Here is a 57,671-nt window from a genome sequence, read left to right on the forward strand (position 1 = left end):
AAGAAATTATTGCCAAGGTTGAAAATACCAACACAGGTTGTTACAGCCTTACACAATTCAATACCATTATCAATCCAAGACCAGAAGTAGATATTCCAGATCAAGTAATATGCTTGGATAATTTACCACTTTATGTAAGTGCTAATACAAATCAACCAGGAGATACATACTTATGGTCAACAAATCAAACAACTCCAGAAATAGAAATTACTGAAATAGGAAACTATTGGGTAACGGTTACCACACCACTAGGTTGTGTAACGACAGAACACTTTGCAGTATCAGAGTCTGAACAAGCAACAATTGAGTTGACAGAAACAGTAGACTTTTCTGATCCAAATAATATAACAGTAACCATAAGCGGTATAGGTAATTACCTGTATATCTTGGATGATGGAGAACCTCAAGAGTCTAACGTATTTGAAAATGTACCACTAGGCTATCACACTATAACAGTAATCGACCTCAATGGATGTGCTGAGATTACGAAAGAAGTTGTGGTGATTGATGCTCCAAAATTCTTGACACCAAATAATGATGGCTATTTCGATACTTGGCACATTACAGGTGTAGAAACTTTACCAGGTACTACGATCTATATTTTTGATAGATATGGTAAGCAAATAGCGTTTTTGACCTCTACTTCGAGAGGTTGGGACGGAACCTATAATGGGTATGATATGCCTTCGACTGACTACTGGTTTTTGGCCAATGTAAAAAAGGATGATATAGAATTCGAAGTCAGAGGTCATTTTGCACTTAGGCGATAATATAACTGCTTTAACACTTTTTTGGTTTTAATAGGAATTAGCATGCGTATCTTTGCAGTTGGCTATTTAAAATTGCAATGAAGAACTTCCTATTACTATGTTTCGTATGTCTAAGCATGTCTCTATATGCGCAAAACATTCAGGTAGATAGTCAAACATTTTCGGCACAACAACTTATAGAAGATATTCTTATTGATAGCGATTGCATCAGTAATGTACAAGTCACTAATGTCGTTGGAGGTGATTTTGGAGGAGCAGATCAAAGCTATGGTTTTTTCGATGCTACTGGAACAACCTTCCCGTTTCAAAGCGGTTTGGTAATGAGTACAGGACGTTTACAAAATGTACCTGGACCCAATGCATCGTTGAGTGATGATGACGCTCCAAATTGGACAGGAGACAATGATCTCGAGGTAATTCTCAATGAAAGCAATACAATTAATGCCACAATTTTAGAATTCGATTTTACTGCCGTAGCATCTCAAGTGAGCTTTCGTTACCTTTTTGCTTCAGAAGAATACCAAGAAGGAAATCCTAATACATGCCAGTTTTCGGATTTATTTGGGTTCTTAATACGCCCAGCAAACCAAACTCAATACACCAATATTGCATTAGTACCAGACACACAAACACCAGTTAAGGTAACTACAGTGCATCCTGGTATTCCTGGTGGTTGCGAAGCACAAAATGAATTTTATTTTGAAAGCTTCAATGGAACCAATGTGCCTATAAATTTTAATGGGCAAACCAAGGTGCTTACAGCTACAGCGAATATAGTACCTAATCAACCATATCACGTGAAGTTGGTTATCGCCGACGAACAAAATTTCAGGTTCGATTCCGCTGTATTTTTAGAAGCAGGGAGTTTGCAATTATCAACAGATTTAGGACCTAATAGACTACTCTCAACCTATAATGCTGTTTGTGAAGGTGATACTGTAACCTTAAATGCATTTCAACAAGGTGCTAGCTATATATGGTCTGTTGACGGAGTGCCACAAAGCCAAGTACCGTGTCTCAATTGTTCTGAATTTGAAGTATCCCAACCAGGAACCTATTCCGTAGAAGTATTTCTAGACAATAACTGCATGTCGTTTGGAGACGTCATTATTGAATATGCAGAAAGACCAGACGTTGTCAATGCTACAATGACAGAATGCGATACTAATTCAGACGGGCTGTCTTTTTTCAATTTATTTGATGCTGAAAGTGTTATTGTAGATAATGATACTAGCCTGAACCTTGTAAATTTCTTCTTAACAGAAGACGATGCCATCAATAATAGTGATCCAATTTCTAATGCTGATAATTTTCAAAATACAATACCTTCTCAAATTGTATATGCAAGAGTCATTAACCAGAGTAATTGTAGTAGCATCGCAGAACTTCAACTAGAAACATCGAACAATAACATAGTAGTGCCAGATCTGAACGCTTGTGATGAAAATGAAATCGATGGAATCACGACATTTGACTTACGAGAAATAGAAGCAAGTATCCAATTCCAAATCCCTGGAAATGCCGAAGTCGCTTATTATGGAACAGAAGAAGACGCTTTTAGCGAGCAAAATGAGCTGAGCTTAGACTATCAAAACACAATTCCCTTTTCAGAAATTATTTATATAAAAGTTGAAAATTCTGGACAATGTTTTGCAATTGCTCAAGTACAATTGAATGTCCTTTACACACCACAATTGTTGCCAGATGAAAGTGTAGTGTATTGCTTGAATACCTTCCCAGATACTATTGAATTGATTGGTGGTGTATTGAATGATTCGCCAAGTAACTATTATTACGAATGGTTATTCAATGGCTCATCAACCGCAGTAAACACGTCCTTTAATAATGTCAGTGAAGCTGGAGTTTACACAGTTATTGTTACAGATCCAAATGGTTGCAGTTCGCAACGCACTATTGAAGTAACAGCCTCTAACATTGCTACTATAGATGACGTAACGATTGAAGAAGTGAGCACTAATAATACGATAACCGTAGCAGTAAGTGGAGAAGGGTTTTATGAATATGCCTTGGACGATCCCGATGGATTTTATCAAGAAGAAAATACATTTACCAATGTCTCAGCAGGATTTCATACCGTCTATGTTCGTGATCGAAACGGTTGTGGTATTACAGAGAAGCTAGTTTCCGTTTTAGGATTCCCAAAATTCTTCACACCAAATGGCGATATCTATAACCCATTATGGAAACCAAAAGGCGTTAATGAAGCGTTTAATGTTGGCATATCCATAGACATCTTTGATCGCTATGGTAAACTAATTTCCAGAATCAATCACTTAAGTCCAGGTTGGGACGGAACACTCAACGGAAGACCATTGCCAGGCAGCGATTATTGGTTTGTAGCCACATTGCTAGACGGAAGAACTTACACAGGACATTTTGCCTTAAAGCGATAGCTTTTTGCTGAAAGTAGCTCAATGTTAAATATGAACCAATTAATCCTCAAAAGAGCAGTTATCTTTTGTAAATTTAAGGCTCTTAAAATACATCTTGATGCGCTTTAAAATTGAATCAGAATTTAGTCCAACTGGAGATCAACCAGAAGCAATAGCAGAACTCGCTACAGGAATAGATTCAGGAGAAAAATATCAAACCCTACTTGGTGTAACAGGATCAGGTAAAACCTTTACTGTAGCTAATGTTATTCAAGAAGTGCAACGACCAACATTGGTTTTGGCGCACAATAAAACCTTAGCAGCGCAGCTGTATTCAGAGTTCAAGCAATTCTTTCCAAACAACGCCGTAGAGTATTTTGTATCCTATTATGATTACTATCAACCAGAAGCCTACATTCCAGTCTCCGGAACCTATATAGAGAAAGACCTATCCATAAACGAAGAAATAGAAAAGATGAGGTTGAGCACTACATCATCACTATTATCTGGGCGTAGAGATGTATTGGTAGTAGCTTCAGTATCCTGTTTGTATGGTATTGGAAACCCAGTGGAGTTTCAAAAGAATGTTATCTCGTTAGAACGCGATCAGGTTATATCTAGAACCAAATTATTACATCGTTTAGTTCAGAGTTTGTATTCCAGAACCGAAGCTGATTTCAATAATGGTAATTTCAGAATAAAAGGAGATACAGTAGATGTATTTCCGGGTTATGCTGACCATGCGTATCGTATTCATTTTTTTGGAGATGAAATTGAAGAGATTGAAGCTTTTGATGCGCAATCCAATCAAGTTATTGAAACCTACGATCGACTCAATATTTATCCTGCAAACATGTTTGTAACCTCGCCAGAGGTGCTTCAGAATGCCATAAAAGAAATACAAGATGATCTGGTAAAACAGCACGATTATTTTAAAGACATAGGAAAACATCTTGAAGCAAAGCGATTAAAAGAACGTACAGAGTTCGATTTAGAAATGATTCGAGAGTTGGGTTACTGTTCAGGGATTGAAAACTATTCGCGCTATTTGGATGGGAGAGCAGCAGGTACACGACCATTCTGCCTCTTAGATTATTTCCCTGAAGATTACCTCATGGTTGTAGACGAAAGCCATGTCACTATTTCGCAAGTCCATGCTATGTATGGAGGCGACCGAAGTAGAAAAGAAAATCTCGTAGAATATGGATTCCGATTACCAGCAGCGATGGATAACAGACCATTGAAGTTCGAAGAATTTGAAGCTCTGCAAAATCAGGTCATATACGTCAGTGCAACACCAGCAGATTACGAAATGCAAAAGACAGGAGGCATCTATGTAGAACAGGTCATAAGACCAACAGGACTGCTAGACCCAATCATAGAAGTTAGACCAAGTTTGAATCAAATTGATGATTTAATTGAAGAGATACAAGTCAGAGTTGAAAAAGATGAACGCACATTAGTAACAACCTTGACCAAGCGTATGGCAGAAGAATTGGTGAAATACCTTACCAGAATTCAAATCCGATGTCGATACATTCATAGCGATGTAGATACACTAGAACGTGTTGAGATTATGCAAGATCTGCGCAAAGGCTTGTTCGATGTATTGGTTGGTGTAAACTTGTTGCGCGAAGGTCTGGACTTGCCAGAAGTATCATTAGTAGCAATTCTGGATGCAGATAAAGAAGGTTTCTTAAGATCCACACGATCATTAACCCAAACAGTTGGTAGAGCAGCACGTAACCTTAATGGAAAGGCAATAATGTATGCCGATAAGATTACCAAGAGTATGCAGAAGACCATCGACGAAACCAATTACAGGCGAGATAAACAAATAGCATACAATACGGCAAACAATATCGAGCCAAAAGCACTCAATAAAAGCTTAGATAATGCACTGTCCAAAAATTCAGTAAGTACTTATTATTACGAATTAGAAGCTCGAAAAGCTGCCGAGCCTGAATCGGAATACTTATCGAAACCAGAACTCGAAAAGAAAATTCGTGAAAACCGCAAGCATATGGAAAATGCTGCTAAAAATCTAGATTTTATGGAAGCAGCAAAGTTTAGAGATACAATAAAAATGTATCAGGAAAAAATAGAGAAATTAAAAGCGTAGTCTTTTCCTAGTTATACTGAACTTTAAAAATATCGATTAAGAAATCTGGTGGAACAATTTTGTTAGGGAAACTTTCCATAAGGTCCAATACCTTATTAATTGACTCATGACTCAATCCCATTCGTAATCCAAAGTTATGTAGCTTCACCAATTGTTTTGGCGTAATATGTTTGTCAACATTCATTAATAATACCAATCTATGGAACTGTACAATACGCTCACTGTGCGACTTTAAATGTACATAAGTAACAGGATGCTCAAATAAGTAATCAAAATCTTCTTGAGAAATATCTAATTGTCTAGCAACACCTAGTAAGAAGTTATATTCAATGGATTTTATGCTTTCGTCTGTCATTGCGAACGCTATCATCTCGGATAGCAAGCTCAACTTTTCTTTTCGGTTAATCATAACTGAGGGATTTACTATGGTAAAGTTACCGATATCAAATAAGCTGTTATCGTAGTAATAATGCGACTTGTCGAAAAATAAATAGTACTTGGTCGATTTTATTTTACGTTGGTCATTTTACAACTATGTAGTTCGTCGATAAAATGAAATGTAACTTACTGATATGTAATTAATTAAACATTTTATTTTGAATGAATTTTCATGCAAATCCCAAAATTCTAGTTTATCACTTGTTAGATTTTTCTTTCAAAAGCAAATAAAGGAAACATGAAATTTGATGACCATTTTACTTAACTACGATGAGGTAGTATATAATCTTTTTAAAGCTATTAATTATGAAACGACTATTACTACTATCAATCATCATGGCATTTGGCATAGCCTCATATGCACAAACCACATGGACAGGAGCAGGAGCTGATACCAATTGGAGCAATACAGACAATTGGGATACCAACTTAGTTCCTACAGCATCCGATGACGTTATTATTCCAACAGGGTTTACAGTAACATTGAATGTATCTGGTAACGTAAGATCGATTACACTTCAAGGAAATTCAACTTTAGATATGAATACATCCTTTGAGTTTTCAGAACCTTCAACATTCGAAACTGGTACAACAGTAAATTGGAATACGGGAACACTAAATGGTAATACAAGTACACTCACCAATTCTGGGACAATGAATTTAATGAGTGTAGGAACCAAAATAATTAGTGGAGATACAGTATTGGATAATTCAGGAACCATAAACATTACATCCTCTGGAGATTTATCCATACCACAAGGTATTTTAAATAATCAGGCTTCGGGAGTTATAGACTTGCAAGAAGATGGTGGTAACATAACATGGTCTGGCGGTACGGTTCACATTTTGAATAATTCAGGATTAATAAAAAAGACGACCTCTGCTGGAGAAGCTCAAATAGTTTTATTACTTAACAACAATGATGGTACTATAGAAGTAGAGAGCGGTACCTTATCGCTTCAAAATACCATAGGAAAAAATCTAACAGACGGTACATATAATATATCGTCTGGAGCGACTATGGATTGGGATACCAGAATTACAGTGTCTGGTACGCTTACTGGAGTAAATAATGGAACCTTAAACTGGACTAGTATTGTTGATGTTCCTGTATCAGCTACGTTTAATTTTACAGGTTCAGGAGACTTTAATTGGACTGGCGGTTCATTGAATGGAGGAGGAACGTTAACCAATCTAGGCACCATTAATTTACCCGGTACAGGTTCAAAATCAATATTCGAAGATTCAAACTTTGATAACGAAGGAACAGTTAATATTACAGGAGCAGGAAATCTGTCAATCTCTCAGGGAATTTTTAATAATGAAGCTTCTGGTGTTTTAGATCTTCAGGCAGATTCAGGAGACATTACCTGGTCTGGCGGGTCGGTTCACATTTTGAACAACGCTGGATTGATTAGAAAAACCACGTCATTGGGTGAAGCGCAAATCGTAGCACTATTAAATAATAATGACGGTACCATCAGTGTTGAAAGTGGTATACTATCATTTCAAAATACAATAGGTAAGAACCTTACCGATGGGACTTATAATATATCATCTGGAGCCACCATGGATTGGGATACAACTATGACATTGTCTGGGGATATTTCAGGAACCAATGAGGGCACATTGAATTGGGGAAGCATTGTGGATGTTCCAGGCAGTGCCACAATGGATATTACTGGATCTGGAGTTATTAACTGGAATGGCGGCTCATTAAATGGAGGAGGAACCTTAACCAACCAAAGTACTATTAACTTACCAGGAACAGGCGCAAAATCTATATTTGGAGATACTGCGTTTAGTAATGAAGCTACTTTCAATATTACTGGAGCGGGAGATCTTCTAATTTCTCAAGGGACGTTTGATAATCAAGCCTCTGGAGTTTTAGACTTACAAGAGGATTCAGGTAATATTTCCTGGTCTGGAGGTTCAGTTCATATTCTGAATAATACTGGGCTTATAAGAAAGACAACCTCTACAGGAGAAGCACAAATACATGTATTGCTTAATAATAATGGTGGAACTATCAGTGTTGAAAATGGTACCTTATCATTTCAGAATTCAATAGGTAAGAACTTAACAGGTGGTGTCTATAATGTATCTCCAGGAGCAGCATTCGATTGGGATGGACTTGTTACTTTACTAGGGACTTTGACGGGAACAGTAGATGGTGATTTAAATGCGACCAACACCATAGCAGTAGATTTAGATACAACGGCAACAATAAATATTGCTGGTACTGGTAATGCAAATTGGGTGTCTGGAATATTAAATGGTGGTGGTACACTTATTAATCAGAGTATTATCAATTTAACAGGAACAGGTAGTAAATCCATACTAGGAGATACTACTTTAAATAATGAGGGATTAATAAATTTTACAGCATCTGGAGACCTATTCATATCTCAAGGTATTTTGAACAATCAAGCGAGCGGTGTTATAGATCTGATGACTGATGCTAGTAACTTAACTTGGTCTGGTGGAACGTCTCATATTTTAAATAACTTCGGATTGATAAGACGATCTACAAGTAGCGGTATAGTCGTGTCTTTTGTTGAGTTGACCAACTTTGGAACTATTGAAGTTGCTTCTGGAGAACTAGAGATTTCTAGCTCAGAACCGTTTATTAATGAAACCACAGGTAGAGTAAAAGGTGTTGGTATATTTGATCTTCCATCGACATCAAGTTACACCAACAATGGAATTTTTGAGCCTGGATTATCACCTGGAACGCTAACCGTTCAAGGAGATTATGAATCCACGGCCACTTCAGTATTAGATGTTGAACTAAATGGATTAACGCCAGACACTGAGCATGATGTTTTAGCAGTAATTGGAAATAACAATGTTTTTGATGGAAGCGTTGCGATTACAATGGGCTTTGAAGCAGATGAAGGGGATACATTCACTATTGCCACTACAACAGGAACAATTGTAACTCAAAATTTAACCACACCGATTATAGTTGATTATGATGGAAAGCGATACACATTTGATGTTACCTATCCTAATGATAACGAAGTATTACTTACAATTTCTGATAAGCTAGATATTTTACCACCAGATATAATTACACAGAACATTACAGTTCAACTAGATGCTTCTGGGAATGCAAGTATTACAGCTTCTCAAGTAGACAATGGCACGACTGATAATTGTACACCAACTAATGAGTTGCAATTTGATTTGGACATTACAGACTTCACTTGTGCAGATCTTGGAGATAATACAGTGACGCTAACCGTAACAGATAATGATGGGAATTCTGCAAATGCACCAGCGACCGTAACTGTTGAAGACAATATCGACCCAACTGTGGTGACGCAGAACATAACAGTTCAATTGGATGCCTCGGGAAATGCTTCGATTACAACAGGTGACATAGATGATGGTTCTAGCGATAATTGTACAGTAGCCAACCTAAGTCTAGATGTCACAGATTTCACTTGTGCTAATCTAGGCGCAAATACAGTGAATCTCATTGTGACAGATCAGAGTGGAAACAGTGCTTCAGCTTCAGCGACTGTTACTGTTGAAGATACTGTAGACCCAACTGTAGTCACTCAAAACATAACGGTTCAATTGGATGCATCAGGAAATGCTTCGATTACGACTGGTGATATTGATAATGGCTCCAGTGATAATTGTACAGTATCAAATCTAAGTTTAGATGTCACAGATTTTACTTGTGCAGATCTAGGCGCTAATACGGTGAATCTTACTGTGACCGATCAGAGTGGAAATAGTGCTTCAGCTTCAGCCACAGTTACCGTCGAAGATACTGTAAACCCAATAGTGGTTACACAAAACATAACGGTTCAACTAGATGCTTCTGGAAATGCTTCGATTACGACTGGTGATATTGATAATGGCTCCAGTGATAATTGTACAGTATCAAATCTAAGTTTAGATGTCACAGATTTTACTTGTGCAGATCTAGGCGCTAATACAGTGAACCTAACAGCGACAGACCAGAGTGGTAACAGTGCCTCAGTTTCAGCAATAGTAACTGTAGAGGATACGGTAGATCCTGTAATAAATTGCCCTGCTGGATTTACGGTGGAAACAGTAGGAGATTTTATATTACCAGACTATTTTGTTGAAGGAGATGTTACAGCCTCTGATAATTGTGGATTTACAGTTGTGCAGACTCCAGTGGCAGGAACCAATTTACCTGACGGTGATCATATTATTGAATATGAAGTTACAGATGATGCAGGCAATACTGCGACATGTTCCTTTGAACTTAAGGTTGAGGATATGACATTGAGTATTGAAAATAATCAACTCGTTGATAATGATATCAGTTTATATCCAAATCCGGTTGAGGACAGCTTTACTTTAAAAAATCTAGGAAACATCGAACTGACTAGTATTACAATAGTAGATGTAAAAGGCAGTATTATTCAACAATTAGATTTAAGAACAATGACAATTGAAAAAATAATTAATATTAGTAATTATCAATCTGGAGTGTACTTTGCAAGAATAGAATCGCGCAATGGCTTTATTGTAAAACGAATAATTAAACAATAGGTAATAACCGTTTCATAAGAATTGTTTAATTGAAGACCATCTTGAAAAAGGTGGTCTTTTTTTATGATGACTTTTTTGTAGTTGTTCCGATGTAATAGTAAACCTATAAAGCTATTAATTATGAAACGACTATTACTATTATTGTTTGTTGTGCTTGCTGTGATTACACAAGCAAATGCGCAGTTTTTCGAAGATTTTAATTCAGGAATACCTAACAGTTGGACAGTATTAAATGAAGCTGGAGGAGATGTTTGGGAAATAGACCAACAAGGATGGGGAGGAGGAAGCGGACTTAGATTAGATTTAGACGCCAATGTTGATGAAGATTTTTTAATTACGCCACAGTTTCTTGTGAGCATAGGAAGTTCTGAACGTATTTCGTTTCATGTATTAGCTAGAGATGCAGATATAAGTTTTGATGTTTTACTATCAACATCAGGAACATCTGCTACAGATTTTTCTATAACAATCGCAAGCGAGACAGAACCAGAGGCAGAGTTTAGTAATTATTCAAGATACGAATATGATTTATCTGCGTATGATGGGCAAAATGTATATGTTGCTATAGTTCCTACAACGCCAGATAACATTGGATTTGTACTATTAGAACTTGATGAATTTTCCAATGATTCCTTTGATTGTAAAAGCCCATATGCATTGAGTGGTTCACCATTATTGCTTACTGAGGCAATACTTTCTTGGAGGCATTTTCCTGGACAACAAGATTGGTCAGTACAATATGGAGAAACAGACTTTCCTTTGGGTACAGGAACTATAGTGGAAGATGATAATGAGTTTGCAGGCTTAACCATAACTGGACTAACTTCTGGAGTTTCTTATGATTATTATGTACAATCAAATTGTGGCACTGATGATAGTCAATGGGTTGGGCCATATACTATTGTGCAACCTCAATTAGGAGAAGGTGTTGCCTTTCCGATTCCTATAGATTTATCAACAGACAGTTGTAGCTCTGAATCAACTATTACATTCGATTATGATCAGGGCTTTCCATTCTACACGTTTCCAGGTAACGAAAATGTGTATTTAAACTTCAGTTGTGATCCACAAGCGACAGTAGTTAAAGTAGGAGTTTGGACTCGCTTTACCAGTCCGGCAAATGGTGCAATAAAGATTACGACCGATAATCCAGAGGATAACTTTGTTATTCACACTCTAAATTGTAATAATCAAGGTATTTGTTTTAGAGATGATCAGGTGTTCTGTTACCGAAACCCAACTAATATGTTTTCTCAAACAGTTTTGAATTTAGATCCAAACACAGAATATAGCTTAGCAATATGGCGCTCTGGTTCGTTTCCTAATACTGATATATCTGAAATCTGTGTAGAAGCATTAGGCTGTGTAATTCCTGTAGATTTGGACGTTAATGTAATTTCTGATACAGATGCAGAAATATCATGGACGCCATACGATGGTAGTCAAACTACATGGGAGTATGTTGTACAGGAAGAAGGTCTTGGAGAACCAATGGGTTCAGGGATATCTACTATGAGTACTACAGCAACAGTTTCGGGAACGCAAAATACGACCTATGAGTTTTACGTAAGAACAGATTGTGGAGGCGGATCATTTAGTGATTGGGCAGGTCCATTTGAGTGGCTGCAATCAATAGTTCCTGCAAATAATAATTGTGAAGATGCTGAACTTTTGGTTGAGCAAACCTCTGGAGAATGTACTTTCTTAGCTTCAGGAAATACTTTAGGAGCAGATTACTCTCCAGATAATTTTGATGATTGTACGTTCGATGATGAAGATGTATGGTACACCTTTGTAGCAACATCTCCGAGATATCGATTTAGAATTATTGGAACTAATGGAGAATTTACTGAAACAGATTATTCAGGGATGTTATATGATAGCGACCTGGATTGCACATCCGAAGATGATTTTGATAATTTGCTATGTGTCTATAATGATGACGATGAAGCTTATATTATCTATGATCTGGTTGTAGGGAATACCTATTACTTTAGGGTATCTATGGTACGCTTTTCATCCGATGCAGGTCTAGATTCTTCTTTTGATCTATGTATAAGCATTCCACCGCCACCTCCAGCCAATAACAATTGTGTTGATGCGATGCCAATCCAGACAGGGATGAGCTATAATGGAGATACAACTTGGGCTACCAATTTTGATGACATTCCATTATGTAATAATCCTACTAATGACGATTATAATGTTGTATGGTATTCTTACACAGGTCTGGGTAGTGAAGAGGATATTACCATTTCATTCTGCGAACGACTATTTCCTGTGGAGATGGCAGTGTTTACTGGTTCATGCAATGATCTCGAATGTTTCAGTAGCTTCACAAATAGTGAATTTGTAGCACAAGCAGAATGTAGTGTTGGATTTAATAGAAACTATACGTTTAATTCCGATGGAACATCAACATACTATATTGCGATACGTGGTAATGACGATGATGATTTTGGACTGTATAGTTTTGATGTCAGTGGTATTACGCTTTCAACACCGCAATTTGAAAGTAATGCCTTTACCATATTTCCAAACCCAGCTAAGTCTTCAGTAAATATCAATAATCTTAATAACATACCACTAGATAAAATTGAACTTGTAGACATAAATGGAAGAATTGTTGAGTCTATAGAACCAGAAGCTGGTTTTGGTAGTATGGAAATAGCACTAACAAAGTTTTCGCAAGGGCTTTACTTTGTTAGGCTGTATTCTGACAATTCAATAATTAGTAAAAAACTATTAGTGCAATAACATTTGGAGCTGTATAAGCCTATGAAGCTATTAATTAGGGAAATTTAATCTGGGCTTATTATATTGAAAGAGCTGTAGAATAACAGCTCTTTTTCTATGCTTTAGATTTTATTCTGAAGCCTATAACAATTAGAATTAAAATTATCGTTGCACCAAGGAGCCACCAAATCATATTAGAATGTGTATTGATGTTTATTGGGCTTGTATCTCCTATAAGCACTAAGCCTGCCCAATATTGTGGTGTTATTGTTCGTCCTTGAGCATTAGCAATGTAATCTAATTTTGCCTGTCGAAGCGCTTCATCCTTGCTTAAGCCATTTGCAATATGATTGTAAAAATGCTTAATAATCTCATTACTCGATTGCTCATCGATTTTCCATAAGCTGGTTAAAATACTCTCGCTTCCAGCATAGTTAAAAGCATGAGCTAATGAAATCATGCCTTCACCAGCTTGATATGTAGGTTTTCCTGTTTCACAAGCAGTTAGTATGGCTAAATCTGAATTGATATTTTCATTATAGATTTCGTAAGTATACAAGTAATTCTCATTAATGTTTGAAACGCTATCAACTGCCTTTGCGAATACCAATCGAGATAACTCAGGTGAAACATTATTGGATTCAGCATGAGTTCCGATATGAATTATTTTATGTTCGTTGGCTGTTGTATTAAAAAGTTGTTTGGTAGCATTCTCGTTGAGATAAGAATCACCATTAAATAGTCTTGAAAACTCTTCAGCAATATCCACGCTAAATGGTTGGGGAATTAGGTTGAGGTAAGTTCTGTCTACTTCTAGTGAGTCTTTGATAGCTATTTTATAATCATTTTTCATTTGATCATTAAACTCTGGAGCAAAAGCTATAAAATCATCTCTGTATTCAAAGGTTTTGCTGCTTGGCTTTAATAACAGAAGACTATAATTATAAGAGATGATATGATTGGCTAAAAGACTTAGATTGGCCAAATCGCTAAATGCCTTTATAGGCTCAGTAGTCAATGTTTCGAAACTCAAATTGAAGAGTTCTCCATCCGGAACAATAGTGACATGATTTGTTTGTATATCATCTTTGAATGGCGCCCATAAGGTTTCATACAGCGCATGATAATAAGAGCTTGCCTCTGAAATATCCGTTGGGTTTCCAGTAAAGTATTTGCTAAGATGTTTTACAGCGTCATAGTCTAATTTGTAGAGCTTTTTATCATTTTTAGTGACTATAAATGCATATAGGTTCGATTCAACAAACAAGTACCTCACAACAGTAGATGTGTCATCAATATTTTCTTGAAGATCGGTAAGAGATTCTTCAATAGTTGCATAACGCATATCATAGTATTTAGGATAGTTTTGTTTTAAACTATCAACGAAACGTGTCCAGGAGTTTGAATCTTCAAAATAAGAGCTAATACTTTCCGAAGTATTTAACGAACTCGATAACTTAGTTCTTAACGCTTGCTCTCGCGCAAGAACAGATTTTGGAATACCAACAAAAGCAATATTATCTTTTAGGTTTAATCTCGACCGAATCCTGTGATAAATACCAGATTCATGGAGTTCTATGATCTTATCTAGATACTTTGAGTTTTTTGTGCTTTTGTATAACTCTAAAGCAATTTGCTTAGAAAAGTCTGTGATGGATTTATAATCCAATAAAAGTGAGTTAATATCTTGAGTCTTAAAAACTGTTGTTTTGCGACGTTCTAATAGCTCTGTAGCTTGGTCTAACTTATCTAACAAGCTTACTAGCAGTTTTTCGTCTTTAGTGCTCTCCAATTGATATTTAGATTTGCATTCTAGTAATAATAGTTGAGGTTTGTAATATTCAATCTGTGCAGCATTCATATTAGAATCAGCAGATTCTAATCGTTCATCTAAAGATTGAATTCCCTCTAGAGCCCATTCACTAGATTTTTGATAATTACCACTTTCATAATAGACATCTGCTAGATTAATAGTTTCTTTTAGCAAGGATAAATTGGTTTCACCACCATTTTTAAGAACATAGTCGTAGGTTTTTTGTGCTACAGCAACACCTTCAGCCTTATCTCCATGATTAGCCAGAAACAAAGCATAATCTCTTAGTAAGACTAGGTATTCTCTACTATATTCAACAGGATAAGCTTTATTAAACAGAGTCTCACTTTCCTTAAAAAAGCGCGATGCTTCTGTTATATTTTGTTTGGACAGATAAGCCTTGGCTAGGGTATGTAAAATCTCTGCTTCAACAGGCAAGTATTTACTGTTTGATGCTCTTAGGTTTTTTAAGGCTTTATTAGAGGTTTCTATACTATTGTCGAACTCCTGTAATTGAATTTCAGAATAAGCAATTTGATTTAAAGCCGTTGCTAAACGAGGGCTAGTAGACTCGTAGACGTCTTTCTTTTTCTCATAAGCATATTTAAGCATTTCATAGGCCTTGGTCAAATAACCAGTATCATTATAGAAAGCTGCCAGATTAGAAATTGCTGAAGATTGTAAACGTCTAGATTTTGTAACTAAAAAGTCATCTTTAGAACCATTAATAATTTCCTGTAAGCGTTTAATGATTTCCTCTTTGATTTCTATCGCTTCACTGATACGTCCTTGCGAGTCAATGACTAACGCTAGATTAAACTTGAAGGCAGTGATATAGTACAGACGATCATAATTGGTTAAATCACTGATTTCTGTAGCTGCAATAGCCTTGTTAAAATACACTTGAGCACTATCTAGTTTGTTGAGAGTCCACATAGATACCGCTACGCCATTGTATGAATCTGCAAGCACATGTTTTTTTACGGTTTCAGATTTTTCATAAGCAGCCACAGAGTTTTTAAAATAGCTTACAGCATTACTTAAATCATAAAGCGCGTAATAGTTTCCGCCAATAACGTAGTTTATCTTTCCCAACTCTTCATAGGTAACATCTTCTTGCATTTTTGCATAAGACAATGCTTTTTTAGACGCAGCTACACATTTGGTGTCATCGCCTAAGAAAAGATACAATTGATCTAAACTTAGATAAGCTTTAAAAATGGTTCTGGCATTAGAAGTTTTCTGTTTTAGTTCAGTGACAAATAACTCAGCTTTTTCTCCTGCCTTTGTTGCATTAGTTTTATACGATTCGAGTTTACCAATAAGTAAAGGGAATTGATATAAAGAATCTATTTGATTGCTTGAAGTGAAATCCGTCAGACTTGAGTTAATCAAAGAATCGGCTTTGCTGAGTTGTTTTTCTTCTAAATAGTTATCTACAAGTTCTAATAATGAAGGTGTTGAGACTTGAGCTAAACTAATGGAAGAACTAAATAAAAAAATTAACAACAGAAAAACTCTGTAATAGCAAGAAGGGGTAATCATGAGCTCTAATTTTTTAATCGTTTAGTTCAGAAAGAAGGGCCTTGCTATTATCGATAGAACTAAAGTTAAGATTTTTTTTCGCTAACTCTATATTATCAATTTGTAAATAAGCCAAGCCTAAGTAATAATGAGCTTCATTTTTGAAGCTATTTGTGTCAGATTCAGTAACAACTTCTAGATGTTTAATAGCCTCCTCAACTTCCTTATTCGCCATTTTGGCAACACCGATAAAATAATTTAAAGTATCATTTTGTGGTTTCGCTTCAAGTAAGGTATTCCATTTTGTAATAGCACTATCATAATCACCTTGCTTGTAAGTAACCATAGCATCATAAAACTCAAAATTTTCATTGCTGTTACTCATTAAGGTTGGCAAACCAGGATCTGGAGAAAAATAGTCGTTATAAAGCTTCTCAGAAGCGCTAGGCTGATTAAAATACCATAAGCTTGCTAAACCAATAAATACTATTAAAGAAGCAGCAATACCATATGTTTTATACCATGACGTAGATGAAGAAAAATTATCATCAAGTGCGACAACATCAGTCTGTTCTATACTTTCATCATGAAAAGCATCGAGCTTTTCTTTTAAAGATTGTGACTCAATAGCTTTTAATAATGCCCTATAGTCTTCTACTTTTTCCCTCAAAGTTTCATCAGTAGATAATTTGGATTCAAAAGTCTCTTTTTCAGAATCAGTCATAGTGTTGAGAAGATAACTCTCAATTAACTCAAATTCTTCAGGAGATATGTCATTGTTTTGATTCATCTTACTTCAAGTTTAGGTTTTGGGCTAATTCTCTTAATCGTTGCATACATCTGTATTTTTTATTCTTAGCAGAAGCAGGATCGATATTCAGTTCATCGGCAATATCTTTCATCGATTTCTTATCAAAATAAAAAGCCTTCAACAATGATTTACACGGTTCTCCCAAACCCTCAAAAGCAGTCATTGCACGTTTGAGTTTTTTCTCAAATTCATGATCTTGAGTAGAAGGATGCACATGCATTTTGGGTTCTTTAAAACCTACCAACTCACTTTCGTAAACCGTTTTTTTATATTTCTTTGATCTGAGAAAATCCAACCATTTATGTTTTGCTATGGTATACAAATAACCATGAATCGAAGAATCGTCTTTAGGTATAAACTTGTCTTCTTTAATATTTCTCCAAACTGCTAAAAACGCCTCCTGGTAAATATCTTTCGCATGGTCTTTAGTACCATTATTTTGTAATACAAATACTTCTACTTTAGGATAATTGCTAGTGTACAATAACTTTAGTACCCCTTCGTCATTGGCCTTAATAGCTTCAATGGTAAGTGCACGAGTAGTTTTTTGGTTGGATTTGAAACGTGAGTTTCTCATATAGTATAAATATACTCGAAACAGCCGATTGTAACAACCCAATCAGTTAAACTACAGGCTTTAGAGTTAAAAAGTTACATGGTTTAGCTATTAACCTTGTATATTAAAATCGAATCACGTTAAAAAAGTCATCATACTTTTTTTAATAGTACCTTTGTGGACTAAAATAATGCGATGCACAAAGCAGGTTTTGTAAATATTATTGGTAACCCAAATGTGGGGAAGTCAACGCTCATGAATGCTTTCGTTGGTGAAAAGCTATCCATCATTACGTCTAAAGCTCAAACTACGAGACATCGTATTCTGGGTATTGTTAATGGTGAAAATTTTCAGGTGATATTATCTGACACGCCAGGGATCATAAAACCAGCTTATGAGCTCCAAGAGTCAATGATGGATTTTGTAAAATCAGCTTTTGAAGATGCAGATGTATTGGTATATATGGTTGAAATTGGAGAAAAAGACCTTAAAGATGAAGCCTTTTTCAAGAAGATTACAAATTCAAAAATACCAGTACTTCTCTTGCTCAATAAGATAGATCAATCCAATCAAGAACAATTAGAAGAGCAAGTTACACTATGGCAAGCCAAAGTACCCAATGCAGAAGTGTATCCAATTTCGGCTTTAGAAGGATTTCAGGTTGAAACTGTTTTCGATCGTATTATTGAGTTGTTGCCAGAATCTCCGCCTTTTTATCCAAAAGATCAGTTGACAGATAAGCCAGAGCGTTTCTTTGTAAATGAAACCGTTAGAGAAAAAATATTACTCAACTACAAGAAAGAGATTCCATATGCTGTAGAAGTAGATACAGAAGAGTTTTTCGAAGAAGAAAATATCATTAGAATTCGTTCTGTTATCATGGTAGAACGCGATACGCAAAAAGGCATCATTATTGGTCACAAGGGGTCTGCGTTAAAACGTGTTGGTGTTGAAGCAAGGAAAGACTTAGAGACATTCTTCGGAAAACAAATTCATCTTGAACTTTACGTTAAAGTAAATAAGAATTGGCGCTCTAATGCTAACCAATTGAAACGTTTTGGTTACAATCAGAAGTAAAATAATATCTTTGCAGGCTTAATTAATTTAAATGAGTGCAATAGTAGCTATAGTAGGAAGACCAAATGTTGGAAAATCAACATTCTTTAATCGCTTAATACAAAGACGAGAAGCCATTGTTGATGCCGTAAGTGGTGTTACCAGAGATCGTCATTACGGTAAGAGTGATTGGAACGGTAAAGAGTTTTCGCTTATCGATACAGGAGGTTATGTTGTAGGTAGTGATGATATCTTTGAAGCTGAAATAGACAAGCAAGTAGAATTAGCTATTGATGAAGCCGATGCAATCATTTTTATGGTTGATGTTGAGAGTGGTGTTACAGGAATGGATGAAGATGTTGCCAACTTACTTCGCAAAGTAAAGAAGCCTGTATTCCTAGTTGTGAATAAAGTTGATAATGCCAAGCGTGCCGAAGATGCTGTTGAATTTTATTCGCTTGGTCTTGGCGAATATTATACGATTGCAAGTATTAATGGAAGCGGAACAGGAGATCTACTCGATGCACTTGTTGAAACTTTACCAGATAAAGAAGAAAGAGAAGAAGGAGATGCATTACCAAGATTTGCTGTTGTTGGTAGGCCTAACGCAGGAAAATCATCTTTCATCAATGCATTGATAGGAGAGGACCGATACATTGTTACAGATATTGCAGGAACCACAAGAGATGCAATTGATACTAAGTATAATCGTTTCGGATTTGAATTTAACTTAGTAGATACTGCAGGTATCAGAAAGAAATCAAAGGTAAAGGAAGATCTAGAATTCTATTCTGTGATGCGTAGTGTTAGAGCCATAGAACATGCAGATGTATGCCTATTGGTTTTTGATGCGACCAGAGGATTTGACGGCCAGGTTCAAAATATATTTTGGTTAGCTGAACGCAATCGTAAGGGAATTGTAATTCTGGTAAACAAATGGGATTTGGTAGAAAAAGACCATAAGACAACAAAAGACTTCGAAAAGATCATTAGAAAACAGATTGAACCATTTACAGATGTACCAATCGTATTTATATCCGCATTAACCAAGCAACGTATCTTTAAAGCCATAGAGACTGCTGTTGATGTGTATAAAAATAGATCAAAGCGTATCAAGACGAGTGAGCTAAACGATGTGTTACTTCCTATCATCGAACACAATCCGCCACCTGCATATAAAGGTAAATATGTGAAGATAAAATACATCATGCAGTTGCCGACACCGCAACCACAGTTTGCATTTTTCTGTAACCTACCACAATATGTAAAAGACCCTTACAAACGCTTCTTAGAAAATAAACTAAGAGATCATTTTAACTTTAATGGTGTACCAGTAACGGTATACATGAGAAAAAAATAGTTTATCTTTATAAGTTCTGAACTCAGTTTTAGAACTCGTGAAAAAAATTGCTATTGTTTTTACACTTTTCTTAACTGTGGCTTATAGCCAAAGTTTACCACCATCTATTGATGTTGTAGGTGAACAGTTTTATTGTGCTGATGCGCCAATGCCTATAGCTACAGATGTTAACATCACTCCGCCAAGTGTAGGTGTTAATACTTGGGATAATGTTATTATTCAGATATCTCAAGGCTATGTTATGGGACAAGATGTTTTATTCCTATCTGGCACTCATCCCAACATTACAGCTTCTTGGTCAATTACAGAAGGGCAGTTAACGTTAACAGGACCTGCTACATTTGAAGAATTTGAAGCCGCAATTTTAGATGTGCTTTTTGATACGATTCAGGCAGATTTCACTACAGATAAATTCTTTTCTATAAACCTTGGGAATGCTAATTTCTTACCTTCTACCGGACACTATTATTTGTATGTGCCAAGTTTAGGCATAAGGTGGACCGATGCAAGAGATGAAGCTGCCAGTCTAGATTATTTTGGGTTACAAGGCTATTTAGTTACTGTTCGGACAATAGAGGAAGCCCAATTAACAGGCGAACAAGCACCAGGTACTGGATGGATTGGTGCTAGCGATGCTGAATCTGAAGGCATCTGGAGATGGGTCACAGGACCAGAAAATGGATTAGCATTTTATAATCAAAACACTGGGACACCAATAGGAGGTGAGTTTAACTTCTGGAATATCGGAGAACCCAATGATTTTAACGGCGAAGATTACGCACATATTACAGACCCAACTATAGGTGAGTTAGGTTCATGGAACGATTTGCCTAACCTACTTACCAATCCAGCAGACCCATATTACCCAAAAGGGTATATTGTAGAATTTGGAGGTATGCCTGGAGACGATACAAGCTTATCACTTTCGGGGAGTTCAAGAATTATTACGCCAAAAGTGCAGTATAATGAAGTAAGTGTTTGTGAAGGCGATGAAGTGGATATTTCAGTAAGTTCCAATGTAGATACACTGATATGGTACGAAACCGCAACCGCTTCAGAATCTATTTTTACAGGATCAACGATTACAGTAATTGTTGATGAAGCTGTAACCTATTGGGTAGAACCATTATTTCAGGGCTGTAACGAAGGGAATAGATTGCCAATCGCTATACAAACATTAGACTTGCCTGAAGCTAACGACATATTGATTTCACAATGTAGTACTAATGTTGCCAATGAGACTGCCGAATTCAACCTTAGTGAATATATTGAAAACATTACAGGAGGTATTACTGAAAATAGAGAAGTCAATTTTTACTCGGATGCAAATTTAACATTGCCAATAAATAGTGAATCTTACACGAGTATGTTCAATAATCAAATTGTATATGCTCAGGTCATAAACACACTTACATCTTGCGTAAATATCTCTGAAGTTACGCTGCAGTTGAGTGCTTTGGTGCAATTAAACCCAGCTTATATAGAAGCATGTGATTCTGTAGATGAAGATGGGATTACCACATTTGATCTTTCAATGGCCGAAAATCAGATTTTTGATGCAATTCCTGTAGGGTTTGACTTTTTATATTTTGAAACGTATGAAGATGCACTATCTGGAATAAATCAGCTACCAAACGATTACACCAATATAGAGCCTTATAACCAAACCATTATAGCTAGAATTGAAGCCAGTGGATCATGCTATGGAATAACCGAAGTGTTTCTAAATGTAGCTCCACTTCCAAATACGGACCTTATTGAAGTGGTTTGGTACTGCTTAAACACATATCCTGAAACCATTACACTTACAGGAGGAATACAAGAAGACAGTCCAAGTAACTATTACTATTCCTGGTCTACAGGAGAAACTACATCTACCATAGAAATTAATGAACCTGGAATTTATACAGTTAATGTCACAAGCGTAGCTGGCTGTACCAAACTTAGAACCGTTACAGTATCGGCTTCGGGTACAGCAACCGTAGAAGATGTCTCAGTTGTTGATCTGTCTTCAGATAATAATACGATTACGGTTTTGGTTTCAGGTGAAGGTGAATACGAGTATTCAATCGACAACTCTAATTATCAAACCTCAAATGTGTTCGAAAATCTTCAAGCTGGAGTATATACCGTATACATTAAGGATATTGAAAACGACTGTGGTATTACGGCACAAGAAGTATTCGTGGTAGGCTATCCTAAGTTTTTTACACCAAACGACGACACCTTCAATGATGTTTGGCGACTGAAAGGAATTTCTCAAGAAGCAAGACAGTTTGTAAGTGTAAAAATCTATGATCGCTTTGGAAAATTGCTAAAAACGTTATGGTCTTCCAATGATTTTTGGGATGGTACATACAATGGTAATGCGATGCCATCTAGTGATTATTGGTTTGTAGCAACCTTAGAAGATGGTAGAACCTTTACCGGACATTTCTCTCTTAGACTATAATTTTTTAACTATTTGACTTTCAGTTTAGTAAAATTTAATTTGTAAATTTTACATGATAAAAAGTAAAGTATAGTTTACTTTTTGTAAATTTTTGTATACATTTGTTTCGTAATTATTAATCACATCAATTATGAAAACGAACAATTTATTATCCAATAAGTACAAACGAATAGGTTGGGTACTTTTTACATTAGGATTAATTTCTGGCTTAGTTTTAATGTTTTTGAATTTTGAAGTAAGCATTTTAGAAGTGAATGTATTATCCATTTACAGTGATACCATTTTCAATTCTGAATCTGATGGTTTCTTCAAAATAGTAGAGAATAGTATCGCTGATGAATTGTCTGCTTTATGTATTATTGCAGGCGGAATTATGGTGGGCTTCTCCAAAGAGAAAGTTGAAGATGAATTTATATCCAAGTTGCGAACAGACTCTTTGGTTTGGGCTATTATTGTTAATTATATAATATTGGCGCTGGCAATCATTTTTGTGTACGACATGACATTTTTTAATGTCTTGGTTTTTAACATGTTTACGCCATTGCTGTTTTATATTTTTAGATTCAATTATTTAAAATCAAAAGCTTGAAGTTATGAAGAATAGTATAAAAGTAGAGCGTGCCAGACACGACATGACTCAAGCAGATCTTGCAGAAAAGATAGGTGTCAGCAGACAGTCTATTAACGCCATAGAAAAAGGTAAATATGTACCGTCAACAATTTTAGCACTAAAGATTGCGAAGTTGTTTAAACTCTCAGTTGAAGAAATTTTCCAGTTAGACCCTGAAGACTAAACAATGCTTTTGTAGGTTGGTAGGACTCGCGGATGCAGTTTTACCAACCACCAGAGGCACCGCCTCCGCCTCCGGAGCCGCCACCAAAGCCACCGCTGAAACCGCCACCGCCAAAACCACCTCCAGAGGAGCCACCACCAAAACCTCCGAAGCCACCTGAGCTGCGTCTGTAACTTCCACGTCCAGAATTACTCAAGATAATTGCTTCAAGGATATCACTTCCAGATCCACTTCCTCTTCCTCCAGAACCACCACCGCCACTACGTTTGCTAGCTAGAATAATAATGAGAATAAAAAAGAAGAAGAATAGGAAAAGAATAACAACACCAAACGGAAATGGAGTTGCTCTCGACCCTGAGTTTTGATACTCACCAGACATGACTTCGAAAATGGCATCAACACCTCTGTTGAGGCCACCTGCATAATCATTTCTCTTAAAGTATGGGATGATATCGCGCTCAATAATGCGTTTAGACATGGCATCAGTAAGCAAATGTTCAACACCATAACCCGTATTTATAGAAATACGTCTGTCATCCTTGGCTAATAAGATAAGAATACCATTATCCTCTTTTGCTTGTCCAATTCCCCAGTCGTGCAACCAATTGGCTCCTAAGTAGAGAATATCCTCTCCTTCGGTTGAAGAAATAGCTATAACAACTATTTGGGTTGAAGTACTATCAGAATAACGAATCAATTTTTGCTCCAGTCTCTGATTTTCAGGAGTAGATAATAAGCCTACATAATCATAAACACTGGTTTGGTTTTTTGGTTTATCAGGAATCTCATATTGAGCAAAGCTAAAATTCACACAAGTTATGAGTGAGAAGACAAAAAGGAGATATGCTTTTTTAGAGAACATTAGCCTTTGGAAATTTCATTAGATAATTCATCTCTATCTCCAAAACGCCAAGGGAAGAATGCTTTGAGTTGTTTTCCTGCTTCTTGTATTGCTGCAATTAATCCATTGGCATAGTCATCCTTTTTAAAATGTGAGGTCATTAGACTTTTAGTACTGTCCCAAAAATCATCAGAGACGACTTCATTAATGCCTTTATCACCATAAATAGCAAATTGTTTGTCTTCAACAGCCACATAAATCAGCACCGCATTATGCTGTTCGGTATTGTGCATTTTTAGGATTTGAAAAACCTCTAAAGTTCGCTCCTCTATAGTTTTGTCATGAGTATTATGTTCTAAATGAACACGAATTTCACCAGAAGTTTGCCTTTCAGCATTCCTGATAGTATCTATAATTTGTTGCTCCTGGGAAGCAGTTAGGAAATCTTCAATGGAACGTTGAGACATCAATTAGTCGAATTCAAAATTTACATCAGGAGCTTTTTCAGATCCTTCTTCAGCCTTATAATAATCCATTTTTTTGAAACCAAGTGGACCAGCAAGCAAGCTCCTTGGAAAGCTTCTTACATATTCATTATAAGGTCTTACAGCTTCATTGAACCTATCTCTGGCAACATTGACACGGTTTTCAGTACCTTCTAATTGACTTTGTAGATTTAGGAAGTTCTGATTCGCTTTTAAATCAGGATAACGTTCAACAGTTACTAATAATCTTGAAAGTGCACTAGTTAAGCCACTTTGAGCTTGATTAAATTGCTGCAATTGTTCTGGAGTAATATTGGATGGATCTATAGAAATAGAGGTCGCTTTGGCTCTAGCATCAATAACGTCTTTTAGAGTTCCACGTTCAAAATCTGCAGCACCTTGAACGGTTTTTACTAAGTTTCCGATAAGATCATTACGTCTTTGGTAAGAACTTTCTACATCTGCCCAAGCTTGAGATACATCTTCTTGTAAGCCTATAGCAGAGTTGTTAATATTCATTCCCCAAAGGACTATAACCAAGACTAGTATTAAAGGTAAGACCCATTTTTTCATGATGTATGTGTTAAAGTTGATTTTTTATTTTGATAAGCTGAGCTTTTACGCTTTCTAGCTTAGTGATAATCTCATAGTTAGTCAGTGATTTTTTCTTGCCCTCTTTCAAGTGAATTTTAGCACCTTCCAAAGTAAAACCACGTTCCTTGACCAAATGGTAGATATACTTGAGATTCTTTATGTCTTCTGGAGTAAACTTACGATTGCCCTTAGCATTCTTTTTGGGTTTCAATACATCAAACTCTTTTTCCCAAAATCTTATCAAAGAGGTATTCACACCAAAAGCTTTGGCGACTTCACCAATACCATAATAACGTTTTTCTGGAAGATCGAGATGCATATTAATCGAGAGATTGATTTTCTAATGAAGCTTTCTGCAACAACTTATCAAACTCTTCAGCAGATAAATTACCATAGTAGAAATTGATTGGGTTGATGCGTTCACCATCTTTAAAAACTTCATAATGAAGATGTGGTGCTTCAGAACGTCCTGTACTACCAACGTAACCAATAAGATCGCCACGCTTCACGCGCTGGTTAACACGAACATTATATTTATGAAGGTGTGCATATAAAGATACATAACCATAGCCATGATCTATTCTGATATGCTTACCATAACCAGAAGCACTATTGTCGGCACGTTTTACAACACCATCTCCCGAAGCATATACTGGCGTTCCTCTTGGTGCTGTAAAGTCCATTCCAAAATGAAACTTTCTGGCTTTGGTAAATGGATCAGTTCTGAAACCAAAACCGGAAGCCATACGTGTTAAGTTTTCATTATTTACAGGTTGAATTGCTGGTATAGCTTGTAGAAATTTTTCTTTGTCCTCAGCGAGTATAGCAATTTCATCCAAAGATTTAGATTGCACCACGATGGCTTTTTCCAAAATATCCAGACGCTTATTACTTTCAATAATCAGTTTAGAATTATCAAAGCCTTGAAACTTCTTATAACGATTAATACCACCAAAACCTGCTCTTCGCTGCTCTTCTGGAATAGGGTTAGCCTCAAAATAGTGTCTATAAATAGCATTGTCTCGTTCCTCTACATTTTCTAAAGCGAGAACGGCTTCCTCCATGCGATCATCCAAAATCTGGTACTGAAGCTTCATGTTCTCGAGTTCTCTAGCCAATTCTTTTTCCTTGGGAGATTGAATAAACTGGCTGGCAATAAAGACAAACAGAAAACCAAATAAGGCAGAAGCTACTAAAAACAGCAATGCATATTTTAAAGTAGTACGTCTTTTGCGCTCAATTTTCCTATAGGAAAGCGTTTCGGAATCGTAATAATATTTTACCTTACTCATGTCCTAATTTATACTATTTTTGCTGAGAAATAACCAGAATTTTAATAGCAAACGACCAAAGATAAAAATTGTTTAGCAATTAAGGTAATTTAACAACAATTTAGCGTAGATGAAATCCCAAGATATTCGTGCAAAGTTTTTAGAGTTTTTTAAGTCTAAATCTCACCTTATAGTACCATCGGCTCCGATGGTGACCAAGGATGACCCAACATTGATGTTTATCAATTCTGGGATGGCACCATTCAAAGAATATTTTTTAGGAAATGGTACACCTAGCAATAACCGAATTGCAGATACCCAAAAGTGTCTTAGAGTTTCTGGTAAGCACAACGACCTAGAGGAAGTAGGATATGATACCTATCACCATACGTTATTCGAGATGCTTGGGAACTGGAGCTTTGGAGACTATTTTAAGAAAGAAGCTATTGCGTGGGCATGGGAATTATTGACGGAGGTTTATGGTATTGATAAAGACATGCTGTATGTCACTGTATTTGAAGGTAGCGATGATGCTGATAACTTACCTATGGACCAAGAAGCCTACGATCTTTGGAAAGCTATAATCCCTGAGGATCGCATCCTAATGGGAAACAAAAGTGACAACTTCTGGGAAATGGGAGATCAAGGACCTTGTGGACCTTGTAGTGAGATACATGTAGATATTCGTTCCGATGAAGAAAAAGCTAAAGTAGACGGGAAAACTTTAGTAAATATGGATCATCCGCAAGTTGTTGAGATTTGGAATCTGGTATTCATGCAATACAATCGTAAAGCAGATAAATCACTAGAAAACCTTCCAAACAAACATATCGATACAGGAATGGGCTTTGAGCGTCTATGTATGGTATTACAAGATGTAAAATCCAACTATGATACAGATGTCTTTACACCAATCATTAGAGAAATTGAAGCGATTACTGGTAAAGATTATGGTAAAGATGAAAAAGTAGATATTGCGATTAGGGTGATTTCTGACCATGTTAGAGCTGTTGCGTTTTCAATTGCAGATGGCCAATTACCTAGTAATACTACAAGAGGATATGTTATTAGAAGAATCCTAAGACGAGCTGTACGTTATGGCTTTACGTTTTTAGATAAGAAAGACCCATTTATTTATCGTCTGGTGGATATATTGGTTAAGAAAATGGGGAAAGCATTCCCAGAGCTAAAAGCACAAAAGCAACTTATAGAAAATGTTATAAGGGAAGAGGAACAGTCCTTCTTGAGAAAGCTAGACCAAGGATTGGTTTTGCTAAGTAGAATTGTTGAAAATTCAGCATCTAAAGAAATATCAGGTTCAAAAGTATTTGAATTGAAGGATACTTATGGCTTTCCTGAAGATTTAACAGAACTTATTCTTAGAGAACAAGGGTTTACCTATAATAAAGAAGACTTTAAACTAAAGCTAAAAGAACAACAAGAGCGAGGAAGAAAAGGAGCTGAACAAAAATTAGATGATTGGACAGTTTTAATAGAAGATGAAGAGCAGGAGTTTATTGGTTATGATGCACTTGAAACTAATGTTAAGCTGACACGTTATAGAAAAGTGACTTCAAAGAAAGAAGGCGAGATGTATCAACTAGTCTTTAATCTTACGCCGTTCTATGCTGAAGGTGGTGGACAAGTAGGAGATAAAGGCTATTTGGAAGATGTTCATGGTGATGTAGTATATATTTTGGATACCAAAAAAGAGAACAATGTCATTGTTCATTTCGCTAAGAATTTACCAAAGCATATTGATGAAACCTTCAAAGCTGTTGTCGATCAAAAGCAACGCGAGCGTACAGAAAGTAATCATACAGCGACACATTTATTGCATCAGGCACTAAGAGAAGTTTTAGGAACTCACGTAGAGCAAAAAGGATCTGCAGTACACTCTAAATACTTACGTTTCGATTTTTCGCATTTTTCAAAAATGACTGTAGAAGAATTGCGTGATGTAGAGAACTTTGTCAATGCGCGTATCGAAGGACGATTACCTTTAGAAGAGCAGCGTAACATTCCGATGGATAAAGCTATTGAAGAAGGAGCAATGGCGCTGTTTGGTGAGAAGTATGGAGATACTGTGAGAACCGTTCGTTTTGGACAGTCTATAGAATTGTGTGGAGGTACTCACGTGAAAAACACGTTCGACATTTGGCATTTCAAAATTGTATCAGAAGGTGCTGTAGCAGCAGGTATTAGAAGGATTGAAGCGATTACAAAAGATGCTGTGAAGGATTTTTATTTTGAAAACAATAGAGCCTTTTTTGAAATCAAAGATTTACTGAACAATACAAAAGAACCTGTAAAAGCTGTCAAAGCATTACAAGATGAAAATTCTGATCTCAAAAAGCAGATAGAACAATTACTCAAGGATAAAGCTAAGAACCTTAAAGGCGATCTTAAAAATGAAATTGCTGAAGTGAATGGCATTAATTTTATTGCCAAGAAAGTTGACTTAGATGCTTCAGGCATAAAGGATTTATCTTTTGAATTAGGCGGAGAAGTAGACAACCTTTTTGCACTCTTCGGTGCTGAAAATAACGGTAAGGCTATACTATCTTGCTATATCTCAAAAAACCTAGTTGCTGAAAAAGACCTGAATGCAGGGCAAATTGTTCGCGAACTTGGGAAATATATTCAAGGTGGCGGCGGAGGACAGCCATTCTTTGCAACAGCAGGAGGAAAAAATCCAGATGGATTAGATGAAGCTATTAGAGAGGTCAAGAATAAAATACCTAAGCCTGGACCAAATCCATTTGATTAATGGAATTTCAAACCAAAATATCAATTCCAAAACAGCAGCACGATTTAATTTCGTATCAGTCAAAATTATTATTGACTGGTTCCTGTTTTGCCGAACATATTGGAGAGAAGTTCGATTACTACAAATTCCAAAGCACAACGAATCCTCTAGGGATATTATTTCACCCATTAGCTGTTGAGCAGTTAATTACTAATGCTGTTAATGAAAAGCGTTATCAAGACAATGATGTCTTTTCCCTTAACGAGCAATGGCATTCCTATGAAGCACACTCTAGAATGAGTACAGCATCAAAGGATGAATTGTTATCTGGTCTAAACAATGCAGTTCAATTAACTCATAAAAATATTCTAGAAGCGTCTCATGTCATCATCACATTAGGAACCGCTTGGGTATATAGACATATTGAAACTGATACAATTGTAGCCAACTGCCATAAAGTACCTCAAAAGAAGTTTTTAAAAGAACTACTCTCAGTAGATGCAATTAAAGAAAGTCTGGAAGCTATCATCAGTTTAGTTAGAAGCGTTAATCCAAAAACAACATTCATATTTACCGTTTCACCCGTTAGACATCTTAAAGATGGTTTTGTTGAAAACAAAAATAGTAAGGCGAATTTAATTAGCGCTATTCATCAAGTTGTAGAGCCTAGGAAGCACATATATTATTTCCCATCTTATGAAATCATGATGGATGAATTGAGAGATTATAGATTCTATTCAGAAGATATGATTCATCCAAATGCCTTAGCGGTTAATCACATCTGGGAAAGATTCAAAGAAGTTTGGATCGATAGCCAAACGTATTCTACAATGGATGATGTTGAAACTATTCAAAAAGGATTAGCACATAGACCTTTCAACCCAAATTCAGAAGCACATCAAAAATTCTTGCAAGATTTAGAAGAAAAGAAAAATAAGCTTCAGCAAAAGCTTCCTTTTGTACATTTTTAATTCTTGTAACGTATTCATTTTCAATACATATTAAAAAATATACGCTAGATGCCGTATTGATTGGCGTATGATTATACGGCAATTTTGTTCTCGTTATTAACCAATAAATACTTCAACAATGAGAACGATTAAGCAATTCATGTTACTAGTAATGACAATATCAATGGTGTCATTAACATCCTGTAAAAGCGATGACGACGGTGGAAGTCCAGGAGCAGCTGGAGCTGGAACCATAGAAGCATCTATCGACGGAACGGCGTTTACATCCTTGGACATTACCTCTATTGCAACTTTGGCAAATGGGAATTTAATTATTCAAGGAAACGATGCAGATGGTAGAGCAATTGTAATTACCATTTTCGGATACAACGGAACAGGAACTTATAATTTTGATGGAAATTCTGTAGTGTTCAATATTGCAACCTATACCGAAGCAGATATCAATAATCCGATGAACTCACAAAGTTGGGCTGCACCATTCGATACTACAGTAGCAGGTTCGGTTTCTGTATCTACAGAGACAGATGATAATGTTCAAGGAACTTTTGAGTTTACTGGGCAAAATGCCAATGACAATAGCCAGAAGGTTATTTCTAATGGGTCATTTAATTTAACTAAGCAAGTGCTTTAATAGTTCTGTTATGAAAACGCTATTAATTCACTCTAGTAAATATGTAACGATGCTTGTGCTCTTTCTGAGTGCAACATCGTTATTAGCACAGAAGGCAGAAACTCCAGACAATAGCTATGCCTTAGGCGCTAAGATAAACGACATGACCATCACTGAAGGCGGAACAGTTGTAGTAGCCACTAATGATGGATTGGTAGGGATTAAACCAAATAACAGTAATTTATTATTCAACTTTACAGATTACGGAAAAGTAAAGCCAGAAGAACTAAACTTTATACCTAACGCACCTTATGTAGTTGTTGGTCAGACAGGTTTTGGAGGCTTACGAACTAAGAGTGCCGTAATCGATTATATGTCTGGCCAAACATTGTTTAGTACCGAAAAAAACGGTTGGAAAGCTATTGGTGTTTGCGAAGTGCTTATGCCACAGAACAAGCTAGTAGTTAGTGGCCAGCGAAGAGCAAAAGAGCAATATGCACAAGCTGTTGCCGTGTATGATCTTGGAACTGGAGACCAATTGAGTTTCGTAAAGATGAAAGGCTCACAACAAGCTATGGGCACACCATTAATGCTTTCGGATGGGTTGATTATTCCTACTACTAAAGGGTTAATCAAAGTAGATATGAACTCTGGAAATGTTGTATGGAAAAATGATATAAAGAATGTAGGTTGGATGGTTACAGATGAATCTGAAAAAGAGATTTATGCGTTTGCAAAAACTGCCAATCTTAAGAACACCAGAATTTATAAAATCAATGCCAATGGTTCACCAGCTTGGGCTGATGAGAGAAAAGTAAAAGGCGGAGTGTCTAACTTTCAGATTTTACCACAAGGATTAGCAGTAGTAAGTGATGTAGCAGATTCTGGAAAAAAAGGTTTAGGAAAACTAACTGCGGCTAGAGCAGAATCTAAGATTACAATGTTTAGCGCAGCTACAGGTGATGACCTTTGGGAAAAGGCACCAAAAACTAAAGGCTATGTACAGCACTTTTACATTGTAGAAGATGGTATTCTATTTGGAATCAGAGAAGGCGGAATAAATAAAGTGTCTTTTGATGGAAAACCATTATTTAAAAAACCATTAAAGACTGGCGAGAATATACATACTATGGCATTGACCAAACAAGGCCTGATTTATATTACAGATACAGATGCTAATATTATAAACCTTAGCAATGGTGAATCTATCTGGTCTAAGCCTATAAAGTACAAGAGAGCAAAAAGCGTTACCAGTGCATACGACTCAGGCCACGGAAGATATTTAATAAGTACTGGAGCAGAAATTATTGCTATAGATGAAAACAATGGAGAGGTATCTACCTTAGCTAGTTTCAAGTTTCAAGAAAAGGAGAATCCAACAGCGATGTCAATTAGAGATAATGGGATTTTGTTATCATCTTCACAGAACATGATGATGCTAAATTTTGATGGTTCAGAACAGTTTAATGAGTATTATAGATCTCCAGGTAAGAGTGCATTCGGTTCAATATTAATGGGAGCTTTGGCAGTTGCATCTACAGCGATGGCAACTTCAGCAGCTGCTAGAGCAGGAGCAAACAGAAATGCTCTTGGTCAGTATAATAGTTATGGTGCACAAATGAAACGTACTCAAGATATGTTTACAGCTATAGGGACAGCATCTTTTAAAGAATTAGCCAAGCGTTTCAAGGCAAGCTCGGCAACTAAGGATGCACAATTCATACTCACAAAACTAGATAGTGGTGTTGGTCTGGTAAAGCTTAATAAAGATACTGGATCTATGGAGAAAGAGATTGTACTTAAGGACAAAAAACCAGTCTATAAAGTAGATGAGTTTGGAGGATATTTATATTACAAATCAGGTGATAAAACAGTATTCGCCTACGATCTTAACAAATAAATCTTGTTGTTGAGATTTGTTGATTAGGCGTAATTTTTTGTAGGATTACGCTTAATCTTTTTTAATTGCTTCTTATCGAAAAAAACCCGATAAGAGTTTAATTAGTTTTTATATTAGTAATGCTATTAATCAATTTTTTTAAAAAGGCGTCAGTTATTCATAATGTTGGTTGCAACGTTTTGACTCTGATGCTTTTTTTGTCTGACATTATGAAAAAAACATCACTACTCATTGCCCTGATGTTTACCTTCTCTACATTTTCTCAATCCAAGGTAGAGCAAAAAATCGACAGCCTAAAGAACGTTTACGAAACTAAAACAGAACCCTTAATAAAGTATTCTGTGCTTTATGATGTAGGTCGCTACTACATATCTGTTAATATCGATTCCTCAATTACCATATTTAAACGGGTTGTAAAAGAAGCAAGGAAAATTGACAGCGACACGTTACAAGTAAAAGCGTTAATAGGCTTAGGATTAGCCTATTCTGATCAGAAGGAATTAGATTCTGCACAAGTCTTCTATGAACGTGCTGAGAAAATAATGGAAGATGTAGATCACACCGCATTAGAAAGTTCTCTTTATAATAACAAGGGGATAATGTTCTTCTACAAATCCGACTATGAATCCGCCAGAAAAGCTTTTGAAGGCGTTTTAGAAGTTGCCAAACGGACTAACAATTTGGATGACATGTCTAGGAGCTACAATAATATGGCATTATGCTATTCTTACTTAGGTAAGTATGAAGACGCTTTAGACATGCATATCGAATCTGCTAAGATAGCTGAGCAGTTGAATGACAAAATTGGTGTCGCCAAATCGTATAATAATATTGGTCTGCTTTATAGAGATCTAGAAGACTATGACAAATCGGAAGAATACTTGTTGAAATCTTTGGAGATTAAAAAGGTAGAAGGCTCTAAGGTTGATATGATTAGTAGTTATCTCAACCTTGGAGGAACATTAAGAAAGATTGGAATCAAAGACAAAGACACCTCACGTTTATTAAAAGCAAGGGATTACTACGATGAAGCATTGGAGTTAAGTAATGAAGCTAATTATAAAAACGGTAAAAATATAGCTTATGTAAATCTGGCTTTAGTAGAAACCACGCTTGGGAATTATAAAAAGGGGATAGAGTACGGTAAAATATCATTAAATAATAGCCTGGAAGCTGGAGATCCACATACAGAAATGGTATCTCGAGTTAACCTAGGAGATGCATATAGATACAGTAAACAATTTCAGCTTGCAGAAGAGCATTTAGTGAGAGGTTACGAAATGGCCAAAGAGCAAAGTTTGCTATACAATCAAAAAGAGACGGCGCTAATTCTCAGTCTGTTGAATAGCGATCAAGGAAAGTATAAACCCGCTTTAGAATATTATAAAGAGTATTATACGCTGACGGATTCCATTTCATCAACCGAAGTTCAGAATAAAGTCAATGAGTTAGAAACCAAATACGATACAGAGAAGAAAGAAAAACAAATCCTGATTCAAAGGGCTGAGTTGGCAGAGCAGGACCTTTTGATACAAAAACGGAATTACCAAATCTATGGATTATCTGGTTTTGCATTATTACTGGCCCTGATGGGATATTTGTTTTACAATCAACAAAAGCTGAAAAACCAACAATTACAAAAGGAGAACGAACTCAAGGATGCGTTGATCAAAATTGAAACTCAAAACAGATTGCAAGAGCAGCGTTTGAGAATTAGTAGAGACCTTCACGATAATATTGGCGCTCAACTAACCTTTATCATTTCATCCTTAGATAATCTAAAGTATGGTTTCAAATTACCAGACAAACTATCAGATAAGCTAACAGGAATCAGTTCATTTACGTCTTCTACAATTCAAGAACTTAGGGACACTATTTGGGCAATGAACAAGAATGATATAGATCTCGATGATCTGCAAAGTAGAATATCTAATTTTATTGAAAAGGCTAAGACTGCTAATGAAAATGTAGCGTTTCAATTTGCTTTAGGAGAGAATCTGTCTGAAGACATTAAATTCTCCTCTGTGAAAGGAATGAACATTTACAGAATCATCCAAGAAGCAGTAAATAATTCTTTAAAATATGCTGAAGCAAAATCCATTAAAGTGAATTTTGAAACCAATGATGAGGATATTTCATTTTCTATTGCAGATGATGGTAAAGGTTTCGAACCTAATGATGTTGAAGGTGGAAATGGATTGAATAACATGAAGAAGCGTGCCCAAGAATTGGAGGGAACGATTCGTATAGAATCTGAGGAAAACAAAGGAACCACTATAGCGGTAACAATACCAAAATAAAATAGGGCATTTGCCCTAAAGCCAAAAGGTTACCATTATCGTAACTTTAAGCTGATTTAATTTCATTGTATGAAGATAAAAGTTGCTATTGTAGATGATAATACCTTCCTCGTTAGCGCGGTTAAGGAAAAGCTGTCTTTTTTTGAAGATCTTAACTACAAGTTTTCGGCAATGAATGGTTCAGATCTGCTTACCAAATTGGAAGATAATCATAATCTAGATCTTATACTTATGGATATTGAAATGCCAGTGTTGAATGGTATTGAGACTACCGAAATTGTAAAGCAAAAATATCCTCACATTAAGATTATAATGCTGACTGTTTTCGATAATGACGAAAATATATTTAAAGCGATAAAAGCTGGAGCAGATGGATACCTTCTGAAAGATATTGATGCTAAATCGCTACATGATGGTATTGTTGAGACCTTAAATGGAGGTGCAGCAATGAATCCTTCTATAGCTTTGAAAACCTTAAAATTGTTAAGGAATCCAATAGACATTGAAAACCCTAAAGATAAAGAAGATATACAATTGACCAATAGGGAAACCGATGTGTTAGAACAACTGAGCAAAGGACTTAATTATAAGCAGATTGCGGATAACCTCATTTTATCACCGAGTACGGTAAGAAAGCATATAGAGAATATTTATAAGAAGCTACAAGTGCATAATAAATTAGAAGCCGTACAAAAAGCAAAGCGGAATAATTTAATATAAAAACCAAAAAGCGGAATCATTTATGATTCCGCCTTCACCTTTAAGAATGTAATCAATAACTAATTAATCTTTAATACATCTCAAAGGTGTTGTGTGTTCGTGGTTATAAGTATATCCAGTTAAGCCTGGGTGAGGGATTGTAGATGTAGCCATGTGCCCAAATGAATATCCACTATTATATCCACCATCATCAAGTAAAGTAGCAAAACCATTGCTTCCACCAGCTACATTAGAGTCAAGTAAAAGTAAGTTATTTTCTTGCGCACTACCATATGCATTAGGTAATTTTAAAAAGAAATTATGATCCCACAGGTCTACTAGTGCATAGAAGTCTCCTAGTGGATTGCTGGAATAAAGTGCTCTTGCATTGCTAAACTCAGCTTCCCATTCATCTTGAGTAGGAGGTCTAAAGCCATCAGGGCAAGGGTTACCAGAACCTAGGGAGCTTATGCGATTGGTAGAAGGAATGGTCCAATTTGGATCTGGACCTATATCAGAATAAGATTGGTACCATCTTGGGTCAAGCTAGCGTTTGTAGTATTCTTATCGCCAACTGCTGATGCGATGTCTGACAATAGTATGCTAACCGTACCACCGTCGCTATCTGTTAGAATAAGATTAGTTCCATCTTCGGTCAAACTAGCATTGGTTGTATTAGTATCGATCTGCGCTTTAAGATCTGCCAAAGATACTGTAGTTGTATTTCCATTTTCTAAAGTAACACTAAGTCCAGAGCCATTAATGCTAAAATCAGTTACGGTTTGATTGTCAGTATTTACCACTGTAGCAATATCAGTAAGTGATACTGTTGCTGTGTTTCCATCTTCCAGAGTAATACTTAATGTATTCCCTTGTACACTAAAATCAGAGACGATTTGGTCATCAGTACCTGCTGGACCACTAACTGAGTCTCCATCCATAATTCTTTTCCAAATACCACCTTTTACCTGAAATGATTTGTTGTCGTAATAGTAAAATCCAGGAGTTACTGAAACAATTGTATTACTTGCTCCAGGTAGGGTGTTACCAGTTCCTACATTATAAACAATCATTCCATCAAAACGATTTGGTACGTTAACAACATTCGTGAAAGCAGGTATAAAACCCTCAAAAGTTGTTAAATCAGTCCTTGGAAATAGTAATCCTTTTCCAAGATTATTAGTATTATTTAAAGCAGATGCAGATGATGCATCTAGAAAATAGGATGATATTCCTCCTGGAGAAACATTACCATTACCTGTAACCCGAACTTGAGCTGTTACATTATAAGAAGTTAATAATATTAGTAAAGCAACAGTTGTGTATATATATTTGATCATCTTCATCTTATTAAGCGTTTTAGTATTAGTAAGTGGTTAGAATTATATACCTAGAGCCCACCATTCTGTACCTGTCCATATTATTTTAGTTGAAACGGCAGGGAAAATCTGATTAGGACCTAAAGTTTTGTCTAGGTCTACAACATTGATTAGGTTTATTGCCGCTACAGAGTTTGCAGAAACATTAATAATTATAAAATCTCCAATATAAGCTCCACTAGCAGGAAGTGTAACAGTACGAGTAGTTGTTAAGTCATTCATCCTAAGCACTACATCATCAACATTTACAGTATAGTCTGCATCAGTAATTTCTACATAGTTTCCAGTGTTGAATTTAATTGATGGAGCAGTTTGCCAACTTGGCGTAGATCCGCTACCTCCACTAATAAGAACTTGTCCACTAGATCCGACTGCTCCTCCAGGTAATAGCTCACCAGAAAATTCTACATTACCATTAACATCCAGAGCCTGACTAGGATTGTTATTACCAATGCCAACGCGATCATTAGCTCCATCTATAAATAATGTATTAGAGTCAAAATCTATATTACCAGATGTCGTAGTGAACGAAAGACTACCTGATGTAGAAGTGAAAGCCAAATTGTTTGCTGCTTGAGTAACAGTGGTAGGCCCGATTAGAGAACCATTACCATCATATAAACCATTACCATCTGCTGAGCCACTGCCTGACCCTCCAATTGGGATCCAGATATTTCCGTCGGAATAATACTCAAATTGATTTGTATCTGTATTATAAATTAATTCACTCAAATCGGCTGATACAGCATCTCTTTCGGCTGTTGACATTCGAGGAATTAATATCCCAGCGCTACTAGATACAATGTCTAGTGCAGCTTGAGGGGTTTGTGTTCCAATACCTGCTTGAGCATTTAGACCATTAACAATAAGCAAACTGGTAATTGTGATAAAAAATTTGATAGCTCTCATAGATTAATTGTTATTTGTTTTAATACAGTAAATTTTATATAACGCATTACCTCCAACTAAAACAAACAATGGATTTTGTTTTAGCAAGAGTTAAGGCGAGATTAATCCCTTATTAATAAATTAGCATTTGTCTATGATGATATCTAACAGGTAATGTACTTAAGATCTCACTTAAGAGTTAGATGAAGGAATATAAAGATTGGTAATAGCTATATTCACGAGGGGATTCTCATGAATTATATTATTAAACTCTAGTTTAGTATGCCACCAAATTTTATTTATTCTATTAAGTGGTTATAAGTTAGAGTGTTAATTTGTTTTGCAAATATCAGATATTTTTCTTCTGCAGGCAAAAAAAAGCAAATGCTTTTTGTCTGAAAAAACACGCGCTTTATCGAAAATTTAAACTGGTTAATGAAGCTAAAGATCTAATTATTAATGGTTTTCAAGCTTTTCAATCTAACCTAACACTTCTTGGAACTAGTTTTGTGTAGTCGCCATTATTTCTAATTACATCTCTTACAATAGATGAGGAAATATAAGATGTGCTAGCTGCTGTTAATAAGAACACAGTTTCGATAGGAGCAAGATCTCTATTAGTATGAGCTATGGCTTTTTCAAACTCAAAATCGGCAGGATTGCGAAGCCCTCTAAGAATAAAGTCAACATTATTTTCTTTACAAAAGTCTACTGTAAGACCTTTATAAGTTACCACCTTGACTCTAGGCTCATCTTTAAAGGCATCTTCAATAAATTTTTGACGTTGTTCTAAAGAAAACATATACTTTTTATCAGCATTGATACCTATAGCTACAATAACTTCATCAAATAATTGTATACCTCTTTTAATGATATCATAATGTCCTAAAGTAATTGGGTCGAAAGATCCTGGGAAAATGGCTTTTTTCATGTTGATTCTATGAAACTAATACTAATTTTTAGCTACAACCAAAGATAATGATTAATTATTCATAGCTTCAGCTATAGCATTCTCAAATAATTCCTCTAAAGAGATACCAGCAGCATTAGCTTGTTGAGGTAGTATGCTTTCTTTGGTTAGGCCTGGCACTGTATTCACCTCTAATAAATGAGGTTCTCCATTTTTGAAAATAAACTCACTACGACTAAAGCCAGTCATTTTCAAAATATCATAAACACGTTTTGCAACAGACTTTGCTTTATGTGTTAGCTCATCAGATAATCTAGCTGGAGTTATTTCTTGAGATTGCCCAAGGTATTTAGCTTCATAATCAAAAAAATCATTATCACTTACTATTTCTGTGATAGGAAGCACAGTCGTTTCACCTTTATAAGTAATAACACCTATAGAAACTTCAGTACCATCCAAAAATTCTTCAATAATAATTTCATCATCTTCTTCGAAAGCAACATCAATTGCATTTTGAAGTTGTTCCTTTTTATGAACTTTAGTAATTCCAAAACTACTACCAGCTTTGTTCGCTTTCACAAAACAAGGTAAACCGACTTTAGAAATTATAGCATCTTCATCTACTGTATCACCTAAGTTCAGATAAAAACTTTCGGCCATCTTAATGCCATAAGGTTTTAATGTAGACAACAAATCTCTTTTATTAAAAGTCAGCGCAGCTAAGTACATGCTACAACTTGTGTGCGGAATATTCAAAAGTTCAAAATAAGCTTGCATATAACCATCTTCGCCCGGAGAACCGTGAATCGCATTAAAAACACAATCGAATGTAATTTTTTCGTCATGGGTTCTTACAGTGAAATCGTGCCTGTCAATATCAAATTCTTGACCTTCATCATTGACATAAACCCATTTGTCTTTAAAGATATGAACACGAAATGCATTGAACTTCTCTTTGTTAAAAGTATCATAGACTACATTACCGCTTTTTAGCGATATTTCGTATTCACTGGAGTAGCCTCCCATAATGATTGCAATGTTTTTTTTCATGTAAAATGCATTAGGTTGTCATCTAAACGTTACAATATTTCGTACTTTATTAAAGTTATCTTTAACAATTGTAAAAGTATAACTCAAAAGAATGCGTTTTTATATATTTGTCGGTAACTAAATTACTAAATGAGCCTAATAAAATTTCTTACCAGTAAAGTTTTTTTTAAACAAGTTGCTTTAGCTATTGTAGCACTTATAGTTATTTGCTTTTTAATGTTGAAGTGGTTAAAGGCTACTACAAACCATGGAGAGTTTGTTGAGGTTCCGGATCTTAAAGGAAAAACCTTGGACGTTGTAGAGATTGAAATCAATGATAACGACCTCCGTATGGAAGTGCAAGATTCTGCCAACTACAATCCAAAATATCCTAAGTATGCTGTTATTGAGCAATATCCTTTGGCAGGAGCAAAGGTAAAAGAAGACCGTAAGGTATATTTAATTTTGAACCCTTCAGGGTATAGAAAAGTTGCCGTACCAAATATTGTAAGACGTACTTTCCGTCAAGCTAAGCCAACGCTCGAAGCTTTAGGGTTTAAAGTTGGAAAGATCACGTATCAGGATGATATTGGTAAAGATGAAGTACTTGCTATAAGTCATGATGGAGAGCCAATACAAGCAGGCGACGAACTGGCTTTAACGTCTACCATAGACTTGGTTTTGGGTAACGGAAACCGTCGATCTTCTAACGAACCTTAGTATGGAAGATCAATCGATAAATCCAGATGATCTTTACGAACACTATTCTTTTGTTGCCGAAAAAGGGCAGCAACCACTTCGTATAGATAAATACTTAATGAACTTTATTGAGAATGCGACCCGAAATAAGATTCAGGCTGCAGCTAAGAGTGGAAATATCTTTGTGAATGATGTTCCTGTTAAGTCCAATTACAAGGTCAAAGCCAATGATGTTATAAGAGTATTGTTCGAACATCCACCGCACGAATATCTCTTGGTTGGAGAAGACATACCCATCGATATTGTATATGAAGATGATGATTTGTTGGTAGTGAATAAGCCAGCAGGCATGGTGGTGCATCCTGGACATGGAAACTATTCAGGTACATTAATAAATGGATTGATTTTTCATTTTGAAAATTTGCCAAAGAATTCTAGTGACAGACCAGGATTGGTACATCGTATCGATAAGGATACCAGTGGATTATTGGTTGTTGCTAAGACTGAAGATGCTATGAATCATCTGTCTAATCAGTTTGCTGAGAAAACCAGTGAGCGCGAATATGTTGCTTTGGTTTGGGGAAATGTAGATGAAGAGCAAGGTACAGTTGAAGGTAATATAGGCAGGCATCCAAAAAACCGATTACAGAATACAGTTTTTGAAGGCGATGATGCCTATAAAGGGAAACCTGCAGTAACGCATTATAAGGTCTTAGAACGTTTTGGTTATGTAACCCTTGTGTCATGTAGATTAGAAACTGGTCGTACACATCAAATCCGTGTCCATATGAAACATATCGGACACACACTCTTTAATGACGAACGCTATGGAGGTGAAAAAATATTGAAAGGCACTACCTTTTCTAAATACAAGCAATTTGTGGAGAACTGCTTCAAGATTTTGCCGAGACAAGCATTACATGCTAAGACCTTAGGATTTGAACATCCGAGTACTGGGAAATGGATGTCATTTACTTCTGAATTACCTGAAGATATCCAAAATTGCATTGCCAAGTGGCGCGATTACGCCAAGCACCAAAGCTTATAGTTTTTATTGATAATAGTATTGGTTTTTAAAGATGCTATCTATATGTAATCTCTTCTTATTCCTTTAATTTTGGAATATGAGAATTGAAGAAGTCACGCTTTTTACAAACAATATCAAAGCCCAAAAGCATTTTTATGCAGAGGTTTTAGGTTTAGAACAACTAGTTGATGAACCTCACATGATAGCGTTTAAAATTGGAGAAAGCGTACTTTCATTTCAATATAAATCATCGTTTAAGCCATCTCATTTAGCATTCAACATACCTTCGTATCAAGAAGAAGAAGCTTTAAAGTGGCTCGAGCAACGTGTAGAGATTTTGGATTTTGAAGGACAAAAGATTTCAGACTTTGTCAATTGGAATGCCAAGGCAATGTATTTCTATGATAGTGATAATAATATTTTAGAATTTATTGCTAGAAGAAATTTGAATATTGAAAATGATGTCGAGTTTTCTTCGTCTTCATTAGTGTCGATAAGTGAAATGGCGATTGCGACTAATGATATAGAGAGTTTGTATCAGCAGATTAATCGTATACAATCAATACCAATTTTTTACGGAGATTTTGATAGGTTTTGTGCCGTAGGAAATGATGAAGGATTATTTATTCTCATAGATAAAGCAAAGAAGACGTGGTATCCAACACTAGAGGAGGCGTTTACTTCGGACTTTATAATCAAAGGCGATTACAACTTTAGCTTTATAAATGGTAAATTACAGGAAATGAATTAATTTAGTTGACGTAATTTTCTAAGCATGAAGTACCATAGTTTAGTCCCAATGTTGTATACCAATGATATCGATGAAACAGTAAAGTTTTACGAAACACATTTAGGGTTTGCCTGCGATGATAAAGATGATGATTGGGGTTGGGCTTCAATATCCAAAGATGGTGTTAGACTAATGGTTACCAAACCTAACGAACATCTAGATTTTGATAAACCTGAGTTTACGGGCTCTTTTTATATCAAAACCTCGCACGTAGATGCGTTGTGGCAATCTGTAAAAGATAGTGTTGAGGTTTGCTACGCAATAGATAATTTTGAATGGAATATGCGAGAGTTTGCTATCTATGACAATAATGGTTATGTGATTCAATTTGGAGAAGAACTATCGCTTAATTAATAAAAAAAGAATTGTAGAATATGAAACTAGTATTATCACCAGCTAAGTCGCTGAATTTTGAAAGCGAGTTACCAACAAACATAAATACAGAAGCATGCTTTCTTGGTGAAGCAGAACGCTTGAACAAATTACTAAAAAAGAAGTCGGCCAGAAGTTTGTCGAAGTTGATGAAAATTTCTGATGCCTTAGGGCAACTCAATTACGAACGCAATCAGGAGTGGAGTTTACCATTTACACCAGATAATGCTAGGCAAGCGGTATATGCTTTTAGTGGTGACGTGTATAGAGGGTTGGATGTATATAATTTGTCCGATGATAAACTGGATAAGCTGCAAGATACTGTGAGAATCATTTCTGGGTTGTATGGTCTGTTGAAGCCAATGGATTTAATTCAACCTTATCGTTTAGAGATGGGTACAAAATTCCCTGTTGGTAAAAACAAGAATCTATACGAATTCTGGAAAGCTAAAGTTACTAGTGCGCTCAATGATGAGTTAGCAGAAGATGAGGTATTCTTAAATCTAGCCAGTAACGAATACTTCAAAGCAATCGATACCAAAGCTTTAAAAGTTCCTGTGGTATCAGCAAACTTTAAAGATCTTAAAAACGGCGAGTACAAAACCATCATGACCTTTGCTAAACTAGCTCGTGGTTATATGACACGCTATATTTTAGATACCAATGCCAATACCTTGGACGATATCAAAGGCTTTAACTATGAAGGTTATGGCTTTAGTGAGGCTTTGTCTACTGAGACTGAATTGGTGTTTATAAGATAGTTGTTGTTAATTAATGAGAAACTTGAATTTCGATATAAGCCCAGAAATCGAAAAAATACTTAATTCGGAAATTGATAATGGGAATAGTATTTTTGAATCTAATATGGAATATCCCGATAAAGGGTTTGTTTTGATTATAATGAATAAGCCTTTTTACAAAAAATATTCAGTTAAAAAATTAGAGTATAGAAGTTTAAATGATCCTCATTATTGGAAAGAGGAATATCATGATAAAGCTCTAAAACAAACTATAGCTTGTAAGTTCTAATTGATAAAATAAATTAATAACCTCGGTCGGTGTGTACATTCAATAAAAACATCAAACCCTCCAAGGCGGATTCTTTCGGTTTACACCAGCTTTAAAAAGAATAATCTTATTTCCATCATAATCTTCTAGATGTGCTTCGCGCCAAAGCCAGGATTGGTCCGTTGGGAGCAAGGTAAACGATAACCCTTTAGCTTTCAGGCTTTCTACAGTAATATCTAGATTATCATCTTCAAAATAAAGGATAATGCCATCACCTTTTGGTAATTCATCTACCTTGTGTATCGATAAGGTGCTATCCCCATCAATACACTCAAAACGTACATATCTTGGGAGTGCGTCCACAATGAGACGCAATCCCAAGAGTTTATAAAATCCTACTGCCTTTTCAACATCTATCGATGGAATGGTAACTTGATTTAGATTCATGTGTTTTCTCCAGTTATATTAAGTTGCCTTTTCAAAAACATTATTAATAGTACACAAACGACTGAAACACCTGTAATAATATACCAAGTATTATCAAAACCTACAGCATTTACGGTTTGCATCCCTAAGTTATGACCAATAATATGAGATATGGAGAACGAAATGGTATAGTACGCCATATATTCTCCCATTTTCCCTTTCTTAGAGAGGTCAATAACTAATGCATTCGAAAATGGAAACGCAATCATTTCACCTATAGTCATTAACAACATTCCTACGACTAGAATCCCAACCCAGCCTGTTAAGTTTAGGATTAAGAAACTCAACCCTGTCAATATTGCTCCAAAGAGAATTAACCCAGCTTTTGAGTAGGTCTTATTCTCTAACCAACTAATTAAAGGCATTTCCAGAGCAAAAATTATGAATCCATTTAAGCCTAGGAGCAACCCAATTTCTAATTCATTTAAAGCATGCACATCTTTATAATACAAAGGCATTGTTGAGAAATACTGCAAGAATGCAATACCAAACAATATCATTGAGAAAAAGAATATCCAAAACGCTTTGTCTTTGAATATCGATTGCGGATTTTCATTAACTACCGAATCTTGTACTTTGGCTTTCTTAGGATGTAGTACTCTAATCAATACAAGAGTAGCTAGAATACAGGTGATACCATCTACCCAAAATAAGCCACTATAGCTTAGTGTAGTAATGATTAATCCACCAACAGCAGGTCCAGCCGAAAACCCAAGGTTTATCGCGAGTCGTATCAGTGTTACAGAACGCGTTTTGTTTTCGGGTTTGCTATAAGCGCTCATCGCCACAAAGATTGCAGGTCTAAACATATCTGCTACGAGCATTACCACAAAGATGCCGATACACATCAGCTCAAAAGTGTCTAGAAACTGAAGTCCTATGAACAAAAATCCGGTGGTCAATAAGCTACGTACCATAACTTTGTAATAACCGATTTTGTCAGTCAGTTTGCCTCCAAGCCACGACCCAGCTACAGACCCTAAACCAAAGGCACTCATGACCCATCCTACATCTGTTAACGTAAAGTCTAAATCTTTTGTGAGGTAAAGCGACAAAAAAGGTATAACCATTGTGCCTGCTCTATTGATAAGTGTAATCAGCGCAAGCCACCATACCTCTTTAGATAGCCCTCTAAAAGTATCTATATAAATATTAAATAATCGTTTCATTGGTTGATTGATTAAATTGTTGTTGATTACTGATTTAAAATAAAAAAGTCCGGCTGCAAAGCCGGACTTTTAATATTGTTTGATTCTATATCTATATCATCATAACATATAACAAGTCCAGCCGCTATGTTTAACGGTAGAGCATTGTGTATATCTTACGATGTTTTGCATTTTTGTTTTTATTTCACACCAAAACTATGTAAAATTTCTTTAAGTTGTATTTTTGAACGACCAAATTTTTCAAAATGAAACGATTTCTTATACTTTTCTTGTCAATAACTACGCTGAGCTGTGCTCAGGAAAAGACAGCTTTACTTGGCGAAACTGAATGGCAACGCGAAATGAATGCCAACTTTAAAGATGCTTCGACATCGCCTTTAACAGAGAAGGGGCTGAGAAAGTTTAAGGGGTTAGCGTTTTTCAAATTTGATTCGTCTTATGTGGTTAAAGCAAAGCTGAAATTAACTCCAGATGCAAAACCATTCAATATGAAAACCACTACGGGCCGAGAGCCAATCTATAGAGTTTATGCCATAGCTACTTTTGAACTCAATGGCGACACACATCAGCTTAATGTTTATCAAAACTTAGGATTGATGCAACAAGAGGAATATAAGGACTACTTGTTTATTCCATTTTTAGACGATACCAATGGTGAAACCACCTATGGAGGAGGTCGCTATGTGGAAGGCAGCTTACCCGAAGGAGATATTTTGGTTATCAATTTTAACGAAGCTTATAACCCTTACTGTGCTTATAGTGATCGTTATTCGTGTCCAATTGTACCTCGAGTTAATTATGTAAAAACTTCAGTTGAAGCTGGCGTAAAGGCTTATAAAAAGCCTTGATTATTTAGCCAAAGGACTAATAATTTCCACATTAGAGAACGCAATCGCTCCTCTTATTATTCCTGAGATTTCATTGTACATCGCATCGATGATGTGCATCTTTAATTCACTTTTGTGATGAATGATGCTCACTTCTCTAGCTGGTGAAGGCTCTTTGAAGTGTCTCAGGTTAGGATTCAGTTTTTCTTTAATATCCAAAGTGTGTAAGTAAGGCAGCAAGGTCATACCAAGCCCTTCGTTAGATAGCTTTATTAAAGTCTCTATACTACCACTTTCTAATTGAAAATGGTCATCCATTTGGTCTTTAAAGACTTTGCATAAGTTGATGACACCATCTCTAAAACAGTGACCATCTTCAAGAAGAAGCATGTCTTCTATGTCTAGGTCACTAGTTTCAATAATCTTTTTGTCTTTCAAACGATGATTATTTGGTACATAAGCCACAAAAGGTTCATAGTATAGCACACGCTCTTTTATAGATTCATTTTCTAAAGGTGTGGCAGCAATAGCTGCATCGAGATGTCCTTCGTTAATACGATCTATGATTTCTTCAGTCGTTAGCTCTTCAATTTTAAGCTTTACCTTAGGATACTTTTTGATAAAGTTTTTGAGGAACATTGGTAACAATGTTGGCATTATCGTTGGAATGATTCCTAGTTTGAATTCACCACCAATAAACCCCTTTTGTTGATCTACAATGTCTTGAATGCGATCCGCTTCATTGACAATGTTTCTAGCCTGATTCACGATCTTTTTACCTACATCTGTAAGCTCGATTGGTTTTTTTGAACGATCAAAGATGAGTACGTCTAGTTGATCTTCTAGTTTTTGAACTTGCGTACTAAGTGTGGGTTGTGTAACAAAACAGTGCTCAGCCGCTTTTGTAAAGTTTTTGTGCTCTGCAATTGCTAATACATATTGAAGTTGGGTAATTGTCATTTGTATTTGTTTAGGCTATAAAATTACAAAAAACCATTCAAAATATCTATAGTAAAGCATAGATAAGCGTTAATCTAATATTGAAGAAAACTATATTGCACAAAAAAACCTTCAGGCCCTAACCCTGAAGGTTTTTGTCTAGTTAATAGTAGGCTATTAACCAATTAATTCAACCAATTTTCAAATGTATTGTGGTCTATTAATCACAAGTTCTTTCTATAAATGATGTCTGTGTTGTTGAGAATACGTAATCTTCTTCACAGCTTACAAATGCCCATGTGTCGTTAAAGTCTTGTAACTCTTCAGTAATTACTACAGTAGTAAGATTTGTACCTGCTTCCTGACCTAGTTCCCAAGTTCCGACAGTCGTGTAAGTACCATCTTCACTAACAATAGTTAACGAACCATCTTCATTGAATTCGTAGAAGTAAGATTGATTACTGTTTATTGAAGTAACAAACCACTGACATTCAGTAAGGATTGCTATATAATCTTCATCTGTACAGTTACCTGTATTAGTCTCACAGTCTACAAAGTCTGCTTCTGTGAATCCTTCACATTCTGCATAACATGCATTAGGGAACGTGTAAATTTCTGTACCAACTGGAGTTTCTATAAGAACACAAACCGGATCAAAATCAGTAGTACAAGAATCACATCCATTACCACCATTGTCTTCACACTCTACAAAATCGTTTGGAGTAAATCCTTCGCACTCAGCATAACATGCATTAGGGAATACAATTATTTCAACTTGTCCAGAACCAGTTTGTACTTCAACACATACAGGGTTAAAATCTTCGTAGCATTCACATCCATTGTTATAATCATCGTAGCAATCTTCTAATACGTCTAACCAGTCTTCTTCACTATTGATAGTAACAACTTCATTATCGTCTGTAGTTACTGTAAATGGATATACAAAATCGAAGTAGTAAACATCATACAATACAGTACCTAATTCTTCTTCAGAATCAACTGTAATAGTCTCTCCATCATCAGTAATGATAGTCAACGGGAAGTTGAATGTAAAGCACTCTTCGCCACCATTTCCATTATAATCATTCTCACAATCGTCTACAAAATCTGCTTCTGTAAAGCCATCACACTCTGCCCAACAAGCATTAGGATATGTAATCGTAAAGGCAACACCACTTGGGTCAGACACTTCTACACAAACAGGATCATATTCTTCTGTACATGCACAGTCTGGAGCATCAAAATCACAATCTTCAAGAAGTGAAATGAATTCTTCTTCATTATTAATGGTCACAACTTCAATAGCGTCACTATCTTCGTTATATGTTTCTACATCAAAAGGAAATGCGATACCGTTAACATAAAGATCATTGTTAGAACCGATTAATACTTCAATCAATTCCTCAAAACTGTTAACAGATACAGTTGTACCGTTGTTATAAGATAGGTCTATTGGGTATACAAAATCGAAACAGAAATCAAAAACAATGTTTCCTGTTGGATTGTCTGCAGTAGATGCATAAGCTATATTTCCGTCTTCTCCAATACGAGAAGCAAGTTGGTTAAGAGCCGTAGTTATGGACTCACTTTCTTCGGTTTGTTGTGGCTGTACCACAGGTTCATTGTTAGTACACGAAGTAAAACAGGCTAAAATCACAGCCAGACTTAGTAAAGCAATTTTAAAATTTTTCATTGGTAAAAGTTATGATTTAAACAATTTTTCTTGATCAATTACCCCTAAGACAATCCAAAACAAAAATACCCTACTTTTTTTTAAGATTTTTTTTTAATTAGTTTTGAGCCATTGAATATTTCCCTATATGATTAAGGATATCAAGAAGATATGCGACCAAGATACATTTGAATCAATTTTCAAAACTTATGCAAAAGATTTAAGGCGGTTTATCTTTTTTAAGACTCAAGATATTCAGCTCGCTGAAGATATTCTACAAGATACATTCATAAAGCTTTGGGACAATTGTGCCAATGTAAATTATGGTAAAGTAAAACCCTATCTATACAGTGTGGCCACGAATTTGTTTTTGAATAAGATCAAGAAAGATAAAATAATACAAAAGCATAAAGACAGTGTCTCATTTGTGAGTGATAACCAGTCGCCAGAATTTATAATGATAGAGCAGGAGTTTCTGGAAAAATTAGAAGCAGCGATAGAAAGTTTACCAGAAAAACAGCGCGAAGTATTTTTGCTAAATAGAATTGAAAAAAAGAAATATAAAGAGATTGCTGAATCTCTGGAAATATCAGTGAAAGCAGTAGAAAAGCGCATGCATTTAGCGTTAAAAACTATGCGAGAAAAAATTGGAAATATATAGTTTAAAAAAAATCCATATTTTAAGGTAGGGTTTTTTGCGAACAAGTTGTCTTACTTAATAGAAAGCCATGCAAGACGAGAAAAAAAATAAAGAATTTTATCTATCCGAGTGGATTGAAGGTCGTTTATCAAATGATGAATTGAAGCAATTTGTTACTGATGAAGACATTTTGGTGTATCAAAAAATGAGGAAGGGAATTGATGTGTTGGGACAATTGGATACCTCTTTAGATGATTCTTTTGAAGTTATTAAAAATAATATTGAAGACTCAAAATCAGAGTCTGGAGTAAACTCAAAAACTTGGTTCATAGGAATAGCCGCTTCTGTAATTCTTTGTTTTGGACTATTTACCATTTTAAAGAATGATACCACAACTTTTGAAACTGGTTTTGGCGAACAAAAAGTCTTAGCCCTGCTCGATGGCTCAGAAGTTATCTTAAACTCCAAATCTACCCTTTCTTATAATGAAGATGACTGGAAAAACAATCGTACACTGAACTTAGATGGAGAGGCATATTTCAAAGTAAAGTCGGGTAGTACGTTTACAGTCAATACAGATAATGGATACGTTAAAGTACTTGGTACCCAATTCAATGTGAACTCAAAAGGCGATTATTTTGAAGTGGTGTGTTACGAAGGAAAAGTAAGCGTCAGCACCCAAGACTATGAGTCTGTACTGTTGCCAAATAATAATGTACGAAAGATTAATGGTCATGCAACAGAAACATGGCAAACAAGTGCTATAACACCAACTTGGATACGAGGCGAAAGCACATTTAGAAGTGTGCCATTACGCTATGTGCTTACAGCCCTTGAAGCACAGTACCAAATTGAGTTCGATTCTAGTGATATTGATGACTCTGTAGTATATACAGGAAGTTTTACACATAACAATTTAGAAGTCGCATTAAAAACTGTTTTTGATGCACTTCAGGTAACCTATAATGAAAAAGAAAGCAATGTAATAAAGCTGTTTTTTGATTGATGAGATTTATTAAAAGCGTTATTATTTTTATGTTACCACTAATGGCCTTTTCGCAAGAAGAGGCCAGTTTTTATGTGGAGTTTCAGGATCAATCGATATACGAAGTTCTTATCGAAATAGAGTATACGTACGATGTAAGATTCTCATACAAAGACAAAGATCTTGAAGGGCAACGCTTTTCATTAACGAGAACAGAAGCTACACTTTCTGAAGTTTTAGGTGCAATTTCTTCAAGTACAGGATTAATTTTTAATGTCATTGATAGCAGATACATCATTGTACTCAAAGGTGAAAATACCGAGCTATCCCTTCAGCAGCTCAACGATATTGTAATTTATGGTTATCTGGCAAAAGGAATCTCAAAGGCAAAAGATGCCTCGTTTACAATAGTTCCGAACGAACTGGAAATTCTGCCAGGATTAACCGAACCAGATATTCTGGAAAGCTTGCAACAGCTACCAAGTGTTATAAGTCCAAATGAAACAGCTTCAGGTTTGGTAGTAAGAGGAGGTGTAGCAGATCAGAATAGACTAATTTGGGATGGGATTAATATGTATCACAAGGGCCATTTGTTTGGCATGATATCACCATTTAATCCCTATGCAGCAGATAAAGTAACATTTATAAATAAAGGAACGCACCCTAGATTTGGAGATCGCGTATCGAGTGTTATTGATATAACTTCAACAGATGAGGTCACTAACAAATTTAAAGGAAGTGCTGGTTTTAATGCAATTAATGCAGATGCATATTTAGAGATTCCGATTATAGAAGATAAGTTGAGTATACAAGGATCTTTCAGAAGAAGTTATACCGAGCTATATCAATCCTACACGTTCGATCAATTGGCAGATAAGGTTTTTCAAAGTACCAAAATTGAAGAACAGGAAAATGCAGACAACGATTTTAGCTTTTTGGATTTTAATGTGAAGCTCAATTACAAACCAAGCGATAAGGATAACATTCACCTTAGTGTTATTCATGCTGATAATAATCTGGATTACAGAACAAGAGATATTACCACTGATGAAAACTTTAATGACATTATGACCATTAGAAATACTGGTTATAGTGCAAAATGGAATCGTATTTGGAATGATAGGCTTACACAAACTACTTCAGCTTTTTTCTCTGATTACAAGTTCAATTACAATTTTATAATCAATGAAGATGGTACACAAGTCTACGATTTTGATAAACGGAATATCATCTTTGATTCTGGAGTGTCGTCTGAACTAAATTTTGCTGTAAACGAGAATAATGATCTTACTTTCGGATATCAGTATGGACTAAAAGACGTGAATTATGCTTTCATAAGCACAGATGAATTATCCTTCATTTTAGATTCAGATCAAACCGTTGTAGAGACACATAGTGCTTATACAAATTACATACTTAGAAAGCCAAATAGATATACCATAAATGTTGGGCTTAGAGGAAGTTATTACGCTCAATTAGATGCCATAAGAATTGAGCCTAGAGCTTTAGTGTATGTGCCAGTTTTTAAAGGGTTTAAAATCCAAGCTTCAGGAGAAATCAAGAATCAAATTATTAGTGAAATTGATGAAACTGTCTTGAGTGATCTTACTTTGGAGAATAGACTTTGGAGGTTGTCAAACGGAACAGAATTCCCTATAATTAATAGTAATCAATGGTCGCTAGGATTTGTGTACAGCAGAAATGGTTGGCGTTTAGATGTTGACCATTACTATAAAAACATTAAAAATGTAACAGCATTATCGCTAGGGTTTTTAAACCCTGAAAATAGTAGCTTTACTATAGGGAAGCAAAGGATTGTCGGAGTAGATGTGTTGCTAGAAAAGGACATTAAACGATTCAAAGCATGGTTGAGCTATTCATTCAATAAAATGGATAACAAATATGAAGGTCTCAACGGAAACCAATATTTTACTTCGAGTACTAATGTGAGACATGTATTCAATAGTTCAGTGACCTATAAGTACAAGAAATTACAAATGGCTCTAGGTTGGAGATGGCAATCTGGAAAGCCATTTACGGAATCTATGAATACTGATAATGGTGTTGTTTTTCAAGGAATTAATACAGGTCGATTACCAGTGTATCACAGGTTGGATTTTTCGTCAACTTATGATTTTGATCTTTCAAAAGACAAAGACCTTAAAGCCAGAATAGGGTTGTCTATCAGAAATATTTACAATAGAAATAATCAGCTTAGTAGAGAGTATTTTGGAAATAACAGTTTAGACGATCCAATTCGTACTATTGACAAGTTTTCTTTAGGCTTTACCCCAAACTTGTTGTTTAGAGTGTTTTGGTAAACAGAAAAACCCACTGTATTACTTACAATGGGTTTGTTCAATACTAAACTAACTCTTAAAATTTAATGTTAAGCTCTACAGGTTTATCTGCGACATTGAATTTTGAATTATCATATTGTGGAGGTCCAAAAGTCATTACGTTATTTGAAGTTCCATAATCTTCAGCAGGCATTCCGCTATCTTGAAAATCCATTTTGTTATTTTCATTTTTATCATGCAAAGCCATAATAGCGTACTCTCCCGGAGTAACATTTTCAAAAGTGATAACCACCTTACCGTCTTCTATTTTGCTTTCTGCATTCTTAACGCCTGGGCCTTTCATAAAGGTGTCTTTCGTATGAAGCGAAAGTAAAACCTTCCCGTCATTACTTTTAATGTTTTCAATCGTTACAGTAATCGTGGTGCCTTCTGTATCTTGTGCGTATCCAAGGATACTAGTTAATGCGAATGCTAGTGTTAGTGCTAATGTTTTCATGATTAATGATTTTAGTGTTTGCTTTGTTTTACAGTACAAATATTGTTTGATTCTAAAAAACCAAGTAATAAAGTTGACCCAGTTGTAGTTTTTGCGAGATGAACTGTAGCTTCACAATTTTAATCCAAATAAACGTTCAATTCATTCAAGTTTTTTAAACATAAAATCGTAAATTTGCCTGCGTTTAAAAACGCATCATGGCAGTCACAACTAAATACGTCTTCGTTACAGGAGGTGTTACTTCTTCACTAGGAAAAGGTATCATAGCAGCATCTTTAGCCAAATTACTTCAGGCGCAAGGATATCGTACAACGATTCAGAAGCTAGACCCTTATATCAATGTAGACCCAGGAACATTGAATCCTTATGAACATGGAGAATGTTACGTAACCGATGATGGTGCAGAAACAGATTTAGACCTTGGACATTACGAGCGTTTTTTGAACGTACCTACCAGTCAAGCCAATAATGTAACTACAGGACGCATTTACCAAAGTGTTATTGAAAAAGAAAGACGTGGTGAGTTTTTAGGTAAAACAGTTCAAGTAATTCCTCATATTACAGATGAAATAAAACATCGTATTCAGATATTGGGTAAGTCTGGAGACTACGATATTGTGATTACTGAAATAGGAGGAACAGTAGGTGATATAGAGTCTTTACCATACATTGAAGCTGTACGTCAGCTAAAATGGGAACTAGGTGAAGAGAATGCAATTGTAGTGCATCTTACTCTGGTACCTTACTTATCTGCTGCTGGAGAATTAAAAACCAAGCCTACACAACACAGCGTAAAAACTTTAATGGAGAGTGGAGTACAGGCAGACGTTTTAGTATGTAGAACAGAACATCAACTAAGCGATGGATTACGAACTAAACTTGCCAGATTCTGTAATGTAAAGAAAGAAGCAGTTATCCAATCTATAGATGCATCAACAATATATGATGTGCCGAATATGATGCTTGATGAAGGATTAGATAGTGTTGTGCTTGAGCGTCTTGGTTTGGAAAGTAGTAAGCCAAACTTAGAACGTTGGAATGAGTTTTTGACGCGCCACAAAAACCCGAATAATGAGGTTACTATAGGATTGATAGGGAAATATGTCGAATTACAAGATTCGTATAAATCTATTCTAGAAGCTTTTATCCATGCAGGAGCAGCAAATGAAGTGAAGGTAAAAGTTGAATCGATTCATTCCGAGCACTTAGATAAGAGTAACGTGGTCTCTAAATTATCACATCTCAATGGTGTTTTAGTAGCACCAGGTTTTGGAGAGCGAGGTATTGAAGGAAAGATTGATGCTATAAAATATGTTAGAGAGCAAAACATTCCGTTTTTAGGAATTTGCTTAGGAATGCAAATGGCAGTTATTGAATACGCCAGAAATATTCTCGGATTAGAAGATGCTAATTCTACCGAAATGAATGAATCAACATCGCATCCTGTGATTGACCTTATGGAATCTCAAAAGGCAGTAACAGATAAAGGCGGAACAATGCGTTTGGGTGCGTGGGATTGCGATATTATTGCTGATAGTATTTCTAGCGAAGTTTACGGAATGAGTTCTATACAAGAGCGTCATAGACATCGTTATGAATTCAATAATGATTACAAACAACAAATAGAAGCAGCAGGAATGAAAGCCACTGGTTTTAATCCTGAAACTAACTTAGTTGAAATTATAGAACTCCCAGATCATCAATGGTTTGTTGGTGTGCAGTATCATCCAGAATACAAAAGTACTGTAGCAAATCCGCATCCATTATTTGTTGCTTTTGTAAAAGCTGCCCTCAACCATAAAGAACAACAAGAAAGTGTCACAATGGCACAAAACTAAATATTGGATAGCTTTTTGATTAGAGCTAACTGTAAAATTCCTGCTACATACAGGAATTTTTCGTCATAAGATATACATATATGGAAGAAAGAAAATTAGATGTCAATTCGATAATAGGGTTTATACTCATCTTCGGAATCTTATTATGGATGTTGTATCAAAACCAGCCAACACCAGAAGAATTAGAGGCACAAGAAAAAGCTAAGCAAGAGCAAGTTGAAAAAGAGAAAGAAGCCAAGGAAGCTTCGCAACAAGTTAGTATTGAAACTGCTGCAGAAAACTTTTCCACTGTTTCTCCAACAGATTCTACTAAAGTAGCCGAATTAAATAATAGGTTAGGAGCATTAGCTTATGCTTACACAATAGGGATTGACATGGAAGGAGAAACTCATGTTAGTACTGACGTTTTTGATTTGAAATTCAAAAACAAAGGTGGATTTCTTTCAGAAGTAAAACTAAACAAGTTTGTAGACTACGATTCAGTACCAGTATACATTCTTAAAGATAACAATGTTGGTTTCAATATTAATTTAGGAACAACAGATAATAGAACTCTTAATACTCAAGATCAACCTTTCCAGCCTTCAGTCACTAAAAATGGAGACAATACTGTAGTTTCTATGAAGCTTAAGTTTTCTGAAAGCAAATATTTAGAATATAGATACGAACTGAAACCAGACGATTACATGATCGATTTTACGATCAAATCTCAAGGTTTAGATAATGTAATTAATGGTTCTCAAGAGATTAATCTAGATTGGAAACAAAGAAGTTTACGTCAAGCAAAAAGTATAACCTACGAAAATCGTTATACACGATTAACCTATCAGCACGATGGTGATAAGATCGATAAGTTATCACAAATGGGAGATGATGATGAGGTAGAACAAGATGTATCTTGGTTGTCTTACAGACAACACTTCTTCAGTACTATTCTAGTGCCTGAAAAGCCGTTTGCATCAGTTAGTTTAAGTTCAAAGGATTTAGTTGAGGATGAAGAAGTTGATACGCTGTATACAAAACTATATGCTTCTAAATTACCACTAGAATTTAAAGGAGGAGGACTTAATGAGTCTTTCGGCTTGTATTACGGACCTACAGATAGTAAGATTCTAAAAGCATACAATAAAAACCTAGAAGAAAGTATTCCATTTGGATGGGGAATTTTTGGATGGATTAATAAAGCACTATTTATTCCTCTATTTGGATGGTTGAGCTCATTCTTACCATATGGTATTGCCATTATAGTAATGACCATTTTGGTGAAACTTCTATTGTCATTTGTACAATACAAGCAGTTCTTATCTCAAGCTAAGATGAAGATTCTAAAACCAGAATTGGATGCAATTAGAGAGAAGTATAAGGACAATAAGATGAAAGCTCAGCAAGAAACTATGGCATTGCAAAGCAAAGCAGGAGCTAGTCCATTGAGTGGTTGTTTACCAGGATTGATGCAAATACCAGTATTCTATGCATTATTTATGTTCTTCCCGACAGCATTCGATTTAAGACAGAAGAGTTTCCTCTGGGCGGACGATTTAAGTTCTTATGATACCATAGCGAATCTACCTTTTAGTATTCCGTTTTATGGTGACCATGTAAGTTTGTTCCCAATCTTGGCGGCCATAGCTATCTTTATTTATATGAAGATGACAACTGGACAACAAATGGCATCACAGCCAACTCAAGAAGGAATGCCAGATATGGGTAAAATGATGAAGTATATGATTTACTTCTCTCCGTTACTAATGTTGTTCTTCTTTAATAACTATGCATCTGGATTGAGTTTATATTATTTCATCTCTAACTTGATTAGTATTGGTATCATGTTAGTGATTAAGAACTACATCATTGATGAAGAGAAGGTACTTGCTAAGATTGAGGTAAGCAAGAGCAAACCAAAGAAGCAAAACCGTTTCCAGAAAAAGATGCAGGAAATGATGGAGCAAGCTGAACAGCAAAAGCAAAATCAGCAACGAAGAAAAAAGTAAACTAATACAAAGTATATATAAAAAGCCTCTAAGAATATTTTCTTAGAGGCTTTTCGCTATCAACCAAAATTTAGGGATTATAGAGTTTCCCTAATATTTTTTACTCTCCAGGGAGCATTACTTTATTTAACACGTGAATAACACCATTGCCTGCTTGAACATCAACAGCGACAATTCCAACATCAGAATTACCAGCACCATCAGTAACATCAGCAATATTATCACCAGTTCCAGGTAAATTAATAGTTATGGTTTGACCATTCAACATTGCAGGTGAAATACCATCTGTTAAATCTCCTGAGCGTACATTAGCTTCACTAATAACATGATGTAATAAAACTTGAGTAAGAACAGCTTCTTCAGGAATTGATGATAAAGCTGCAAATGCATCATTAGTAGGCGCAAAAACAGTAAACTCTGGATTAATACCATCCATATTCAT

At 35.7% G+C, this 57,671-nt stretch carries 47 protein-coding genes (2 of these 47 cut by a window edge); 28 read left to right on the forward strand and 19 right to left on the reverse strand.

The genetic code is table 11. The features are described from left to right. From NCE97_RS11125 to uvrB, 3 genes are all read left to right on the forward strand, one after another. On the forward strand, positions 1-770 hold the end of the coding sequence (locus NCE97_RS11125; protein ID WP_353779307.1) for a T9SS type B sorting domain-containing protein. It extends 4,069 nt beyond the left edge of the window; 770 of the gene's 4,839 nt are visible here — the last part of the coding sequence; its start codon lies beyond the left edge, outside the window; its stop codon occupies positions 768-770. 77 nt (positions 771-847) lie between these two features. Next, the gene (locus NCE97_RS11130; RefSeq protein ID WP_353779308.1) at positions 848-3,184 is read left to right on the forward strand and encodes a T9SS type B sorting domain-containing protein; all 2,337 of its coding nucleotides are present in this window, start codon (positions 848-850) and stop codon (positions 3,182-3,184) included. 97 nt (positions 3,185-3,281) lie between these two features. After that, positions 3,282-5,285, forward strand: a complete 2,004-nt coding sequence (gene uvrB, locus NCE97_RS11135; RefSeq protein ID WP_353779310.1) for an excinuclease ABC subunit UvrB — start codon at positions 3,282-3,284, stop codon at positions 5,283-5,285. Positions 5,286-5,292: 7 nt separating this feature from the next. Here the strand turns inward: uvrB and NCE97_RS11140 are convergent, their stop codons facing one another. Beyond that, the gene (locus NCE97_RS11140; RefSeq protein ID WP_353779312.1) at positions 5,293-5,694 is read right to left on the reverse strand and encodes a TerB family tellurite resistance protein; all 402 of its coding nucleotides are present in this window, start codon (positions 5,692-5,694) and stop codon (positions 5,293-5,295) included. Positions 5,695-6,029: 335 nt separating this feature from the next. Between NCE97_RS11140 and NCE97_RS11145 the strand changes: the two genes are divergently transcribed. Continuing rightward, entirely contained in the window at positions 6,030-10,262 is a 4,233-nt protein-coding gene (locus NCE97_RS11145) for a T9SS type A sorting domain-containing protein (RefSeq protein ID WP_353779314.1), read from the forward strand. 120 nt (positions 10,263-10,382) lie between these two features. Further along, positions 10,383-13,019, forward strand: a complete 2,637-nt coding sequence (locus NCE97_RS11150) for a T9SS-dependent choice-of-anchor J family protein (RefSeq protein WP_353779316.1) — start codon at positions 10,383-10,385, stop codon at positions 13,017-13,019. Between the two features lie 94 nt (positions 13,020-13,113). Here NCE97_RS11150 and NCE97_RS11155 read toward each other — a convergent pair whose 3' ends face one another. From NCE97_RS11155 to NCE97_RS11165, 3 genes are read right to left on the reverse strand one after another with little or no spacing between them, the layout of a single operon-like run. Beyond that, complete coding sequence (locus tag NCE97_RS11155; RefSeq protein ID WP_353779318.1) at positions 13,114-16,356, reverse strand: CHAT domain-containing protein; 3,243 nt, start codon at positions 16,354-16,356, stop codon at positions 13,114-13,116. A 13-nt stretch (positions 16,357-16,369) separates the two neighbouring features. Further along, positions 16,370-17,125, reverse strand: coding sequence for a tetratricopeptide repeat protein (locus tag NCE97_RS11160; protein ID WP_353779320.1), 756 nt, complete (start codon positions 17,123-17,125; stop codon positions 16,370-16,372). Position 17,126: 1 nt separating this feature from the next. Continuing rightward, the gene (locus NCE97_RS11165; RefSeq protein WP_353779322.1) at positions 17,127-17,723 is read right to left on the reverse strand and encodes an RNA polymerase sigma factor; all 597 of its coding nucleotides are present in this window, start codon (positions 17,721-17,723) and stop codon (positions 17,127-17,129) included. A 174-nt stretch (positions 17,724-17,897) separates the two neighbouring features. Here NCE97_RS11165 and era point away from each other — a divergent pair, with 174 nt between their 5' ends. The 5 genes from era to NCE97_RS11190 all read left to right on the forward strand — a co-directional run bounded on the left by era (position 17,898) and on the right by NCE97_RS11190 (position 23,364). Next, positions 17,898-18,779: a GTPase Era gene (gene era / locus NCE97_RS11170; protein ID WP_353779323.1), complete on the forward strand. Its 882-nt coding sequence runs from the start codon at positions 17,898-17,900 to the stop codon at positions 18,777-18,779. Between the two features lie 31 nt (positions 18,780-18,810). Beyond that, entirely contained in the window at positions 18,811-20,118 is a 1,308-nt protein-coding gene (gene der, locus NCE97_RS11175; protein WP_353779324.1) for a ribosome biogenesis GTPase Der, read from the forward strand. Positions 20,119-20,155: 37 nt separating this feature from the next. After that, positions 20,156-22,570 carry a T9SS type B sorting domain-containing protein gene (locus NCE97_RS11180; protein WP_353779325.1) on the forward strand — a complete coding sequence of 805 codons (2,415 nt, stop codon included), beginning with the start codon at positions 20,156-20,158 and terminating at the stop codon, positions 22,568-22,570. 130 nt (positions 22,571-22,700) lie between these two features. Next, positions 22,701-23,159 (forward strand): hypothetical protein, encoded by a 459-nt coding sequence (locus tag NCE97_RS11185; protein WP_353779326.1) that lies wholly within the window; start codon positions 22,701-22,703, stop codon positions 23,157-23,159. Positions 23,160-23,163: 4 nt separating this feature from the next. Then, the gene (locus tag NCE97_RS11190) at positions 23,164-23,364 is read left to right on the forward strand and encodes a helix-turn-helix transcriptional regulator (RefSeq protein WP_353779327.1); all 201 of its coding nucleotides are present in this window, start codon (positions 23,164-23,166) and stop codon (positions 23,362-23,364) included. 40 nt (positions 23,365-23,404) lie between these two features. Here NCE97_RS11190 and NCE97_RS11195 read toward each other — a convergent pair whose 3' ends face one another. The 5 genes from NCE97_RS11195 to NCE97_RS11215 are packed head-to-tail and all read right to left on the reverse strand — an operon-like array spanning position 23,405 to position 26,576. After that, entirely contained in the window at positions 23,405-24,226 is an 822-nt protein-coding gene (locus NCE97_RS11195) for a TPM domain-containing protein (protein ID WP_353779329.1), read from the reverse strand. Further along, the gene (locus NCE97_RS11200) at positions 24,226-24,672 is read right to left on the reverse strand and encodes a TPM domain-containing protein (protein ID WP_353779330.1); all 447 of its coding nucleotides are present in this window, start codon (positions 24,670-24,672) and stop codon (positions 24,226-24,228) included. The genes NCE97_RS11195 and NCE97_RS11200 overlap by 1 nt, the downstream gene beginning before the upstream one ends. A gap of 3 nt (positions 24,673-24,675) precedes the next feature. Further along, a complete protein-coding gene (locus tag NCE97_RS11205; protein ID WP_353779331.1) occupies positions 24,676-25,263 on the reverse strand; it encodes a LemA family protein in 588 nt (195 codons plus the stop codon). A gap of 10 nt (positions 25,264-25,273) precedes the next feature. Continuing rightward, entirely contained in the window at positions 25,274-25,603 is a 330-nt protein-coding gene (locus NCE97_RS11210; protein WP_353779332.1) for a MerR family transcriptional regulator, read from the reverse strand. A 1-nt stretch (position 25,604) separates the two neighbouring features. Next, positions 25,605-26,576, reverse strand: coding sequence for a M23 family metallopeptidase (locus tag NCE97_RS11215; protein ID WP_353779334.1), 972 nt, complete (start codon positions 26,574-26,576; stop codon positions 25,605-25,607). Positions 26,577-26,685: 109 nt separating this feature from the next. Between NCE97_RS11215 and alaS the strand changes: the two genes are divergently transcribed. The 6 genes from alaS (at position 26,686) to NCE97_RS11245 (ending at position 35,805) form a co-directional block, all read left to right on the forward strand. Then, on the forward strand, positions 26,686-29,325 hold the full coding sequence (alaS, locus tag NCE97_RS11220) for an alanine--tRNA ligase (RefSeq protein ID WP_353779336.1): 2,640 nt from the start codon (positions 26,686-26,688) through the stop codon (positions 29,323-29,325). Beyond that, positions 29,325-30,275, forward strand: coding sequence for a GSCFA domain-containing protein (locus NCE97_RS11225; RefSeq protein ID WP_353779338.1), 951 nt, complete (start codon positions 29,325-29,327; stop codon positions 30,273-30,275). Before alaS ends, NCE97_RS11225 begins: the two co-directional genes overlap by 1 nt. A 118-nt stretch (positions 30,276-30,393) precedes the next feature. After that, complete coding sequence (locus NCE97_RS11230; RefSeq protein ID WP_353779340.1) at positions 30,394-30,906, forward strand: DUF6252 domain-containing protein; 513 nt, start codon at positions 30,394-30,396, stop codon at positions 30,904-30,906. A gap of 10 nt (positions 30,907-30,916) precedes the next feature. Continuing rightward, positions 30,917-32,785 carry an outer membrane protein assembly factor BamB family protein gene (locus NCE97_RS11235; protein WP_353779342.1) on the forward strand — a complete coding sequence of 623 codons (1,869 nt, stop codon included), beginning with the start codon at positions 30,917-30,919 and terminating at the stop codon, positions 32,783-32,785. Positions 32,786-32,994: 209 nt separating this feature from the next. Beyond that, positions 32,995-35,085, forward strand: coding sequence for a tetratricopeptide repeat-containing sensor histidine kinase (locus tag NCE97_RS11240; protein ID WP_353779343.1), 2,091 nt, complete (start codon positions 32,995-32,997; stop codon positions 35,083-35,085). Between the two features lie 69 nt (positions 35,086-35,154). Continuing rightward, the gene (locus NCE97_RS11245; RefSeq protein ID WP_353779345.1) at positions 35,155-35,805 is read left to right on the forward strand and encodes a response regulator; all 651 of its coding nucleotides are present in this window, start codon (positions 35,155-35,157) and stop codon (positions 35,803-35,805) included. Positions 35,806-36,293: 488 nt separating this feature from the next. Here NCE97_RS11245 and NCE97_RS11250 read toward each other — a convergent pair whose 3' ends face one another. The 4 genes from NCE97_RS11250 to NCE97_RS11265 form a co-directional block, all read right to left on the reverse strand. Continuing rightward, positions 36,294-37,130, reverse strand: coding sequence for a phage tail-like protein (locus NCE97_RS11250; protein WP_353779346.1), 837 nt, complete (start codon positions 37,128-37,130; stop codon positions 36,294-36,296). A gap of 36 nt (positions 37,131-37,166) precedes the next feature. Then, a complete protein-coding gene (locus NCE97_RS11255; RefSeq protein ID WP_353779348.1) occupies positions 37,167-38,072 on the reverse strand; it encodes a phage tail-like protein in 906 nt (301 codons plus the stop codon). A 454-nt stretch (positions 38,073-38,526) separates the two neighbouring features. Continuing rightward, positions 38,527-38,982, reverse strand: a complete 456-nt coding sequence (gene coaD / locus NCE97_RS11260; RefSeq protein ID WP_353779349.1) for a pantetheine-phosphate adenylyltransferase — start codon at positions 38,980-38,982, stop codon at positions 38,527-38,529. A 51-nt stretch (positions 38,983-39,033) separates the two neighbouring features. Next, the gene (locus tag NCE97_RS11265; RefSeq protein WP_353779350.1) at positions 39,034-40,011 is read right to left on the reverse strand and encodes a D-alanine--D-alanine ligase; all 978 of its coding nucleotides are present in this window, start codon (positions 40,009-40,011) and stop codon (positions 39,034-39,036) included. A gap of 216 nt (positions 40,012-40,227) precedes the next feature. On the opposite strand from NCE97_RS11265, the gene NCE97_RS11270 reads away from it, so the two are divergent. The 6 genes from NCE97_RS11270 (at position 40,228) to NCE97_RS11295 (ending at position 43,907) form a co-directional block, all read left to right on the forward strand. After that, complete coding sequence (locus tag NCE97_RS11270; protein ID WP_353779352.1) at positions 40,228-40,710, forward strand: PASTA domain-containing protein; 483 nt, start codon at positions 40,228-40,230, stop codon at positions 40,708-40,710. 1 nt (position 40,711) lies between these two features. After that, positions 40,712-41,737 (forward strand): RluA family pseudouridine synthase, encoded by a 1,026-nt coding sequence (locus NCE97_RS11275; protein ID WP_353779354.1) that lies wholly within the window; start codon positions 40,712-40,714, stop codon positions 41,735-41,737. A 76-nt stretch (positions 41,738-41,813) separates the two neighbouring features. After that, positions 41,814-42,467, forward strand: coding sequence for a VOC family protein (locus NCE97_RS11280; protein ID WP_353779356.1), 654 nt, complete (start codon positions 41,814-41,816; stop codon positions 42,465-42,467). A 24-nt stretch (positions 42,468-42,491) separates the two neighbouring features. Further along, entirely contained in the window at positions 42,492-42,860 is a 369-nt protein-coding gene (locus NCE97_RS11285) for a VOC family protein (protein WP_353779358.1), read from the forward strand. Positions 42,861-42,880: 20 nt separating this feature from the next. Beyond that, a complete protein-coding gene (gene yaaA, locus NCE97_RS11290; protein WP_353779360.1) occupies positions 42,881-43,639 on the forward strand; it encodes a peroxide stress protein YaaA in 759 nt (252 codons plus the stop codon). 13 nt (positions 43,640-43,652) lie between these two features. After that, positions 43,653-43,907, forward strand: a complete 255-nt coding sequence (locus NCE97_RS11295) for a hypothetical protein (RefSeq protein WP_353779362.1) — start codon at positions 43,653-43,655, stop codon at positions 43,905-43,907. Between the two features lie 51 nt (positions 43,908-43,958). Here the strand turns inward: NCE97_RS11295 and NCE97_RS11300 are convergent, their stop codons facing one another. Beyond that, a complete protein-coding gene (locus NCE97_RS11300) occupies positions 43,959-44,333 on the reverse strand; it encodes a VOC family protein (protein ID WP_353779363.1) in 375 nt (124 codons plus the stop codon). After that, on the reverse strand, positions 44,330-45,541 hold the full coding sequence (locus NCE97_RS11305) for an MDR family MFS transporter (RefSeq protein WP_353779365.1): 1,212 nt from the start codon (positions 45,539-45,541) through the stop codon (positions 44,330-44,332). The genes NCE97_RS11300 and NCE97_RS11305 overlap by 4 nt, the downstream gene beginning before the upstream one ends. A 245-nt stretch (positions 45,542-45,786) precedes the next feature. On the opposite strand from NCE97_RS11305, the gene NCE97_RS11310 reads away from it, so the two are divergent. Next, a complete protein-coding gene (locus NCE97_RS11310; protein WP_353779367.1) occupies positions 45,787-46,389 on the forward strand; it encodes a DUF1684 domain-containing protein in 603 nt (200 codons plus the stop codon). On the opposite strand, the gene NCE97_RS11315 is transcribed toward NCE97_RS11310, so the two are convergent. Beyond that, positions 46,390-47,328, reverse strand: coding sequence for a LysR substrate-binding domain-containing protein (locus NCE97_RS11315; RefSeq protein WP_353779369.1), 939 nt, complete (start codon positions 47,326-47,328; stop codon positions 46,390-46,392). It lies immediately after the preceding gene. A gap of 199 nt (positions 47,329-47,527) precedes the next feature. Further along, positions 47,528-49,000: a hypothetical protein gene (locus NCE97_RS11320; protein WP_353779370.1), complete on the reverse strand. Its 1,473-nt coding sequence runs from the start codon at positions 48,998-49,000 to the stop codon at positions 47,528-47,530. Between the two features lie 127 nt (positions 49,001-49,127). Here NCE97_RS11320 and NCE97_RS11325 point away from each other — a divergent pair, with 127 nt between their 5' ends. The 3 genes from NCE97_RS11325 to NCE97_RS11335 all read left to right on the forward strand — a co-directional run bounded on the left by NCE97_RS11325 (position 49,128) and on the right by NCE97_RS11335 (position 52,925). After that, positions 49,128-49,640: an RNA polymerase sigma factor gene (locus NCE97_RS11325; protein WP_353779372.1), complete on the forward strand. Its 513-nt coding sequence runs from the start codon at positions 49,128-49,130 to the stop codon at positions 49,638-49,640. 67 nt (positions 49,641-49,707) lie between these two features. Next, positions 49,708-50,625 (forward strand): FecR family protein, encoded by a 918-nt coding sequence (locus NCE97_RS11330; RefSeq protein WP_353779373.1) that lies wholly within the window; start codon positions 49,708-49,710, stop codon positions 50,623-50,625. Next, positions 50,625-52,925 (forward strand): FecR domain-containing protein, encoded by a 2,301-nt coding sequence (locus tag NCE97_RS11335; protein WP_353779374.1) that lies wholly within the window; start codon positions 50,625-50,627, stop codon positions 52,923-52,925. The genes NCE97_RS11330 and NCE97_RS11335 overlap by 1 nt, the downstream gene beginning before the upstream one ends. Positions 52,926-52,980: 55 nt before the next feature. Here NCE97_RS11335 and NCE97_RS11340 read toward each other — a convergent pair whose 3' ends face one another. Continuing rightward, complete coding sequence (locus NCE97_RS11340) at positions 52,981-53,400, reverse strand: DUF2141 domain-containing protein (protein WP_353779376.1); 420 nt, start codon at positions 53,398-53,400, stop codon at positions 52,981-52,983. A gap of 197 nt (positions 53,401-53,597) precedes the next feature. Between NCE97_RS11340 and pyrG the strand changes: the two genes are divergently transcribed. Both pyrG and yidC read left to right on the forward strand, forming a co-directional pair. Beyond that, positions 53,598-55,238: a CTP synthase gene (gene pyrG / locus NCE97_RS11345; RefSeq protein WP_353779377.1), complete on the forward strand. Its 1,641-nt coding sequence runs from the start codon at positions 53,598-53,600 to the stop codon at positions 55,236-55,238. 80 nt (positions 55,239-55,318) lie between these two features. After that, on the forward strand, positions 55,319-57,229 hold the full coding sequence (yidC, locus tag NCE97_RS11350; RefSeq protein ID WP_353779379.1) for a membrane protein insertase YidC: 1,911 nt from the start codon (positions 55,319-55,321) through the stop codon (positions 57,227-57,229). 100 nt (positions 57,230-57,329) lie between these two features. Here yidC and NCE97_RS11355 read toward each other — a convergent pair whose 3' ends face one another. Further along, positions 57,330-57,671, reverse strand: partial view of a fasciclin domain-containing protein gene (locus NCE97_RS11355; protein WP_353779381.1) — the end only. 1,086 nt of this gene lie beyond the right edge of the window; 342 of the gene's 1,428 nt are visible here — the last part of the coding sequence; the start codon falls outside the window, past its right edge — the gene reads right to left on this strand; the stop codon is at positions 57,330-57,332.

Origin of the sequence: Winogradskyella sp. 3972H.M.0a.05 (assembly GCF_040493455.1) — a bacterium.
GTDB lineage: Bacteria > Bacteroidota > Bacteroidia > Flavobacteriales > Flavobacteriaceae > Microcosmobacter.

Bases quoted from the DNA above. Each gene is read 5' to 3' on its own strand.
- NCE97_RS11130 (WP_353779308.1), top strand. From the start codon at position 848: ATGAAGAACTTCCTATTACTATGTTTCGTATGTCTAAGCATGTCTCTA.
- uvrB (WP_353779310.1), top strand. From the start codon at position 3,282: ATGCGCTTTAAAATTGAATCAGAATTTAGTCCAACTGGAGATCAACCA.
- NCE97_RS11140 (WP_353779312.1), bottom strand. From the start codon at position 5,694: ATGATTAACCGAAAAGAAAAGTTGAGCTTGCTATCCGAGATGATAGCG.
- NCE97_RS11145 (WP_353779314.1), top strand. From the start codon at position 6,030: ATGAAACGACTATTACTACTATCAATCATCATGGCATTTGGCATAGCC.
- NCE97_RS11150 (WP_353779316.1), top strand. From the start codon at position 10,383: ATGAAACGACTATTACTATTATTGTTTGTTGTGCTTGCTGTGATTACA.
- NCE97_RS11155 (WP_353779318.1), bottom strand. From the start codon at position 16,356: ATGATTACCCCTTCTTGCTATTACAGAGTTTTTCTGTTGTTAATTTTT.
- NCE97_RS11160 (WP_353779320.1), bottom strand. From the start codon at position 17,125: ATGAATCAAAACAATGACATATCTCCTGAAGAATTTGAGTTAATTGAG.
- NCE97_RS11165 (WP_353779322.1), bottom strand. From the start codon at position 17,723: ATGAGAAACTCACGTTTCAAATCCAACCAAAAAACTACTCGTGCACTT.
- era (WP_353779323.1), top strand. From the start codon at position 17,898: ATGCACAAAGCAGGTTTTGTAAATATTATTGGTAACCCAAATGTGGGG.
- der (WP_353779324.1), top strand. From the start codon at position 18,811: ATGAGTGCAATAGTAGCTATAGTAGGAAGACCAAATGTTGGAAAATCA.
- NCE97_RS11185 (WP_353779326.1), top strand. From the start codon at position 22,701: ATGAAAACGAACAATTTATTATCCAATAAGTACAAACGAATAGGTTGG.
- NCE97_RS11190 (WP_353779327.1), top strand. From the start codon at position 23,164: ATGAAGAATAGTATAAAAGTAGAGCGTGCCAGACACGACATGACTCAA.
- NCE97_RS11195 (WP_353779329.1), bottom strand. From the start codon at position 24,226: ATGTTCTCTAAAAAAGCATATCTCCTTTTTGTCTTCTCACTCATAACT.
- NCE97_RS11200 (WP_353779330.1), bottom strand. From the start codon at position 24,672: ATGTCTCAACGTTCCATTGAAGATTTCCTAACTGCTTCCCAGGAGCAA.
- NCE97_RS11205 (WP_353779331.1), bottom strand. From the start codon at position 25,263: ATGAAAAAATGGGTCTTACCTTTAATACTAGTCTTGGTTATAGTCCTT.
- NCE97_RS11210 (WP_353779332.1), bottom strand. From the start codon at position 25,603: ATGCATCTCGATCTTCCAGAAAAACGTTATTATGGTATTGGTGAAGTC.
- NCE97_RS11215 (WP_353779334.1), bottom strand. From the start codon at position 26,576: ATGAGTAAGGTAAAATATTATTACGATTCCGAAACGCTTTCCTATAGG.
- alaS (WP_353779336.1), top strand. From the start codon at position 26,686: ATGAAATCCCAAGATATTCGTGCAAAGTTTTTAGAGTTTTTTAAGTCT.
- NCE97_RS11225 (WP_353779338.1), top strand. From the start codon at position 29,325: ATGGAATTTCAAACCAAAATATCAATTCCAAAACAGCAGCACGATTTA.
- NCE97_RS11230 (WP_353779340.1), top strand. From the start codon at position 30,394: ATGAGAACGATTAAGCAATTCATGTTACTAGTAATGACAATATCAATG.
- NCE97_RS11235 (WP_353779342.1), top strand. From the start codon at position 30,917: ATGAAAACGCTATTAATTCACTCTAGTAAATATGTAACGATGCTTGTG.
- NCE97_RS11240 (WP_353779343.1), top strand. From the start codon at position 32,995: ATGAAAAAAACATCACTACTCATTGCCCTGATGTTTACCTTCTCTACA.
- NCE97_RS11245 (WP_353779345.1), top strand. From the start codon at position 35,155: ATGAAGATAAAAGTTGCTATTGTAGATGATAATACCTTCCTCGTTAGC.
- NCE97_RS11250 (WP_353779346.1), bottom strand. From the start codon at position 37,130: ATGAAGATGATCAAATATATATACACAACTGTTGCTTTACTAATATTA.
- NCE97_RS11255 (WP_353779348.1), bottom strand. From the start codon at position 38,072: ATGAGAGCTATCAAATTTTTTATCACAATTACCAGTTTGCTTATTGTT.
- coaD (WP_353779349.1), bottom strand. From the start codon at position 38,982: ATGAAAAAAGCCATTTTCCCAGGATCTTTCGACCCAATTACTTTAGGA.
- NCE97_RS11265 (WP_353779350.1), bottom strand. From the start codon at position 40,011: ATGAAAAAAAACATTGCAATCATTATGGGAGGCTACTCCAGTGAATAC.
- NCE97_RS11270 (WP_353779352.1), top strand. From the start codon at position 40,228: ATGTTGAAGTGGTTAAAGGCTACTACAAACCATGGAGAGTTTGTTGAG.
- NCE97_RS11275 (WP_353779354.1), top strand. From the start codon at position 40,712: ATGGAAGATCAATCGATAAATCCAGATGATCTTTACGAACACTATTCT.
- NCE97_RS11280 (WP_353779356.1), top strand. From the start codon at position 41,814: ATGAGAATTGAAGAAGTCACGCTTTTTACAAACAATATCAAAGCCCAA.
- NCE97_RS11285 (WP_353779358.1), top strand. From the start codon at position 42,492: ATGAAGTACCATAGTTTAGTCCCAATGTTGTATACCAATGATATCGAT.
- yaaA (WP_353779360.1), top strand. From the start codon at position 42,881: ATGAAACTAGTATTATCACCAGCTAAGTCGCTGAATTTTGAAAGCGAG.
- NCE97_RS11295 (WP_353779362.1), top strand. From the start codon at position 43,653: ATGAGAAACTTGAATTTCGATATAAGCCCAGAAATCGAAAAAATACTT.
- NCE97_RS11300 (WP_353779363.1), bottom strand. From the start codon at position 44,333: ATGAATCTAAATCAAGTTACCATTCCATCGATAGATGTTGAAAAGGCA.
- NCE97_RS11305 (WP_353779365.1), bottom strand. From the start codon at position 45,541: ATGAAACGATTATTTAATATTTATATAGATACTTTTAGAGGGCTATCT.
- NCE97_RS11310 (WP_353779367.1), top strand. From the start codon at position 45,787: ATGAAACGATTTCTTATACTTTTCTTGTCAATAACTACGCTGAGCTGT.
- NCE97_RS11315 (WP_353779369.1), bottom strand. From the start codon at position 47,328: ATGACAATTACCCAACTTCAATATGTATTAGCAATTGCAGAGCACAAA.
- NCE97_RS11320 (WP_353779370.1), bottom strand. From the start codon at position 49,000: ATGAAAAATTTTAAAATTGCTTTACTAAGTCTGGCTGTGATTTTAGCC.
- NCE97_RS11325 (WP_353779372.1), top strand. From the start codon at position 49,128: ATGATTAAGGATATCAAGAAGATATGCGACCAAGATACATTTGAATCA.
- NCE97_RS11330 (WP_353779373.1), top strand. From the start codon at position 49,708: ATGCAAGACGAGAAAAAAAATAAAGAATTTTATCTATCCGAGTGGATT.
- NCE97_RS11335 (WP_353779374.1), top strand. From the start codon at position 50,625: ATGAGATTTATTAAAAGCGTTATTATTTTTATGTTACCACTAATGGCC.
- NCE97_RS11340 (WP_353779376.1), bottom strand. From the start codon at position 53,400: ATGAAAACATTAGCACTAACACTAGCATTCGCATTAACTAGTATCCTT.
- pyrG (WP_353779377.1), top strand. From the start codon at position 53,598: ATGGCAGTCACAACTAAATACGTCTTCGTTACAGGAGGTGTTACTTCT.
- yidC (WP_353779379.1), top strand. From the start codon at position 55,319: ATGGAAGAAAGAAAATTAGATGTCAATTCGATAATAGGGTTTATACTC.